This is a genomic window from Nonomuraea sp. 10N515B, assembly GCF_052245915.1.
Lineage (GTDB): Bacteria > Actinomycetota > Actinomycetes > Streptosporangiales > Streptosporangiaceae > Nonomuraea.
In genome coordinates, this window is sequence record NZ_JBQQBQ010000066.1 from 1 (window position 1) to 46,705 (window position 46,705).

General features: G+C 66.6%; 44 protein-coding genes and 2 pseudogenes. 15 read left to right on the forward strand and 31 right to left on the reverse strand.

Translation table 11 applies throughout. From position 1 onward, the window contains the following. A pseudogene (locus ACTWQA_RS49170) lies at positions 1-155 on the reverse strand (IS701 family transposase); the annotation flags it as partial. A gap of 185 nt (positions 156-340) precedes the next feature. Here ACTWQA_RS49170 and ACTWQA_RS49175 point away from each other — a divergent pair. Then, on the forward strand, positions 341-961 hold the full coding sequence (locus tag ACTWQA_RS49175) for a dihydrofolate reductase family protein (protein ID WP_327589020.1): 621 nt from the start codon (positions 341-343) through the stop codon (positions 959-961). A 25-nt stretch (positions 962-986) separates the two neighbouring features. Here the strand turns inward: ACTWQA_RS49175 and ACTWQA_RS49180 are convergent, their stop codons facing one another. Further along, entirely contained in the window at positions 987-1,367 is a 381-nt protein-coding gene (locus ACTWQA_RS49180; protein WP_443165740.1) for a thioesterase family protein, read from the reverse strand. Positions 1,368-1,619: 252 nt separating this feature from the next. Here ACTWQA_RS49180 and ACTWQA_RS49185 point away from each other — a divergent pair, with 252 nt between their 5' ends. After that, entirely contained in the window at positions 1,620-3,254 is a 1,635-nt protein-coding gene (locus ACTWQA_RS49185) for a serine/threonine-protein kinase (RefSeq protein WP_443165741.1), read from the forward strand. 3 nt (positions 3,255-3,257) lie between these two features. Here the strand turns inward: ACTWQA_RS49185 and ACTWQA_RS49190 are convergent, their stop codons facing one another. The 6 genes from ACTWQA_RS49190 to ACTWQA_RS49215 form a co-directional block, all read right to left on the reverse strand. Continuing rightward, complete coding sequence (locus ACTWQA_RS49190) at positions 3,258-4,904, reverse strand: acetolactate synthase (RefSeq protein ID WP_443165742.1); 1,647 nt, start codon at positions 4,902-4,904, stop codon at positions 3,258-3,260. A 41-nt stretch (positions 4,905-4,945) separates the two neighbouring features. Next, positions 4,946-5,722, reverse strand: coding sequence for a hypothetical protein (locus tag ACTWQA_RS49195; RefSeq protein ID WP_443165743.1), 777 nt, complete (start codon positions 5,720-5,722; stop codon positions 4,946-4,948). After that, on the reverse strand, positions 5,719-6,375 hold the full coding sequence (locus ACTWQA_RS49200; protein ID WP_305924974.1) for a response regulator transcription factor: 657 nt from the start codon (positions 6,373-6,375) through the stop codon (positions 5,719-5,721). Before ACTWQA_RS49200 ends, ACTWQA_RS49195 begins: the two co-directional genes overlap by 4 nt. Then, on the reverse strand, positions 6,366-7,526 hold the full coding sequence (locus tag ACTWQA_RS49205; RefSeq protein ID WP_443165744.1) for a histidine kinase: 1,161 nt from the start codon (positions 7,524-7,526) through the stop codon (positions 6,366-6,368). Before ACTWQA_RS49205 ends, ACTWQA_RS49200 begins: the two co-directional genes overlap by 10 nt. Positions 7,527-7,607: 81 nt before the next feature. Continuing rightward, the gene (gene bioD / locus ACTWQA_RS49210; RefSeq protein ID WP_443165745.1) at positions 7,608-8,321 is read right to left on the reverse strand and encodes a dethiobiotin synthase; all 714 of its coding nucleotides are present in this window, start codon (positions 8,319-8,321) and stop codon (positions 7,608-7,610) included. Between the two features lie 239 nt (positions 8,322-8,560). Beyond that, positions 8,561-9,280 carry a GntR family transcriptional regulator gene (locus ACTWQA_RS49215; RefSeq protein ID WP_127936225.1) on the reverse strand — a complete coding sequence of 240 codons (720 nt, stop codon included), beginning with the start codon at positions 9,278-9,280 and terminating at the stop codon, positions 8,561-8,563. Between the two features lie 529 nt (positions 9,281-9,809). Here ACTWQA_RS49215 and ACTWQA_RS49220 point away from each other — a divergent pair. Next, positions 9,810-11,288 (forward strand): PAS domain-containing sensor histidine kinase, encoded by a 1,479-nt coding sequence (locus ACTWQA_RS49220; RefSeq protein WP_305924971.1) that lies wholly within the window; start codon positions 9,810-9,812, stop codon positions 11,286-11,288. Between the two features lie 6 nt (positions 11,289-11,294). On the opposite strand, the gene ACTWQA_RS49225 is transcribed toward ACTWQA_RS49220, so the two are convergent. Then, on the reverse strand, positions 11,295-11,549 hold the full coding sequence (locus ACTWQA_RS49225; protein ID WP_127936223.1) for a WhiB family transcriptional regulator: 255 nt from the start codon (positions 11,547-11,549) through the stop codon (positions 11,295-11,297). Between the two features lie 278 nt (positions 11,550-11,827). Beyond that, positions 11,828-12,793 (reverse strand): diacylglycerol/lipid kinase family protein, encoded by a 966-nt coding sequence (locus ACTWQA_RS49230; protein ID WP_443165746.1) that lies wholly within the window; start codon positions 12,791-12,793, stop codon positions 11,828-11,830. A gap of 175 nt (positions 12,794-12,968) precedes the next feature. Here ACTWQA_RS49230 and ACTWQA_RS49235 point away from each other — a divergent pair, with 175 nt between their 5' ends. After that, on the forward strand, positions 12,969-13,355 hold the full coding sequence (locus ACTWQA_RS49235) for a hypothetical protein (protein WP_443165747.1): 387 nt from the start codon (positions 12,969-12,971) through the stop codon (positions 13,353-13,355). On the opposite strand, the gene ACTWQA_RS49240 is transcribed toward ACTWQA_RS49235, so the two are convergent. From ACTWQA_RS49240 to sodN, 3 genes are all read right to left on the reverse strand, one after another. Then, positions 13,352-14,131 carry an RNA polymerase sigma factor SigF gene (locus ACTWQA_RS49240; protein ID WP_327589029.1) on the reverse strand — a complete coding sequence of 260 codons (780 nt, stop codon included), beginning with the start codon at positions 14,129-14,131 and terminating at the stop codon, positions 13,352-13,354. The genes ACTWQA_RS49235 and ACTWQA_RS49240 overlap by 4 nt on opposite strands. 17 nt (positions 14,132-14,148) lie before the next feature. Then, positions 14,149-14,574: an anti-sigma factor gene (locus tag ACTWQA_RS49245; RefSeq protein ID WP_443165748.1), complete on the reverse strand. Its 426-nt coding sequence runs from the start codon at positions 14,572-14,574 to the stop codon at positions 14,149-14,151. Between the two features lie 128 nt (positions 14,575-14,702). Then, positions 14,703-15,104, reverse strand: coding sequence for a superoxide dismutase, Ni (gene sodN, locus ACTWQA_RS49250; protein WP_221519206.1), 402 nt, complete (start codon positions 15,102-15,104; stop codon positions 14,703-14,705). A gap of 17 nt (positions 15,105-15,121) precedes the next feature. Between sodN and ACTWQA_RS49255 the strand changes: the two genes are divergently transcribed. After that, the gene (locus ACTWQA_RS49255) at positions 15,122-15,493 is read left to right on the forward strand and encodes a S24 family peptidase (protein WP_305924966.1); all 372 of its coding nucleotides are present in this window, start codon (positions 15,122-15,124) and stop codon (positions 15,491-15,493) included. A 177-nt stretch (positions 15,494-15,670) separates the two neighbouring features. Here the strand turns inward: ACTWQA_RS49255 and ACTWQA_RS49260 are convergent, their stop codons facing one another. From ACTWQA_RS49260 to ACTWQA_RS49275, 4 genes are all read right to left on the reverse strand, one after another. Then, entirely contained in the window at positions 15,671-16,096 is a 426-nt protein-coding gene (locus ACTWQA_RS49260) for a CGNR zinc finger domain-containing protein (protein ID WP_305924963.1), read from the reverse strand. Positions 16,097-16,183: 87 nt separating this feature from the next. Continuing rightward, positions 16,184-16,927, reverse strand: a complete 744-nt coding sequence (locus ACTWQA_RS49265) for an amino acid ABC transporter ATP-binding protein (RefSeq protein WP_443165749.1) — start codon at positions 16,925-16,927, stop codon at positions 16,184-16,186. Beyond that, the gene (locus tag ACTWQA_RS49270; protein WP_443165750.1) at positions 16,924-17,754 is read right to left on the reverse strand and encodes an amino acid ABC transporter permease; all 831 of its coding nucleotides are present in this window, start codon (positions 17,752-17,754) and stop codon (positions 16,924-16,926) included. The genes ACTWQA_RS49265 and ACTWQA_RS49270 overlap by 4 nt, the downstream gene beginning before the upstream one ends. Before the next feature lie 2 nt (positions 17,755-17,756). Continuing rightward, positions 17,757-18,626, reverse strand: a complete 870-nt coding sequence (locus tag ACTWQA_RS49275) for an ABC transporter substrate-binding protein (protein ID WP_443165751.1) — start codon at positions 18,624-18,626, stop codon at positions 17,757-17,759. 272 nt (positions 18,627-18,898) lie between these two features. Here ACTWQA_RS49275 and ACTWQA_RS49280 point away from each other — a divergent pair, with 272 nt between their 5' ends. The 4 genes from ACTWQA_RS49280 (at position 18,899) to ACTWQA_RS49295 (ending at position 22,429) form a co-directional block, all read left to right on the forward strand. Then, complete coding sequence (locus ACTWQA_RS49280) at positions 18,899-20,089, forward strand: NAD(P)-dependent malic enzyme (RefSeq protein ID WP_443165752.1); 1,191 nt, start codon at positions 18,899-18,901, stop codon at positions 20,087-20,089. A 225-nt stretch (positions 20,090-20,314) separates the two neighbouring features. After that, positions 20,315-21,673 (forward strand): hypothetical protein, encoded by a 1,359-nt coding sequence (locus ACTWQA_RS49285; protein WP_443165753.1) that lies wholly within the window; start codon positions 20,315-20,317, stop codon positions 21,671-21,673. Positions 21,674-21,747: 74 nt separating this feature from the next. Continuing rightward, positions 21,748-22,017, forward strand: a complete 270-nt coding sequence (locus ACTWQA_RS49290; RefSeq protein WP_443165754.1) for a type II toxin-antitoxin system Phd/YefM family antitoxin — start codon at positions 21,748-21,750, stop codon at positions 22,015-22,017. A gap of 244 nt (positions 22,018-22,261) precedes the next feature. Beyond that, positions 22,262-22,429, forward strand: coding sequence for a hypothetical protein (locus ACTWQA_RS49295; RefSeq protein WP_443165755.1), 168 nt, complete (start codon positions 22,262-22,264; stop codon positions 22,427-22,429). Positions 22,430-22,434: 5 nt separating this feature from the next. On the opposite strand, the gene ACTWQA_RS49300 is transcribed toward ACTWQA_RS49295, so the two are convergent. From ACTWQA_RS49300 to ACTWQA_RS49360, 13 genes and pseudogenes are all read right to left on the reverse strand, one after another. After that, on the reverse strand, positions 22,435-23,934 hold the full coding sequence (locus tag ACTWQA_RS49300) for a hypothetical protein (RefSeq protein WP_443165756.1): 1,500 nt from the start codon (positions 23,932-23,934) through the stop codon (positions 22,435-22,437). Positions 23,935-24,114: 180 nt separating this feature from the next. Beyond that, on the reverse strand, positions 24,115-25,626 hold the full coding sequence (locus ACTWQA_RS49305; RefSeq protein ID WP_443165757.1) for a trypsin-like serine peptidase: 1,512 nt from the start codon (positions 25,624-25,626) through the stop codon (positions 24,115-24,117). A 433-nt stretch (positions 25,627-26,059) separates the two neighbouring features. Further along, positions 26,060-27,568, reverse strand: coding sequence for a trypsin-like serine peptidase (locus ACTWQA_RS49310; protein WP_443165758.1), 1,509 nt, complete (start codon positions 27,566-27,568; stop codon positions 26,060-26,062). Between the two features lie 826 nt (positions 27,569-28,394). Next, positions 28,395-28,743, reverse strand: a pseudogene (locus ACTWQA_RS49315) (transposase); the annotation flags it as partial. A 39-nt stretch (positions 28,744-28,782) separates the two neighbouring features. Continuing rightward, the gene (locus tag ACTWQA_RS49320; protein WP_443165759.1) at positions 28,783-29,478 is read right to left on the reverse strand and encodes a hypothetical protein; all 696 of its coding nucleotides are present in this window, start codon (positions 29,476-29,478) and stop codon (positions 28,783-28,785) included. Further along, complete coding sequence (locus ACTWQA_RS49325; RefSeq protein ID WP_443165760.1) at positions 29,475-30,425, reverse strand: NAD-dependent epimerase/dehydratase family protein; 951 nt, start codon at positions 30,423-30,425, stop codon at positions 29,475-29,477. The genes ACTWQA_RS49320 and ACTWQA_RS49325 overlap by 4 nt, the downstream gene beginning before the upstream one ends. Next, the gene (locus tag ACTWQA_RS49330) at positions 30,422-31,717 is read right to left on the reverse strand and encodes a nucleotide sugar dehydrogenase (RefSeq protein WP_443165761.1); all 1,296 of its coding nucleotides are present in this window, start codon (positions 31,715-31,717) and stop codon (positions 30,422-30,424) included. Before ACTWQA_RS49330 ends, ACTWQA_RS49325 begins: the two co-directional genes overlap by 4 nt. Before the next feature lie 16 nt (positions 31,718-31,733). Beyond that, positions 31,734-32,603 carry an endo alpha-1,4 polygalactosaminidase gene (locus tag ACTWQA_RS49335; RefSeq protein WP_443165762.1) on the reverse strand — a complete coding sequence of 290 codons (870 nt, stop codon included), beginning with the start codon at positions 32,601-32,603 and terminating at the stop codon, positions 31,734-31,736. After that, positions 32,600-33,457 carry an NAD-dependent epimerase/dehydratase family protein gene (locus ACTWQA_RS49340; RefSeq protein ID WP_443165763.1) on the reverse strand — a complete coding sequence of 286 codons (858 nt, stop codon included), beginning with the start codon at positions 33,455-33,457 and terminating at the stop codon, positions 32,600-32,602. The genes ACTWQA_RS49335 and ACTWQA_RS49340 overlap by 4 nt, the downstream gene beginning before the upstream one ends. Next, positions 33,454-34,179, reverse strand: a complete 726-nt coding sequence (locus ACTWQA_RS49345; RefSeq protein ID WP_443165764.1) for a sugar phosphate nucleotidyltransferase — start codon at positions 34,177-34,179, stop codon at positions 33,454-33,456. Before ACTWQA_RS49345 ends, ACTWQA_RS49340 begins: the two co-directional genes overlap by 4 nt. A gap of 26 nt (positions 34,180-34,205) precedes the next feature. Beyond that, entirely contained in the window at positions 34,206-35,558 is a 1,353-nt protein-coding gene (locus ACTWQA_RS49350; RefSeq protein WP_443165765.1) for a hypothetical protein, read from the reverse strand. Positions 35,559-35,608: 50 nt separating this feature from the next. Beyond that, entirely contained in the window at positions 35,609-37,018 is a 1,410-nt protein-coding gene (gene pelF / locus ACTWQA_RS49355; RefSeq protein ID WP_443165766.1) for a GT4 family glycosyltransferase PelF, read from the reverse strand. After that, entirely contained in the window at positions 37,015-38,964 is a 1,950-nt protein-coding gene (locus ACTWQA_RS49360; protein ID WP_443165767.1) for an Agd3-related carbohydrate deacetylase, read from the reverse strand. Before ACTWQA_RS49360 ends, pelF begins: the two co-directional genes overlap by 4 nt. Before the next feature lie 397 nt (positions 38,965-39,361). On the opposite strand from ACTWQA_RS49360, the gene ACTWQA_RS49365 reads away from it, so the two are divergent. Beyond that, positions 39,362-40,198: an AfsR/SARP family transcriptional regulator gene (locus ACTWQA_RS49365; RefSeq protein WP_443165768.1), complete on the forward strand. Its 837-nt coding sequence runs from the start codon at positions 39,362-39,364 to the stop codon at positions 40,196-40,198. 93 nt (positions 40,199-40,291) lie between these two features. Continuing rightward, positions 40,292-40,498 carry a hypothetical protein gene (locus ACTWQA_RS49370; RefSeq protein WP_443165769.1) on the forward strand — a complete coding sequence of 69 codons (207 nt, stop codon included), beginning with the start codon at positions 40,292-40,294 and terminating at the stop codon, positions 40,496-40,498. Positions 40,499-40,676: 178 nt separating this feature from the next. On the opposite strand, the gene ACTWQA_RS49375 is transcribed toward ACTWQA_RS49370, so the two are convergent. Next, entirely contained in the window at positions 40,677-40,883 is a 207-nt protein-coding gene (locus tag ACTWQA_RS49375) for a hypothetical protein (RefSeq protein WP_443165770.1), read from the reverse strand. Between the two features lie 635 nt (positions 40,884-41,518). Here ACTWQA_RS49375 and ACTWQA_RS49380 point away from each other — a divergent pair. The 4 genes from ACTWQA_RS49380 (at position 41,519) to ACTWQA_RS49395 (ending at position 45,547) form a co-directional block, all read left to right on the forward strand. Beyond that, positions 41,519-42,970 (forward strand): WD40 repeat domain-containing protein, encoded by a 1,452-nt coding sequence (locus ACTWQA_RS49380; RefSeq protein WP_443165771.1) that lies wholly within the window; start codon positions 41,519-41,521, stop codon positions 42,968-42,970. 189 nt (positions 42,971-43,159) lie between these two features. Further along, complete coding sequence (locus ACTWQA_RS49385) at positions 43,160-44,488, forward strand: WD40 repeat domain-containing protein (RefSeq protein ID WP_443165772.1); 1,329 nt, start codon at positions 43,160-43,162, stop codon at positions 44,486-44,488. A 463-nt stretch (positions 44,489-44,951) separates the two neighbouring features. Next, a complete protein-coding gene (locus ACTWQA_RS49390; protein ID WP_443165773.1) occupies positions 44,952-45,338 on the forward strand; it encodes a hypothetical protein in 387 nt (128 codons plus the stop codon). After that, positions 45,335-45,547, forward strand: a complete 213-nt coding sequence (locus tag ACTWQA_RS49395) for a hypothetical protein (protein ID WP_443165774.1) — start codon at positions 45,335-45,337, stop codon at positions 45,545-45,547. Before ACTWQA_RS49390 ends, ACTWQA_RS49395 begins: the two co-directional genes overlap by 4 nt. Positions 45,548-46,705: the final 1,158 nt, after the last annotated feature.

Genomic DNA, 46,705 nt, shown 5'->3' on the forward strand with positions numbered 1-46,705 from the left:
ACGGCCCCAGCAGGCCCCGCACACAGGCAGCCGCCCGCCGCCGCAAATCAGCCCGAGGGAAGATCGACCCCACCTCTACCAGGAGGTCCTCCAGCTGATCTGCCCACTCGTCCGCGCGTTCCCGGTCCAGTAACGACCGGCGAGATGTCCAACACCGGGACCTGCATGCACGGCGGCTACCCACCGCGGACACCACTGAACTGCCACGGAAAAGAGGATCTACGACTGAAGGGGTAGGACCACAGCCGTAGATCGCGCCGGTGTCGCAGCGATGAGTCTGCCGGCGTCCACAGGTCTACCTCCAGACCGAGATGAGCCGACCACCTCATAGGGAGTAGACATGGGCCTCATCCACATCGAGCTGTTCGCCACCCTCGACCTCGTCGGGCAGGCGCCCGGCGGCCCCGACGAGGACCCGGAGGGGTTCCCGTTCGGCGGCTGGCAGGCGCCCCTGTGGGACGAGGTCGCCGGGGCGCAGGTCGGTGCCGCGTACGAGGGCACGGACGCCCTCCTGCTCGGCCGGCGGACGTATGACATCTTCGCCGCCTTCTGGCCGCACCAGGAGGGCGGCCAGGACAACGAGATCGCCACGCTCTTCAACAGCGTCCCGAAGTATGTGGCCTCCCGCGGCAGGCCCGACCTCTCGTGGGCCGGGTCCACGCAGCTCGGCCCGGACCTGGCCGGAGCGGTGCGCGAGATCCGCGACCGGCACGAGCACGTCAAGGTCGTCGGGAGCCTGAACCTGGTGCAGACCCTCCTGCGTGAGAAGCTCTTCGACCGTCTCGACCTCTGGGTGCACCCGATCATGCTCGGCGTCGGGAAGAAGGTGTTCGACGGTGGCGCGGTGCCCACGAACGTCACACTCCTCGAACCGCCGGCAGCCGGTCCGAAGGGCACCGTGTACCTGCGCTACGGGCTCGCCGAGGGCACGCCCGGGACGGGGGACATGAGCGCCCGCTGAGCTACGCGCTGCGACCTGATCGCCGTCATCGAGTGGCGCGGGCCAGGAACTTCGCGCGGTCGACCACTATGCGCTCGATCGTGCCCCGACCCACGACGGTGCGTTTGTCGTGGGCCTCGAAGGAGAAGACCAGCCGCCGGCCGTCGACCTCGGTCAGCTCGACGCCGATCTGGACGTGCCTGCCCAGCGGGCTGGCGGCCAGGTGCTCGAGCTCGACCCGCGTGCCGACGGACGTCTCGCCGGGCGCCAGGTGCTGCTCGATCGCGCGCACGGTGGCCGCCTCGGCCAGCGCGAGCAGCCGGGGCGTGGCCAGCACGGGCACGTCGCCGCTGCCGGCCCGCTTCGCGGTGTCCTCCATCTCGACCATGATGAGCAGCTGGGAGCGGAGACCCGGAGCAAGCGTCATGGGATCAGCCTACGGGAGGCCGCACCTACCAAGAGGGGTCCCTGACTTCCTGGAAACGCGGACAAGTACGGTCGTAAGGCCGCAGGATAGGCTTTGTACGGCTTAAGACATTTGAGTGGCATGTGAGACTAGTGAGTCGTACACTCTCTGAGTTCCGTGACCGCTGTGTTACCTCACCGCGACCAACGTTCGCTTTGTTGGACAACTGCGGGGTTGAAGAGGTTAACGAGGTAGGGGGGTAGCGGGGGGATCATGGTGGCCCAAGGGACGACACTGGCGGGGCGGTATCGGCTTGATACCCGCATCGGCGCCGGTGGCATGGGCGAGGTGTGGCGGGGCGAGGACATCGTCCTGGCGCGCACCGTCGCCGTGAAGGTGCTGCTTCCGGGCCGCATGGAAGATCCTGGCTTCGTCGCCCGCTTTCAGGGGGAAGCGCGGGCGATGGCCACGATCAACCACGCCGGCGTCGTCGACGTCTACGACTACGGCGTCAGCGGCGACACCGTCTACCTGGTGATGAAGTTCGTGGACGGCGAGCCGCTCGACCGGCTGCTGTCCAGGCTGGGCAGGATTCCGCCGCAGGCGGCCATGGAGCTGATCGCGCAGGCCGCGTCGGCGCTGCAGGCCGTGCACGACCAGGGCATCGTGCACCGCGACGTCAAGCCGGGCAACCTGCTCGTGCAGCGTGACGGCACGCTGGTGCTCACCGACTTCGGCATCGCCCGCTCCGACCTGGCCAACCGGCTCACCGACGCCGGCATGGTGCTCGGCACGGCCGCCTACTGCGCCCCGGAGCAGGCCGAGGGCGCGCCCGTCACGCCTGCGGTCGACATTTACGCGCTCGGCGTGGTCGCGTACGAGTGCCTCGTGGGGCAGCGGCCGTTCGACGGCGACAGCGCGGTCACGATCGCACTCAAGCACATCCGCGAGGCCCCGCCGCCGCTGCCGCCCAGCATCCCGCCTGCCGTGCGCACGCTCGTCGAGATCGCCCTGTCGAAGGACCCGGCCAGGCGCTACCCGACGGCCAAGGCCATGAGCGAGGCGGCGCGTGCGATCGCCAGCGGCCAGGCCCCCGAGCCCGTGCAGCCGCCGGTCACCGGCGCCACCATGGTGCCGCCGACGGACTACCCGCCGCGTCAGACCGGACAATACGCCGCAAGCCCGCACCAGACCGGTCAGTACGATGCGAGCTCGCACCAGACCGGTCAGTACGCCGCCGACCCGTACCAGACCGGCGTGCGCATGGCCCCCTCCGAGGAGACGACGGTGGCCGAGCGGCGCGGCCGCCGCGCTGCCAAGGCCCCGCGCAGGACCGGGCTGATCGCCGGCATCGCCGCGGTGGTCGTGCTCGGCGCGGGCGCGACCGCGGTCGCGCTGACCGGCATGACCACCGGCGACCCGATGCCGACGAACACCGCGATCAACAGTGGCGACTCCGAGAGCTCGCCCTCGCCCTCGCCCAAACCCAAGAGGACCAAGCCCACGAGGGAGCCCACGCCGGACCCGAAGCCGACGACCACCCGGCCCAGGCCCACGAAGACGGAGAAAGCGGAGACCCCGACTCCCACGCCGTCGAAGACGCCTACCCCGACACCGTCGAAGACGTCGTCGGGGACGCCCACGCCGACCGTCAAGAAGGTGCTCGTGCCCAAGGTCGTCGGCATGCCGATCCGGGAGGGTGAGGAGATGGTGGTGGCGGCCGGCTTCGACACCCGCGTGATCGACAACACTTCCACCACCGCCGGCATGCAATGTGGCAAGATCCAGAAGACCAACCCGGCCGGCGGCACGCCCTACGACGTGACCAAGCCGGTCACGCTGGTCGTCATCGACGGCATCTGCTCGACACCCTCGGCGACCCCCGGCGTCACCGCCACGCCGAAGTAGCGGCTACACGCCGGTGGTGCTGCGGGGGTAGGCGACCTGCGGGTCGGTCGCGATGTTCACCATGTACGGGATGCCCGAGTCGAACGCCCTGCGCAGCGCCGGGCCGATCTCCGACGGCTTGGTGACCAGCTCGCCCCCGCCGCCCAGCGCGGTCACGACCTGGTCGTAGCGGCACTGCGGCTGCAGGTCGGCGGCCACGTCGTAGCCGTACAGCAGCTGCATGGGGTGCTTCTCCAGGCCCCACATGCCGTTGTTGCCGCAGATCATGACGACCGGCAGCTTGTGGCGGACGAGGGTGTCGACGTCCATCAGCGAGAAGCCGGCCGCGCCGTCACCGAGCAGCAGCACCACCTGGGAGGACGGCCGGGCCAGGCGGGCGGCGATGGAGTAGCCGAGGCCGGTGCCCAGACAGCCGTACGGGCCCGGGTCGAGCCAGTTGCCCGGCTGCTTGGGCTCGACGTATTTGCCCGCGTAGGAGACGAAGTCGCCGCCGTCGCCGATCACCACGGCGTCCTCGGCCAGCACCTTGCCCAGCTCGCCGTAGATGCGCATGGGGTGGATCGGGTCGGAGTCCGAGGCCAGGAGCTCGGCGTCGCCCGCGATGGCCGCGGCCGCCGCGTCGGACAGCTTCGACACCCACGGGGCGTACGCGTCCGGCTTGACCCCCGCGTCCCCGCAGGCCGTGCCGAGACTCCAGAACACCACCGACAGGTCGCCGGCGGCGGACGCGACCGGCTGCATGTGCGTGGCCAGCTGCGACGGCGCATCCACGATGTGCACCACGCGGGCCAGCGGCGCGCCGTCCTTGCCACCGAACCACCCGTAGCCCAGGCGGAAGTCGAGCGGCGTGCCGACCACGATCACCAGGTCCGCCTGGGCGAAGGCCTGCCCGCGGGCCCGGGTGACCAGCAGCTCGTGTCCCGAGGGCAGGACACCGCGGCCCTGGCCATTGGGGATGACCGGCAGCCGCCACGTCTCGGCGAAGTCACGCGCGGCCTCCTCGGCCCGGTCCATCCACACGTCCGAGCCGTAGACCAGCACCGGGCGCTCGGCCTCGGCCAGCAGCCGCGCGATCGCGGCCAGGTCGCCGGGGTCGGGCTCCAGCGGCGAGGGCGTCTGCGTCCGCACCTTGTGCACCGGCGAGGGGGAGAACAGGTGGTCCATGTAGAAGTCGACGAAGACCGGCCCGCGATGGGGGGCGACAGCCGTGCGGAAGGCCGACTCGACCTCCTGGCCGACCGACTCGGCGTCGCTCGCGGTGAACGACAGCTTCGTGATCGGGCCCAGCAGCGGCGGGTGGTCCATTTCCTGCAGCGCGCCGCTGCCCCAGCGCGACTGGGGCGCGCGCCCGCCCATGACGACCACCGGCGAGCCGTTGAAGTGGGCGGTCGCGATGCCGCTGACGCCGTTGGTGATGCCGGGGCCGGCGGTCAGCACGGCCAGTCCCGGCCTCCTCGTCAGCCTGGCCGTCGCCTCGGCGGCGAACACCGCGCTCTGCTCATGGCGTACGTCGAGGATGCGCATGTCCTCGTGCACGGCGCCGTCGTAGAGCGGGAAGACGTGCCCCCCGGACAAGGTGAACATGGTCTCGACGCCATAGGCCTTGGACACGGCGACGGCGGCGTCACCGGCGTGCTTCGCAGACTCCATGCCGGGGAACTTACCAACCAGTCACACGGGTAAACAGACCTTCAACGGTGGAACAAGGCCACGGAGCCGTCCGTCGTCGTCGCGACGATCTTCCGCGGCGATTCCCGGTCCCGCTTGATGCCGATGCTGGAGTTGGTGGCATCCACGGCCACGTTGTAGGTGCCGTCGGGCACGCCCACGGTGATGTCGCCTCTGGTCCTGACCACAGCCCTGACGGACGTCGGAGGGCTCGTGAACGACAGGTGCACCCGGCCTGAGCCGGCCTCCACGTCGGCCACGTCGCCGTCGAGCCGCTCCCCCTCGATGCTCCCGGTGCCGGTCCTGGCCCACAGGGAGCCCGCGACGTCGTGGAGGCGGATGTCGCCGGAGACGGAGGTCAGGCGCAGGCTCCCGAAGGCCTCGTTCACGGCGAGCACGCCCTTGGTGGTGCCGGCCACGAGGTCGGTCTCCGGCGGTACGGTGATCACGTATTCGGCCCGGCAGATGGGGCCGTCCGGCTGGTCGGCGCGCGGGCAGACCGCCTCCAGCCGCAGGGTCGAGTCGGCGGCGTTCCAGTCCTCGGTGACGGTCGGCCGGTCCCTGGACCACCGGAGCGTTCTCTGGATCAGCAGCTCGCCGGCCTGGCCGGGCAGGATGAACAGGTCCACCTGCCCCGAGGCCGCCGCGATCCTCACCTTGTCCTTCGTGAACGGGATCGACCGCAGCGCGGTGTCCACCGGCGTCCTGGCCCTGGCGAAGCCGCGCCAGATCAGCACCGAGGAGATGAGCAGCGCGATCACCGTCACCACGGCGCCGGCGGTGAGCCAGGCGGCTCTCACGGCAGGCTCCTGATCTTCAGGAACTGCAGCACGGCGAGCACCCGCCGGTGGTCGCCCTCGGCCGGGGACAGGTCGAGCTTGGCGAAGATGTTGCCGATGTGCTTGCCCACCGCGCCCTCGCTGAGCACGAGCGCCTGGCCGATGCCGGCGTTGGAGCGGCCCTCCGCCATCAGTCTGAGCACCTCGTGCTCCCTCGGCGTCAGACGCTCCAGCGGGTCGCTGTTGCCGCGCAGCAGGAGCTGGGCCACCACCTCCGGGTCGAGCGCGGTGCCGCCGGAGGCCACCCTGCGCAGCGCGTCGATGAACTCGGTCACGTCCGCCACCCGGTCCTTCAGCAGGTAGCCGACGCCGCCGTTCGCGGCCGAGGCGAGCAACTGGGCGGCGTAGCGCTCCTCGACGTACTGCGAGAGCACGAGCACCGGCAGGCCGGGCTGCTGGCGGCGGAGCACGAGCGCGGCCCGCAGCCCTTCGTCGGTGTGCGTGGGCGGCATCCGGACGTCGGTGATGACCAGCTCAGGCCGGTGCTCCTCGGCCGCCCGCAGCAGCCCCTCGGCCTCGTCCACGGCCGCGACGACCTCCATGCCCGAGGCATCGAGCAGCCGGATCAGCCCTTCGCGCAGAAGCACGGAATCCTCGGCGAGCACTACTCGCACGGCAGATCCACCTCGATCGTCGTCGGGCCGCCGAGCGGGCTGGACAGCCGGAGCGTCCCGTCGACGGAGTCGATGCGCTGCGCCAGGCCGCGCAGCCCGGTGCCGCCGTCCAGCCGGGCTCCGCCGCAGCCGTCGTCGTACACGAGCATGTGCAGCCGGTCGTGCTCGCGCCGCACGCGGATCTGGGCCTTGGTGGCGGCGGCGTGCTTGGCGATGTTGGTCAGTGCTTCGGACACGATGAAGAATGCCACCGCCTCGATGGTCGGGGAGGCACGCCGATCGATGTCGACGTGCAGCTTCACGGGGAAGGGGGCGCGGGCGGCGACGCCGGACAGCGCCGCGTCGAGGCCCTGGTCGTTGAGCACGGCCGGATGCAGGCCGCGGACGAAGTCGCGCAGCTCCTTGAGCGCCTGCTTGGCCTCCTCGTGCGCCTGCGCGATGGCCTCCTTGGCCGGCTCGGGCAGGTCGGTCAGGGTGGCCCTGGCCAGTCCCAGGTTCATGGCCAGGGAGACCAGGCGCTGCTGGGCGCCGTCGTGCAGGTCCCGCTCGATCCTGCGGCGCTCGGCGTCGGCCGCGTCGATCACGCCCGCCCGGCTCTCGGTCAGCGTCTCGATCCGCTGCCCCAGCTCCGACCGGCTGGGGCCGAGCAGTGTACGGGCCACCGACAGGTCCAGCGCCGCCATGCCCCGCGCCAGGACCGGCGCGAGCAGCAGCAGCACCAGACCGATCGCCATGAAGATCATCACCACCCGGTTGTCCCTGAGGTCGATCACGAACTCCAGCGGCGGACGCTGCAGCTTCGGCGGCAGGAACGACAACAGCCCCACGATCGCCCCGCCCCATGCCACCGCCACCAAGAACGCGGCTGCCATCCCCACGATCGGGGACAGCAGATGGTAGCCGATCTGCCGCCACGTGGCCGGGCTGCGCCACTGGCTCGGCGTGCGCACGGGCGGGATGCGCGCACCGAGGAACGCCTCGAACCGGGAGCGCTGCACCCGGGTGAACCACGGCAGCCCACGCCGCAGCAGGGGAGGCGCCACGATCAGGACGAGCGTCAGCCCACCGAGCACGATGGCGACCGGCAGGCCGACCATCAGGTGCGCCGTGTCGAGCCAGGCCCGTGCCGACCATGGACGGGGGACTTTCATGCCTCAACGGTATTGAGCAGTGGGGACGACGCGAAATAGGTCTGGTGTGCGGATGGATGGTGGGGCTAGCTCTACCTCTTGCTACAGCACCCGCTGCCGGAAGGCCACGGGATCGAAGACGCCACCCAGCATGGGGCCCAGCCCGCTGCGTGCCACCTCCGCGAAGGCCTCTCTCTCGAGGCCGCCCGCACCCTCCGGCAACGCGCCCGCCAAGGGCCGCGCGGCCAGCATCTCCAGATCCGCCACGTTGCTCCGCTCGACCACCCCGGGCTCGTCCGGCCACCGCCCGATGACGAGCCCGGCGAGATCGAGCCCTCGATGCGCGAGGGCCTCCAGCGTGAGCGCCGCCTGATTGACGCTCCCGCCCCCGGCCCTGACGACCACGAGCACCTGCGCTCCCAACGACCGTGCCAGATCGGCGATGGTCGTGCCGTCCTCGTCATACCGCTCCAGCAGCCCTCCGGTGCCCTCCACGAGCACCAGCCGGTTGCTCTCACGCAGCTCCCGCACCAGCCGCACGGCATCCACCATCGACACGGGCGGCACCCCGGCGACCCGGGCCGCCGCGGCAGGGGAGAGCGACTCGGCGAACCGGCACAACTCAAACGTCGTGGTCACCCCGGCCAGCCGGATGACCGCATCAAGATCCCCGGCTTCACCGGGAGCCACGCCCGTCTGAGCAGGCTTGACCACGGCCACGGAAGCCCCACGCCCCCTGGCCAGCGCGGCCACGGCCGCCGCCACGACGGTCTTGCCAACCCCGGTGCCGGTCCCCGCGACCACAAGGATGCTCATAACCCCAGCGTAGGCACAGCCCCGCGGCCCAGATGAAACCACTTGGCCGGCCCACAAGACGCTCGTAACGGCGAGAACCACGTGAGCGTTCACGACCGGCGCTTGAATGTCGCGCGCCAACGTCGGCGAGGCGGTCAAGCCGGCACCGCCGTAAAGAAAAAAGGGTTTTAGGGACGGCGAAGACAGGGGTCTTGAGGACGGCGAAGACAGGGGTCTTGAGGACGGCGAAGACGAGGGCCTTAGGGACGGCGAAGACGCGTGACGAACTTGTACCGGTCACCGCGATACAACGATTGAGCCCATTCAACGGGGTTGCCGTCGGCGTCGAAGGCGTGGCGGGTGAGGAGGAGCATGGGCAGGCCGACGTCCACGCCGAGCGCCTTGGCGTCGTACGGCGTCGCCAGCACGGTCTCGATGATCTCCTCGGCGTCCGTGAGCCGCACGTTGTAGGCGTTGTGCAGCGTCTCATACAGCGACGAGTGCACCTCCAGCTCCCGCCGCAGCCGCGGGAAGCGCCGCGCCGACAGGTGGGTGGTGTCGATGGACACGGGCTCACCGTTGGCCAGCCGGAGCCGGTGGATGCGCAGCACGCGCCCGCCCGGGTTGATGGCCAGGCGCCGCGCCAGGGCCTCGTCCGCGGTGATGTATCCCATCTCGAGGATCTTGGTGTCCGGCTCCAGGCCGGCGGTGCGCAGGTCGCCGATGTAGGAGGTCAGCTGGAGCACCTGCGCGACCTTCGGCTGCGCCACGAACGTGCCCTTGCCCTGGATGCGCAGCAGCCGCCCCTCCACCACGAGCTCGGTGAGCGCCTGGCGGACCGTGGTGCGCGAGGTCTCGAACCGCACGGCCAGCGTCCGCTCGGGCGGCAGCGCCGTGCCCGGCGGCAGGCTCTTGGTGAGCTCGAGCAGGCTGCGTTTGACGTCGTAGTACTTCGGTACGCGGGGGCTGTCGTCTGTCACGCGCTCACCTTCACTTCTGCCACGGCGGTGAGGCGTGTCTGATCACCGCGAGATCATCGGAACTCACATTGGCCCGAACGGTCAACCGCGGGCGACAGCGGCCGACCGGCACCGGGCGCGGACGGTGCCTGGCACGCGCGAATCCGGGCTGCTCAGGCCGATGGTGAAGGATATCCTCAGCGGCGCGCACGCCCGCAACCGAGGCCGTGATGAGCGCCGCGCCCAGCGGCCCGCCGCAGGTCTCCGCATGTGCGAAGCCGTACCACCTGCCCGTGGAGATCACCTCCGGCTTCCCCCGCACAACCCCGTCCCGGGATCCGAGCGACTTCGGCAGTGTGACTGTTCTCACAATATGAGATTTCACAAAATGGCCAGTCGCGTGAACGATGCCGTAACCGTGTTCACTGCGCGAGTAGGCGGGCGTGCGGCGGCCTACTGGGGAGTAATGCCCGCTCATCGGCATCCTGACTCCCCGGGGCTCCACTGGGCCAGTTTGGCTCTGGGGGGAGAGAGCACGCATGATGCAATCGTGCCGACTCTCAGCGACCTCGTCGCCCGCCACACCACTCTCGACGCGGCGGACCTCGATTGGCTGCACTCGCTGGTCTCCGACTGGCAGTTGCTGGCCGACCTGTCGTTCGCCGACCTCATCCTGTGGGCGCCCCTGCTGGGGGAGAACGGCTGGATCGCGATCGCGCAGATGCGCCCCACGACGGGGCCCACCGTCTACCACGACGACATCGTCGGCAGCGTGGTGGCCAAAGGCGAGCGCCACCTCATCGACACGGCCTGGAACGAGCGCCGCATCTGCCGTGAGGGCGACCCCGACTGGTCCACGGGCGTCCCGGTCAGGGAGGAGACCATCCCGGTCCGGCGCGCGGTCGAGGGCGGCGAGGGCCGCTTCCTGGCGGTGATCCAGCGCTCCACGAACCTGTCCTCGGCCCGCACGCCTTCCCGCCTGGAGCTGACCTACCTGCAGAGCGCCTCCGACCTGGCGCAGATGGTGGCCGAGGGCCGCTTCCCGTTCTCCGGCGAGGAGCCGATCCTGGTGCGTTCGCCGCGCGTCGGTGACGGCCTGCTCAGGCTCGACCGGGCCGGGCGCGTCACGTACGCCTCTCCGAACGCTCTGTCCGCCTACCGCCGCCTCGGCCTGCACGCCGACCTGGTCGGCGCCGAGCTGGGCCGGGTCACCGCCACCTTGTGCTACTCCGACGAGCCGATCAACGAAGACCTCATGATCGTGGCCAGCGGGCGCGCGGCCAAGGAGACCGAGGTCGAGTCCGGCGGCACGATCGTGCAGCTCAGAGCCATCCCGCTGATCGTCGGCGGGGGCCGCATCGGCGCGCTGGTGCTCATCAGGGACGTCACCGAGCTGCGGCGCCGCGAGCGCGAGCTGATGACCAAGGACGCCACCATCCGCGAGATCCACCACCGGGTGAAGAACAACCTGCAGACCGTGGCCGCGCTGCTCCGCTTGCAGGCGCGGCGCCTGCAGGTCCCGGAGGGCCGCGAGGCGCTGGAGGAGGCCGTACGCCGGGTCGGGTCGATCGCCATCGTGCACGAGACGCTCTCGCACGCGCCTGAGGAGTTCGTGAACTTCGACGAGATCGCCGACCGGGTGATCGCGATGGCCGGGGAGGTGTCCTCGCCGGAGGTGGCGGTCATGCCGCGACGCGTCGGCGGGTTCGGCGTGCTGCCGTCGTTGATCGCCACGCCGCTTGCCATGGCGCTGACCGAGCTGCTGCAGAACGCGTTGCAGCATGGGCGGCCCAAGCGGCTGGAGGTGGTGGTGGAGCCGGCGCTCGACCGGCTCAACGTCACCGTGTGGGACGACGGGAGAGGGCTGCCCGAGGCCTTCGACCTCGACAGCTCTACCAGCCTGGGCCTGCAGATCGTCCGTACGCTCGTCGAAGGGGAGCTGTCGGGCAGGATCTGCATCCAGCCGCGTCTCGAAGGCGGCACGGAGGCCGTGCTGTCGATCCCGCTCCCGACGGGCGTGAGCCCCTGAATCCAGTCAGGCGGTGGCGCGGGCGCGGGCCCGGGCGCTGCGGCGCTTGAGCGCGCGACGCTCGTCCTCGCTCAGACCGCCCCAGACGCCGGCGTCCTGCCCGGACTCCAGCGCCCACTTCAGGCACGCGTCGACGGCCGAGCACGAGCGGCAGACCTGCTTGGCCTCTTCGATCTGCATGAGCGCAGGGCCGGTGTTCCCGATCGGGAAGAACAGCTCGGGGTCCACGTCACGGCAGGCAGCTCGGTGGCGCCAGTCCATGCGTCCACTCCTTAGTAGATGGAGCCTTTGGTCGGCTCCGTGCGGCTACTACTTTGTGAAGAGTTTCACTAACTCGCGCGAACAAGTACCCCAAATCCCGCTCGGGACCGGGGGTTGCCCGCTGACGCCTCCGTAGGACCCCTGGGGTTGTTAAAGGTCCTACGTTCCGACGTCAGTAGTGAGCTTTTCAGCCACGGAGAGTGCACGCAAGGGGGTTGGGGCGAAGTTTTGGCCGTTATGGATGTCGGATGCGTCACACAATGACCGAATGTAACCGTCTAGACCAGAACTTGTAACGCGTTCGGTGTAGACCGGAATGTCACGATTTCGCGTTCTCCCAGGTAGTCCCCGTCCAGCTGAAAGGCCACGGGGCGCTCCGCGGTGAGCGTGAACTCGGCCTCGTCATGCAGCTGAACGAGGTGCCGGCCGGACGGAAGGGCATCACTCTCCGTGAGGATGTGTCGGATCACCGGTGTGAGCGTCATCAACCCCAGGCGGCGCAGTCCCAGCAGGTCGAGCCCCGTCTCGAAACTCGCCCACGGGGTCGGCCGCACCGGCCTGCCACCGACATATGTCCACGGTGAGGTGTTGGAAACGATCGCCATGAACAAGCCCTCGGCGGTCGGGATCCCCGGACCGGTCAGCGTCATCGCCGGATGCCGCTTGTCCGTGGCCAGGTAGTGCCGTAGAGCCGTGTTCACATACCGGGTCGGGGTAGCTTTCCGGCCGGTCCCCCTCAGGCCCTCTACGGCCCGTACAACCTCGGCGTCGTACCCCATCCCCGAGCAGAACGTGAAGTATCTGCTCTGCCCCTCCCAGAGGGCCTGCCCCAGGCCCACGGTCCTGCGCCGGCCCTCCCTGAGCGCCTCCAGCACCGCGCCCGTGGACTCCACCGGGTCGTTGGGCAGGCCGAGCGCGCGGGCGAACACGTTCGCGCTGCCGCCGGGGATGACGATCAGCGCGGGCCGGGAGGCGCTGGGATCCTCCGGTAGCGGGGTGTCGTCGCCGTTGATGGGGTTGAGCAGGCCGTTGACGGTCTCGTTGATCGTCCCGTCGCCGCCCAGCACCGCCACCACGTCGTATCCCTTGGCCCGGGCGGTGGCGGCCAGCGCCGCCGCGTGCCCCCGGTAGCGGGTCTCCTCGACGGTGAGCTCCACGGCCGCGCCGAGCGCGCGGATCAGCACGTCCCGCGTGCGGGCGTTGGTCGTCGTGGCCTTGGGATTCACCAGCAACATCGCGCGCATGATGCCAGCGTATCCACCGATCCCGGTTTCTCTGATCGACCGAATGTCCGATTCTCGATGGGTTAGTTCGTCGATTGATCGGAAGTCTGCACGAGGTCATCCACCAGAACGGCCACAGACCCTGCGATGGTCAGCCGCGCAGGTGACCAGAGGAGGGGGTGGATAGGGTTTGCGTGTGTCGAAGCGTCCGTGGACCCTGATCGTCGCCGTCGCCGTCGTCGCCCTGGAGGGCCTCGTCGCCCTCGGGCTAGGCGTCTTCGCCGCGGTGGAGGCGCTGATCGGGAAGCCCGGCGACATGACCTCGGCCCTGGCCGTGGCGGCGTTCGCCGCGCTGGTCGGGGCCGGGCTGCTCTGGGTCGCCTGGGGCGGGCTGTTCAAGATGGAGCGGTGGGGACGCGCGCCCGGCGTGCTGGCCCAGATCTTCATCGCGCCCGTCGCCGTCACGCTCATCCAGTCGGACCAGCCGCAGCTCGGGATCCCGCTGATCGTGGTCGCCGTGGCCGGGCTGGTGACGCTGCTGCTACCCCCCACCACCCGCGCGCTCGGTTACGGCGACGGTTAGTCTTCGGCCGTCAGTCCCTCGCGCAGCTGCGCCAGCGTGCGGGCCAGCAGGCGCGAGACGTGCATCTGCGAGATGCCCAGCTCGGTGGCGATCTGCGACTGCGTCATGTTGCCGAAGAAGCGCAGCAGCAGGATGCGCTTCTCCCGCGGCGGCAGCCGCTCGAGCAGGGGTTTGAGCGACTCGCGGTATTCGACGCCCTCGAGCGACTCATCCACGATGCCGAGCGAGTCGGACACCGCGGGGGCGTCGTCGTCGCCGGAGTCCGGCGCGTCGAGCGAGACGGTGGAGTAGGCGTTGGCCGACTCCAGGCCCTCGAGCACCTCCTCCTCGGTCATCTTCAGGTAGGAGGCCAGCTCGGCCACCGTCGGCGCGCGGCCCTCGCGCTGCGACAGATCGCTGATGGCCTTGGTCAGAGAGAGCTTGAGCTCCTGCAGGCGGCGCGGCACGCGGACCGCCCAGCCCTTGTCGCGGAAGTGCCGCTTGATCTCGCCGACGATGGTCGGCGTCGCGTAGGTGGAGAACTCCACGCCGCGGTTGAGGTCGAAGCGGTCGATGGACTTGATCAGACCGATCGTGGCGACCTGGGTGAGGTCGTCGAGCCACTCACCCCTGTTGCGGAAGCGGCGCGCGAGGTATTCGACCAGGGGAAGGTGAAGCTCGACCAGCTCGTCCCTGATGCGCTGGCGGCGCGGCTCCTCGGGCGCCAGCTCGGCCAGCTCGGCGAACAACTGGCGGGCGCGCACCCTGTCGGGCACGGCGTGTTCGCTGGTGGCCATGGCTCCAGTCCCTTCCGTCACGCCGACCTCGCCGCGCCTCGGCGCTTACGCAGGACGATCGCCATGCGATCGGGGGAGTCGGTCACCGCGTCGACATCGTCGGCCAGGGCGGTCAGGACCATCCAGGCGAAGTCGTCGCGCTTGGGCGCGGAGCTTCCGACCGTCGCCACCTCGACGCTGACGTGCATCTCGTGCCCGGTCAGCTCGAATTCGGCGGTCAGGTCGGTGCCGGGCACCGCCTCGCTCAGCAGCATGGCGCACGCCTCGTCGACCGCGATCCGCAGATCCTCGATCTCGTCCAGCGTGAAGTCCAGCCGCGCCGCCAGTCCGGCGGTGGCCGTACGCAACACAGACAGGTAGGCGCTCGCGGCGGGGAGCCTGATGCTCACCACGTCACGGATGCCGGCCACGCCTCCCGCGCGCGTCTCGGTTTCCTCGGTCACGTTCCTCCTCGCGAATCCGACGCCAACTGCAACTTACCGCCCCTGAGAGGTGCTTGGACGATTCAGACTCGCCATCGACCGAAAAGGCTCTGCGCGGTCTGTGACCGCACAGAGCCTTATGTGCCGATTTAGGCGGCCTTGGTCTCCCAGAAGATCTTGGAGATTTCGTCGATCTTGCCCAGCAGGTCCTCGGCCTTGGAGACGTCGACCGTGCCCTTGGCACCTGCGGCGCCCGCAAGCTTCGTGGCGTCCCAGAAAAGCTGGTGAAGCTGGGGGTACTGCTCGAGGTGCGGAGGCTTGAAGTAGTCGGTCCACAGCACCCACAGGTGGTGCTTGACGAGCTCGGCGCGCTCCTCCTTGATGGTCAGCGCGCGGGCACGGAAGACCGCGTCCTCGTTGGCCGCGTACTTTTCCATGATCGCCTTGACCGACTCGGCCTCGATACGGGCCTGAGCGGGGTCGTAGACCCCACAGGGCAGGTCGCAGTGTGCGGAAGCGACATGCTTGGGTCGTAGCAGTCGTGCGAGCATCAGAAAGTCCTTCCTGGATGCTGAATCAGCTTGGTCCACAACCGACCTTACTCGGGTCGCAATGCCTGCGGAGTGGGGGGTCAGCGCGTATGCGAGTGCGTGTCGAGGGGGATTCCATGCGCCCGGGGCTGGTTCCTGGTGACTGGCTCCTTGTACGCAGGAACGCCACAGTTCACCCGGGGGATCTCGTGGTGGCCAGGCTTCCCGGCGATCCCGATCAGCTGATCGTGAAACGGGCCCAGTGGCACGGGGCGGACGGGTGGTGGCTGGAGAGCGACAACCAGCGGGCCAGCGGGCGGCGCGACAGCTGGGACTTCGGGCCGGTTCACGACATCGTGGGGCGTGTCGTGCTGCGCTACTGGCCGCTGATGAGAAGGTGGCGACGCTAGGGGCCGTAGTCGCGGCCAGGAGCCTTTGGTCGTGGCCCAGGAGTCGTTCTTGCGGCCTGGGGCACTCAGGAGCCGCTCGTGGGCCTGGGGCCATTGCTCGTGGGCCCTGGGGCCGTTGGGGCCGCTCGTGGGCTTGGGGCCGTAACCGCTCGTGGGGCCTCGGGCCGTTGGGGCCGCTCAGGAGCCGTTCTTGCGGCGGGCGCGGAAGGCGGCGACGTTGGCGCGACTGGCGCAGCGGGCCGAGCAGTAGCGGCGGGAGCGGTTGGACGAGGTGTCGAGGAAGGCCTGCCCGCAGTGGGGCTCACGGCAGCGGCCCAGCCGATCCACGCCCAGCTCCGCCACGACCGAGGCCAGTCCCATCACGGCGGTGGCGGCGGGATCCTCGGCCAGGTGCAGGTGCCAGTCGTGGCCGTCGTGGTCCGACAGCTGCGGACGCACGGGATAACGCACGAGCAGGGCGTTGAGCAGCTCCGCCACGGCCCGCTCGTCACCGGCCGCGTCGAAGACCGCGGCCAGCTCGTCCCGCAGCCGGATCAGGTCGGGCGGCGGCGCGGGGTCGTTGGCCAGGCGGACCGCCCACTCGGCGTAAGAGGTCAGGTCCATGCCGGAGTATTACATGAGCGGCGGGATGCCGGAGCACCCCGCCTACTCGGTGTTATGCCGCCTGTGGGCGGTCACCCCTCCGGGCGGTCAGCCCTCTGGGTGCAGGACCCGCCGCAGGAACGCGCGGGTGCGCTCGTGGCTGGGGTTGCCGATCACCTTGGCCGGCTCACCCTCCTCGACGATCACGCCGCCGTCCATGAACACCACGCGGTCGGCCACCTCCCGCGCGAACCCCATCTCGTGGGTGACCACGAGCATGGTCATGCCCTCCTCCGCCAGCTTGCGCATGACGGTGAGCACGTCGCCGACCAGCTCCGGGTCGAGCGCCGAGGTCGGCTCATCGAACAACATCAGGTCCGGGTTCATGGCCAGCGCCCGGGCGATGGCCACCCGCTGCTGCTGCCCGCCGGAGAGCTGGCCGGGGTAGGCGTCGCTCTTTTCGGCGACTCCGACCTTGTTCAGGTTCTCCCTGGCGACGACCTCGGCCTCTTTCTTGCCCCTTCCCAGCACCCGCCGCTGCGCGACCATCACGTTCTGCAGCACGGTCAGGTGGGGGAACAGGTTGAACTGCTGGAACACCATGCCGACGTGGCGCCGCGCGGCGTCGATGTCGGCGTCGGGATCGGTCAGCTCGGCTCCGTTCACGAAGACCTGGCCCTTGGTGGGGGTCTCCAGCAGGTTCACGCACCGCAGCAGCGTGGACTTGCCCGAGCCCGAGGGCCCGATGACGCAGACGACCTGCCCGGGATCGACCGTGAAGTCGATGCCCTTGAGCACCTCGTTGTCGCCGAAGTACTTGTGCAGATCCCTGATCTCTACGGCGTGCGTCACCGCTTCCTCCCCTGGCGCGCTTCGAGGCGGCGGACCACGATGCCGAGCGGAATCGTGATGAGCAGGTAGGTAGCGCCCGCCACGATCAGCGGCGTGCTGTTGGCCTGCTCGATCGTCGTGTCGGAGCCGAACTTGGTCAGCTCGGTGGTCGCCGCCGTGACGCCCAGCGTGAAGACCAGCGAGGAGTCCTTGAACAGCAGGATCAGCTCGTTGGTCAGCGGCGGGATCACGATCCTGATGGCCTGCGGCAGGATGATCGACAGCATGGCCCGGCCCGGCTTCATGCCGAGCGACCTGGCCGCCTCCATCTGCCCCTTGGGCACCGCCTGGATGCCGGCGCGGAACGACTCGGCCATGTAGGCCGCGGCGACCAGGCCGAGGGCCAGGGCCACCGTCCCGTAGATGTCGCCGGGCAGTCTGAAGCCAGGGAAAGCGATCGGCAGACCGAACCCGAGCAGCAGGAAGATGATCAGCGCGGGCAGGCCGCGGAAGATCTCGATGTAGACCAGCGCCACCACCCGGTACGGCACCACGGACGACAGCCGCATGAGCGCCAGCACCAGGCCGAGCACGAAACCGATCACATAGCCGGCGATGGTGAAGATCAGCGTGTTCTTCAGCGCCACCGTGAAGAGCGTGGGGAACATCCCGGCGGCGACGGAGCCGTTGAGGAAGTTCTCCGCGATCTTCGGCCAGTCGGCCAGCATGGCCACCGCCGCCAGGACGGCGACGAAGACGGCGTACTGGACACCCAGGCTGATCTGTCGTCGTTTCCTGGGACTGAGCCCGCTGCGCGCGGGCTCAGTCGTGATGGGCGTGTCCGTCATGATCAGGAAGTGGGCGACGGGGTCGTGGCCGGAGCGGCGCCCATCCACTGCTCATAGAGCTTGGTCCAGGTGCCGTCCTTGATCGCCGTGGCCAGGGACTCGTTGACGGCCTTGAGCAGCTCGGCGTTGCCCTTCTTGACCGCGAAGCCGTACTGGGCCTGGGTCGGGACCTGGCCGGACAGCTCGTAGGCCGAGGAGACGTTCGGCTTCTTCATCCACTCGACGACGACCGGCAGGTCCTGCACCACCAGGTCGACCTGGCCGGACTGGAGTGCGAGCAGGAGCTTGCCGGAGTCCTTGAACTCCTTGGCCTCGATGCCCTTGGACTTGGCCAGGTCGAGGGCCGTCGTGCCGGCCTGCACGCCGACGCTCACGCCCTTGGCCTTGGCGTCCTCGAGCGTGGGGATGCCCGCGCCCTTCTTGGTGACGAGGCCGAGCACCTCGTCGAAGTACGGCGAAGAGAAGTCGAGGTTCTGCTTGCGCTCGTCGGTGATGGTCATGCCGGCGGCGGCGACGTCGCACTTGCCGGCGTTCAGAGCGGCGCCACCCTTGATGGAGTCGAAGTCGATGTCGACGATCTCCTGGGTCACACCGAGCTTCTTGGCCACCAGGTCGATCATGTCGACGTCGAAGCCCACGATCTTGCCGCTGGCGTCCTTCGACTGGAACGGCGGGTACGGCAGGTTCGTGCACGTGGTCAGCTTGCCGGGGGAGACCAGCTGGACGCCGCCCGCGGCCGTGGCGCCTGCGGTCGACGTCGCGCCGGACTGCGTGCTCGGTGCCTCGCTCCCGCATGCGGACAGGGCGAATACAGCGGTTAGCGCGAGCACGCCGGCGGCGTAGCCACGGCGGCCCTTAAGGGTCAGGGCCATGTACGGCCTCCTAGAAGTGAATCTGGGGTTTTGTGCAGTTTAAGTGGGTTTTTGCACCGCTCCGTCATCGGGGGTTTAACAATGCGTCAACGGAACGGCGACAGCACCGACACCGAACCCCATCTCAGCATGTGGCACTATGGGGTCACGGGTGACCCCCGAACCCCCTCACGACGATGATCGCCGAGGGGATCCTGGCAGCTACCGAAGCCAGACCGCTCGCGCTCGTCCGCCGAAGGTTTCTTCCGCTACCAACGATTACAGGGGTCGCTGTGGCTGCCACGCCCGCTTCCGCATCCGTCGAAACACTCGATCTCGATCCGGCTTTCGCACTGCATCGCGGCGGCAAGATCGAGGTTCGCTCCACTGTTCCCGTCCGCGACGCGGACGACCTGGCGCTCGCCTACACGCCCGGCGTCGCCCGGGTGTGCACCGCCATCGCCGAGACGCCCGCGCTGGTCCACGACTACACCTGGGTCTCCAGAGTGGTCGCCGTCGTCACCGACGGCACCGCCGTGCTCGGCCTGGGCGATATAGGCCCTTCGGCCGCCATGCCGGTCATGGAGGGCAAGGCACTGCTGTTCAAGGAGTTCGCGAACGTCGACGCCGTCCCCCTCTGCCTCGACTGCACTGACGTGGACGCCCTCGTCGAGACCGTCGTGCGGCTGGCGCCGTCCTTCGGCGGCATCAACCTCGAGGACATCAGCGCACCCCGCTGCTTCGAGATCGAGGCCCGCCTGCGCGACCTGCTCGACATCCCCGTCTTCCACGACGACCAGCACGGCACCGCCATCGTCGTGCTCGCCGCCCTCCAGAACGCCGCCCGCCTGACCGACCGCCCGCTCGGCGACCTGCGCGCGGTCGTGGCCGGCGCCGGCGCCTCAGGCGTCGCGGTCACCCGCATCCTCCTGGAGGCTGGCATCGGCGACATCGCGGTCTCCGACTCCAAGGGCATGATCTACGAGGGCAGGGAGGGGCTCAACCCGTTCAAGGAGGCGCTGGCCCGCGACACCAACAGGTCCGGCCACACCGGCTCCACGGAGGAGGCCCTGGCGGGCGCCGACGTCTTCGTGGGCCTGTCCGGGTCCACCGTGTCGGAGCAGGCCATCGCATCGATGGCCGAGGACGCGATCGTGTTCGCGCTGTCCAACCCGACCCCTGAGGTCCACCCCGAGGCGGCCGCCAAGCACGCTGCGGTCGTCGCCACCGGCCGCTCCGACTTCCCCAACCAGATCAACAACGTGCTGGCCTTCCCCGGCGTGTTCAGGGGCGCGCTGGACGTGCGGGCCTCCACCATCACCGAGAACATGAAGGTGGCCGCGGCCGGCGCCCTGGCCGGCGTCGTCGGCGACGACGTCACGCCCGCGTACGTCATCCCCAGCCCCTTCGACGAGCGCGTCGCCCCCGCCGTCACCGCCGCGGTCGCCGCCCAGGCCCGCGCCGATGGCGTCGCCCGCATCTAAGCAGCTCAAGACCGCTTGACGATTGCTTGCCGTTCCCTTGGGTAAGTGAGGTCCTCGCCGAGACCGAGGCGCCGCCGGCGACCCGCAGCACACGCGGGTCGCCGGCGGCGCAAGCGAAACGAGCGGGGACATCCTTTGGGAACTGCCATAAATCCTTTACGCAAGGTGCTATAACTGTAGCTCGCTGTAATGATGTGGGCGGCGGCTCCTGCGACAAGGAGAGCGATGGTACGCGAGCCGAATCGACTGCTGCAGCAGCTCATCGCGGAGGCGGGTTTTTCTCACAAGGGACTGGCCAGGCGCCTCAACGATCTGGGCGCCGCACGCGGAACCCCCGGTCTGAAGTACGACCACAGCTCGGTATTGCGCTGGATCGGTGGCCAGCGCCCGAGAGATCCGGTGCCCTGCCTGCTCACGGAGCTGTTCGCGCTCCGGCTCGGCAGGCAGGTCACCTCGGAGGACCTCGGAATGCCGGCCATCATTACACCCCTCGATCTTGGGCAAGAGTTCATGCACACGTGGCAGGAGGGGGTCTCGACTGTGACCGCGCTGTGGCGGGCCGATGTTGAGAGACGGAGGTTTCTGATCGACTCGACGTTCGCTTTAGGAGCAGGCTCCATCGGAGCCATGCGCTGGCTGACGTCCCCATTAGAGGGACGCCTGGGCGGCACGGGAACCCGGCGCGTGGGCCGCGCCGAGATCGCCGCCATCCACGAGGTCACCCGATCGTTCGGTGAGCTCGACAACCGTTTCGGCAGCGGCCACGTCCGCACGTCCGTGGTCAAATACCTCGACGGCGCCGTCTCCCCCCTGCTCAAGGACGGCTCGTACAGCGACGCGACCGGCCGCCAGCTGGCCGCCGCGGCCGCCGAGCTGACCCGGCTGGCCGGCTGGATGGCGTACGACATGGAGCAGCACGGCCTGGCCCAGCGTTACCTCATCCAGGCACTGCGCCTGGCCAGAGGCGCCGACGACCACACCCTCGGCGGCGAGATCCTGGCCGGCATGGCCCACCAGGCCATCTACGTGGGCCAGCCGGCCCACGCCTTGGACCTGGCCCGGGCCGCCCAGCTCGCGGCCCGTGGCGGAGGCGTGAACACCCTGCTGGCCTCCGCCTACGTCCTGGAAGCCCACGCACACGCCGGCCGCGGCGACGCCCGCTCCTGCGGCGCCTCGCTCCACGCGGCCGAACGCGCCTTCGACGCCCGCAAACCCTCCGAAGAACCCCGGTGGCTGAGCTACTTCGACGAGGCGTACCTGTCCGCCAAGTTCGCCCATTGCTTCCGTGATCTTGGGGAGGGGGAGCGGGCGGTGCGGTACGCGCGTCGCTCGCTCGACATGGATTCCCGGTATGTGCGGGGGCGGATGTTCAACCTGTCCCTGCTGGCGGCGGGGCTGGTGCAGTGTGGGGAGTTGGAGGAGGCGTGCTCCACCGCCGGCAAGGCTATGGCGATGGCGGGGGAGTTGCAGTCGGTGCGGTCGCGGTCGTATGCGGAGGATCTGCGGAGGCGGTTGCAGCCTTTCAAGAACGAGCGGGTGGTGAAGGTGCTGCACGAGCGCACCCGGGAGCTGACGTCGGCATAGGCGAACCCTGTTGGAACTCCGGATACTTACGGTGACCTCCGGAAGTATCCGGAGCCTCGGCGCATGCTGAGGTCATGAGCCCAGTTCCAGCAGAGCCGGTTCCCTCCGCGACGGTGGGAATCGCGGAAGCCGGCAAAAGTCTGTCTCGGTTGATCGACCGTGTGGAAAGGGGCGAGCAGATCACCATCACGCGCGGTGGGCGTCCCGTTGCCGTGTTGACGCCTGTCCCGAGACCGGTGATTCCGGAAGCGCCGACCGGACACCTCCTCCTACAATGGTTCGAGGAGTTCGGGCTGGACGAAGAGTTCGCCGCCGACATCGGCGAAGTCGTCCAAGAGCGGTGACGGGCAATCGAGCCATCGTGCTCGACACCCGCGTCGTGGCGGACATCGAGCGCGGCACCTTCGACCCACTCAGGCTTTTGGGCTACACGCCCGGGATTTCGGTCATCACCCTCGGGGAGCTCATGACCGGGGTGGCGAAGGCAAAGGACCGTGTCCAGCGCAAGCGCCGGGCCGACAACCTCGCGGCCCTGATCAGCCGGCTCTTCGTCCTCGGTTCACGACGCGCACGGCCGTCGCCTACTCCATGCTCAACGCCTCCGCACGGGCCAAGGGCAAGGAGGGGCAGCGTACGGGCATGCTCATTGCGGCCTCGGCGCTGGAACACGGCGCGAGCCTGCTGACCAACGACCGGGGGCTGGCCCGGCTTCAAGAGGTCAGCAAGCTCAACGTCCTGCATCCTGAGGATTTGTGAGCTGACTACTTGAGCAGCTCGCCCTTGGGACCGACGATCCCCTTGGTCTCCGCGTAGCTGGCCTTGTTGTAGACGTCGGCCACCTCGCTGTCGAAGTACGCCGAGCTGATGTAGTCGATCCGGTCGTTGCCGTCCTGGTCGTGGAACACGCTGGTCACGCCGTTGACGTAGCCGGTGCGCTTGTTGTTGTCGTACCGCATGAGCCAGGGACCGCCGTCGGCGCCGGGCGTCATGGAGCACTTCAGCACCTGGTGCGTCTCGACCTTGAACGTGTTGACCTGGTAGGTCTTGGTGCCGGTCTTGCCGATGCAGTACTTGGGCGTGAGGCCGGTGTAGGGCTTGTTGCCGTCGGGGTGCGGGGCGCTGGCGTAGCCGAAGACCGTCACATTCTGGCCCATCGGCTGGTTCCAGGCGAAGCCCTGACCGCCCACGACGTCGCCGAGACGGCCCAGATCCTTGGCGATGCCGACGCTGAAGACGGTCTTGTAGTAGAGGGTCTTCGTCGACTCCTTGACCCAGTAGCCGAGGAAGTAGTGGGTGATCGTGTAATTGCCCTGAGCGTCGATCTTGCGATACCCGAGACCCTTGTACGACTCGTACTCCGACTTGGTCACATGATCAATGACGGTCTTCGCCGGCTCCTGGGCGCCGTTGACGTTCCCGGTAGGGGACTTGTCGTACACCTCCTTGGAGACTTCCTTGAACGCGCGCTTCTTGTCCGGGTACTCGGGGCCGACGACGTCGCTGGTCGTGGCGAGCTTGGCCCAGCAGTCGGCCGTCTCGCCGCCGTGCAGGTCAACGCACTTGGTGTACTCGGCCTGGGTGATCTGGACGTCCTGCGCCCACTTGTCGCCCAGCCACTTGTCGTACTCGGCCTTGGACACCTGCTTGGAACCGGCGAGGGAGAAGCCGTTGTGTACTGCGACAAAGGCGTAGTCGCCGTCGTAGTCGTCGTAGGTGTCGAGGTCGTAGGCGGTGAAGGCGTACGCGCCCACGTAGACGCCCCAAGGAGCCCTGCCCTTGTAGTAGCCGGGGACGAAGACCCACTTGCGGTAGACGTCCTTGCCCTTCTCGTACACGCAGTGGCCTGCGGTGACGACCAGGTTGCGGTGGCGGGACTGGATCGAGGTGGCCGAGCACCAGCGGTATCTGCCGGCCTGGTCGAGGAAGAAGACCTTACCGATCGTCTTCGGCAGGTTGACGTTCCTGACCTTGGTGGCGGTGGCGACGGTGCCGGTAGGGGCGGTCATACCGGGCTTGCCGTCGTCGGGGGAGTTGCCCTGGGTGCCCACCAACTTGGGCACGTTCTTGAAGTCCCAGTAGTACTGCGTGGCCTTACGCAGGGCGGCTCCATTGGCGTCGAGCCAGAAGTTGGCGCTGCTGTAGGCGTCGGCGGGCTTGGGAGCGAGGGGATCGGTGGCCCAGTGCGGTTCCGCGTTGGCGGGAATGGCGAAGGTTGCGGCGCTCAAGCCAGCGACGGCGAGGGGGATGAGCAGGCGCTTCAAGGGATGCTCCACAGCGTTGTCAAGAAAGATTGTAAAGACCCTATCGACCCATTAGTCACTCTGGTAAGGGTTCTTCCCAACTTTCTCGCCAGAAAGGCCGAAGGGCCCGGCAGCTGCCGGGCCCTTCGGGTAAAGCAGTTGGTCTGAGGTTTGGACCCCCAGCTCCAGGGTTGGCTAAGGTCAGCCGACCTTGCCGGACCACACGGCCTCAGCGGCCTTGTAGACAGCGGCCGTCTCGCCGTCGAAGTACGACGAGAAGATCGTGTCGAAGCGGTTGTTGCCGTCCAGGTCGCCGAACGCAGCGGTGGTGACACCGTTGACGTAGCCGAGACGCTTGGCGTTGCTGTACTTGAGCAGCCACGGCGAGCCGTTGTAGCCAGCGGTGACGGCGCACTTCAGCGAGACGAGCTCCTCAGCCTTGATCTTCGCGATCACGTTGGCCTTGGCGGACGTCTTGTTGTAGCACCACTTCGGCGTCACGCCGGTGTAGGGCTTGTTGCCGTCGAGGTGCTCGCCACCCGGGTACCCGAAGGTACGGACGTACTTGCCGGTCGGCTGGTTCCAGGCGAAGCCCTGACCGCCGACGTTGTCGCCGAGGCGACCGACGTCCTTGCTGAAGCCGTCGAGGATGTAGAAGACCGCCTTGTAGTACTTGGTCCCCTCGGTAACCTTCACCCACTGCGTCAGGTAGTAGTGGGTGATGGTGAAGTTACCACCGTCGATCTTCCGGTAGCCCGGGCCGCTGTAGCTCTTGTACTCCGACTCCGTCACGTGCTCCGTCACGGCCTCGCCGAAGCGGGAGCCGTTCTGGGGCCACGGCGCCTTCTCAGGCGTGGCGGCGTCGTACTGGTCCTTGGTGACCTCGTACTTCGAAGCCACGGCGCCCGGGTAGCTCGGGCCCACGTTCTCGGACTTGCTGGAGGGCTTCGCGTAGCAGTCCGCGGTCTCCTTGCCGTTGAAGTCCTTGCACTTCTGGTACTCGGCCTCGGAGATCTCGACCTCGTACGCGTCCTTGATGCCCTCGTACTTGTCCCAGTCCTCCTTCGAAACGACCTTCTTCTGGCCGTTCGTCAGGCGGATGCCGTTGTAGACGGTGACGAACGCGTAGTCGCGGTCGTAGTCCTCGTAGTTGGCGAAGTCGTAGTGGGTGAAGGCCTGCTTACCCACGTAGATGCCGAAGTTGGCCTTGCCCTGGTAGTAACCGGGGACGAAGACCCACTTGTTGAGGACGTGCCCGTTTCCACCGGTCTGGTACACGCAGTGACCGGCCGTGGCGACCAGGTTACGGTACTTGGACTGGATGGAGGTGGCGGAGCACCAGTAGAGCTTGCCGTCAGTGCCCTCGAAGAAGACCTTGCCGATGGACTTCGGCAGGTTCACGTTCTGGACCTTGACGGCGGTCTTCTTCTCCTCGCCAATCGGAGCGGTCGACCCGGGCTTGGTGTCCGGGGTATAGCCGCCCTTCATGACGACCTTTTCGACTTCCTTGTAGTCGTAGCGGTAGACGGTCGCGGCCCGCAGAGCAGCGCCGTTCGCCTTGAGCCAGAAGTCAACGGTCTCGGCGACCTTGTTGCTCGGGGTCAGGGGAGCGTCGTCAATGACACCCGACGCGGTAGCCGTGCCGGCCAGACCAGCAGCCAGCAGACCGGTGGCCAGAATGGCGCCACCGGCGGGGAGGAGGATGCGCTTCAAGGTAACTCCTTGCGCTGTCGTGGAACGCCTCTTGCGTCCCATGCGTCAGTAAAGGGATAGCCAGGAACATACAGTGTCGATCTTGAACTCGGGTAGTCGCTTTGGCAGGAAAAGATGCGACAAGCCGGGCGTGATCGTTCTGTGATGTTTAAGTGGCTGATGCGCAGGAGCTGAGAGAAGCTCTCCTCGTGGCCGTTTGCCCTGATCAACATAAGGAAGTTGTCAGTGTGACGCTCGATGCAGAGGCGTTCTCCTGATCCGCTTAACATGAGCGATGTGACACACATCACATCGGATCGATGGCACCGTATGAGCGCGCCGTGCGTCCAAGCGCCTTCTGATTTCCGGCCGGAAAGCAGAAGGGCCCGGCAGATGCCGGGCCCTTCGCTCGGAACGATGTACGAACGGCTTAGGGCCGGTCGCTGTCCGTCACTCAGACAATCTTGCCGGACCAGACGTTGGCCGCGGCCTTGTAGACCGAGTTCGTCTCACCGTCGAAGTACGGCGAGGAGATGTAGTCCACGCGGCCGTTGCCGTCCTGGTCGTTGAAGGTGCTGGTAACACCGTTCACGTAACCGAGACGCTTGGCGTTGCTGTACTTGTACAGCCACGGACCACCGTCCGCGCCCTCGGTCATGGCGCACTTGAGGGCGAGGTGCTCCTCGATCTTCTTCTTGGCGGAACCCACGAGCTTGCCCGAGGTCTTGCCATAGCACCACTTCGGCGTAATGCCCGTGTAGGCCTTGTTGCCGTCGGGGTGCGCCGCGGCCGGGTAGCCGAACACGCGGACGTACTTGCCGGTGGGCTGGTTCCAGGCGAAGCCCTGACCGCCGACGTTGTCGCCGAGGCGACCGGCGTCCTTGACGAAGCCCTCGATGATGAAGAACGTCGTCCGGTAGTACTTCACCTCGGTGGTGCGCTTCACGTAGTACTTCAGGAAGTAGTGCGTGATGGTGAAGTTACCCTTGTCGTCGATCTTCTGGTAACCGGGGCCCTTGTAGGCCTTGTACTCCGACTCCGTGACGTGCTCCGTGACGGGGGCGGGGTCCGTGACCTTCGAACCGTTGCCGGCCGCCGGGGCCTTGTCGTAGGCGTCCTTCGAGACTTCCTTCTTGACCTCGATGGCACCCGGGTAGTTCGGGCCCACCAAGTCGTCGTAGTCAGTCGTCTTGGCCCAGCAGTCCGCGGTCTCGCCGCCGTTGTAGTCCTTGCACTTCTCGTACTCGGCCTTAGTGATGGGCTCGTCCTTGGCATCCTTGATGCCCGGGAACTTCTCCCACTCCTCCTTGGTGACCTTCTTCGGCGTGCCGCCGCCGATGGAGACACCGTTGTACACGGTGACGAACGCGTAGTCGCGGTCGTAGTCCTCGTACGTGTCGAAGTCGTAGTGGGTGAAGGCCTGCTTACCCACGTAGATGCCCCAGTTTGCCTTGCCCTGGTAGTAGCCGGGGACGAAGACCCACTTGGACACAACCTCGGTGTTGTTGGCCGTGTCGTAGACGCAGTGACCGGCCGTGGCCACGAGGTTGCGGTACTTGGACTGGATCGAAGTGGCGGAGCACCACTTCTTCTCGCCCTTGCTGTTGACGAAGAAGACCTTGCCGATGGTCTTCGGCATGTTGACGTTCTGGACCTTCGACGTGGTCTTCTTCTCTTCGCCGATCGGAGCGGTCGAGCCCGGCTTGGTGTCCGAGCTGTAGCCGCCCTTGCTCTGCAGCTTGGCGACGTCGGCCTTGGTCCAGACGTTGGACTCGGTGGCAGCCTTGAGGGCGGCACCGTTGTTGTCCGCCCAGAACTGGGCGATGGCCTTGGCGTTGGCCGCGCTCTGCGCCATCGGGTCAGCGGCGGTCGTCGGGTCGGCCTGAGCCGCACCGGCGAGGCCGGCGGCCAGAAGGCCGGTAACCATGATCGCGCCACTGGCGGGGATGAGGATGCGCTTCAAGGGAACTGCTCCTTGCTCTGTCGTGGGTCGCAACATGCGTCCCATGCGTCAGTAAAGGGATAGCAAGGAACATAGCGTGGTGATCTCCGCAGGTGGAACCCGGTTTGGACGATCTGGTAGGCGCCGTTACCGACGTGACCGTGCTGTTATCTGTCAGAGGCCTTGCCGTGTTGTTATCGGAAGGGCGATGTTTCTGCAGGGTATGGCGTGATTGTGGCGGATGGGACGAAAGTTCCGTTAGTAGATCGTTGCGGAGAGTAGTCGCTTGATTGTGTCTCAGATCACAGGAACCAGATTCAGGCCTGCTCCGTCTAACAAGGCTGACCATTCACAGGTGATCTTCAGGTATCGCCCAGAAATGCCCAGATTCATCCCTTATCGCGGGATTTGGGGGTATGTCAGGACCGTCTGGGAGAGAGGCGTTGGCGTATCCGCAACGGAGATGCGTTGTGAGCGCCGCCTGGCTGTGTGTGTGGCACCCCTATATGTAGGTGCGGTTCTTGTCGCGAGCCGTCGCGATCGCGCCAGGGGCGGGCGTCCAGGGGGCAGAAGCGGTGCATCGGGTTGGGCGGCACCCAAGCGATGGGGCCCCGTCCTGGCCACCGGTTGGGCTCGCCAGCGTGGTCACGTCCACTGACGCAGGCCTTGGCGAGCACAGCCCAGGCCGGGCAACGCAAATTCCAGCAGCGGGGGGCGACGTCGCCTGCAAGCACCAGCCAACCAAGGCAAACCCCTGCTGACCGACGCTGACCGCATCCTGGCCACCGTGCTGGCGCCTTCGCGACGTTGAATCCTTACAGTTTCAGTGGGTGCGACACCGCTGTCAGGACGCGCCCGCCAGGGTGGCGCCGATGGCCGCCATGAGCCCGGCGTGGCAGTCGGAGATGATCAGGGGCACGCCGGACAGGCCGCGGGCGACCCGGCCGCGCAGGAAGGCCAGCCGGCCCGCGCCGTCCTCAACGCCGGTGACATCCGGCCGAGGATCTTGCGTCGGCCGTCACCGGCGTTGACCGCGGTCGCCACCAGGCAGTGCACGTTGATGATCCGGCCGCCCTCGCGCACCTTCTGTGTCAACGCATCCAGCCAGACGAAGGTTGTAGGGGCCGCGGCGTCCAGGCGCGGATGCGGAACGCCTCGACCTGCTCATCCAGCGTCTTGGCCATCTGTGAGACCTGCCGCGCAAGGCGTCTGAGACGCCGCCGGGAGGCGGCGTCTCAGATTCTCGAAAGAACGCGATCGCTGACAAATGAGAGCATGCCGAACTCGCGAGCCCGCCGGTGCGCGAAGTCGGCCAACTCCTCATCGTCGGCGTAGTCGCACACGTAAAGGTCCACGTCGAGGCCGAGGAGCCGCTCGGCGACCTCGGCGTGCGTTTCCAGCACGTCGGCGGGCCAAGGAGCGTATGTCTCGGTGTCCACCCAGCGGGCGGAGAACGACTCGAACAGGATGCCGTCCACCAGGTCGGCGAGTTGTGGGAGCAGCCCGAACCCCCGGTTGGCCAGCATGTATTCCGGCTTGGCCTCCTCCCTGATCGCGGCGATGAGGTAGAGGAGGTGGGGCAGATCCTCGGGGTAGGTGAATTCGATGTTCAGCTGGTCAAGAAAGAGGCCGTTAAAGCCACGGGCCATGGCGTTGCGAGCCTGGTCCACAACGTGTGCTACCCAACGCGGGTCGCTGCAGCGCACAAAAGCTCCGCCCCAGTCGGGATTGCGCTTGGGGCGGTGCCACGGGGCGGGCGGCCCGACGTCCTCGGTCAGCGACAGGTAGCCGAGCGTCTGCACACCTTGTTCGCGGAGCAGGCCGAGCTCCTGCGTGCTGTAGAAGTCGGCTTGCAGGACGACCTTGTCGAACCCGGACAGCCGATCGATCTGGCCGTCTCCGTAGTAAAAAGCGATGGGCTGCCGCGTCATGCCGTCCACGACTCCTTGTACCAGTTGAACGTCTTGCGCACGCCTTCCTCCAAGCCGACGCGCGGCTCGTACCCGGTGAGCCGGCGCAGCAGTGTGAGGTCGGGGCAGCGGCGTGCGACCGAGCCCGCAGGTGCGGGCACGTGGTGGATGGCGGGGCTGACGCCTGCGACCCGCAGGACGAGCTTGGCGAGGTCGCCGATGTTGGTCTCGGCGTCGTTGCCGATGTGCACGATCTGCCCGGCGGCCTTGGGCTCCGCCATGAGGCGGACAACGGCATCGACTGCGTCGTCGACGTAGCAGAAAGCTCGGCTCTGGTCGGCGCCGTAGAGGGTGAAGGGGTCTTCGCCGCGGGTGGCCCTGAGCGAGAGCTCGGGGATGACGTGGTCGGCGCCCATGCGAGGGCCATAGACGTTGTGGAAACGTCCGATGACGGCCTCGAAGCCCTTGGCGCGTGCAGTGTGCAGCACGGCGGCCTCGCCGAGCAGCTTGCTGATCGCGTACGTGTACCGCGGCGAGCCGACGTCCTCGATCACCAGCGGAACGGTCTCAGGTGTGGGCACAGGGGCGAGCCCAGTGGTGACGGCGCCCGCGTACGCCTCACTGGTGGATGCGAAGAAAAGCCGGTCGCCGGAGCGCATCCAGTCGAGCAGATGCATCAGAGCCAGCGTGTTGACCCTGATCACGCGGGCCGGATCCTTCTCCACGTTTCGCACGCCGACGACGGCGGCGAGCATGTAGATCTGGTCCCAGCCGGGCTCGATCGCGGCGTACGCGGCCGGGTCGGTGAGGTCGGCAGAACGAACCTCGACATCCAGTTCGGCCAGCGCGTCGTCGCGGCGGCCACGGGAGAAATCGTCGACAACGGTGACGGCGTGGCCGTCGCCGCGCAGCCGGCGGGCAAGGTGCAGCCCGATGAACCCGGCGCCACCCAGCAGCAGGGTCTTCACGCCACGACCTCCTTGCCGGTGTAGCCGATGCCCGCGTAGCGGACGCCATGACGCACAATGGCGGCCTCGTCGAGGATGCGCCACGAGTCGAACAACACCCGCAACTCGGAAGATGCCAGCCGGGGCTCGACTTCGAGGGCCCTATAGTCGGGGTGGTCGTTGATGACGATCATGGCGTCGGCGTCGAACGCCTTGTCGAGGCTGACGGGCTCGCCGCCGTACTCGCGGATGATCTGGTCGGTGACCATGGGGTCGTGGCCCAGCACGGTGAGACCGACGGCGCGGAAGACCGGCATCATGTCCGCGATGGGCGTGCCCCGCATATCGTCGGTCGCCGGCCAGCCCTTGTAGGCCCAGCCGAGGACCGACAGCCTGACCCCCTCGGTGTGGCCGACCGTCTCGCGGACGAGCTCGACCACGCGCTCCGCAACGTGCGCGGGCAGCTGCTCGTTGAGTGCCCGCGCCTGCCCCACCAGATACGGCTTCCGCTGCGTGGTGCTGGCGATCATCAGGTAGGGGTCCTTGGACAGGCAGCCGCCGCCGACGTATCCGGGCTTGGCCAGATCGGGGCGCGGATAGTCGAGGTTGGTGGCTCTGATGACCTCCAGCGGATCTAGGCCGTGCTGCTCGGCGATGAGCGCGATTTCGTTGCCGAAGGCGTAGATCAGGTCGGTGTGGCAATTGTTGGACAGCTTGACCATCTCGGCCGTTTCGAGGCTGGAGACGGGCACGATCTGGTTGGCGAGACCCTGGAAGACCTCGACGCCGGCCTGCAGGCTTTCCTCGTCGAGCCCGCCGATCACCTGGGGCAGTTCGACCAGCTCGCGAAGCGCCTGGCCCTGGATGGTGCGCTCTGGGGCCATGACGAGCCTCGCCTTGCCCCAGCGGGCGGTGAGCGCGGGCAGGACGACCTTCCGGCTGGTGCCGATCGGTACGGTGCTGCGGACGACGACCAGCGTCTCCGGGCGTTCTGCGACATGTTCGGCGGCGGCGGCCAGGTTGCCCAGGTTGGGCGTGCCGGTGGACAGGTCGACCGGCGTGGAGACGGAAAGGATCGCGGCGTCGAGCCGCTCTTCCGGAAGCCGGTCGGAGATGATGATGGTGCTGCCGAGGTGCTCTGCGAAGGCCTCTTCCACTCCGGGCTCGTACACGTGGATTCGGCCGTTGGACAGCGCTTCGACTACATGTGGACTGTTGTCCACGCCATACACGGTGTAGCCCTTGCGGGCCAGGGCGGCGGTCAGCGTCAGGCCTACGTAGCCCATGCCGATCACGCCGACTGTCTTCGGCATTTCACAAACCTCTCTTTCAACAAGGCAGACTGACGCGGTCGAGATCGACCACGGTGACGTTTCCCGCTATGCCATAGCGGCGGTAGCGGGCGCAGGCGGCCGCGATGTTCGCCGGCTTTGCGGCGTAGTCGGTGGCGAGCACGGCTTTGCCGAGCTTGCGCAGCGCGAGGGCGTGCCGCAGGTTCTCTCCGCACCAGTCCTCGGTGCAGGGCTCGTCGGTGGCTTTGAGGAAGAGCTCCTCCATGCCGATGCCGTCGATGGCGTTGACGTAGCCGGGATAAAGCCTGAGTTCAGGGGAGTTTTGCGGGACGATGTGGAAGCCCGGCCTGATCTTCTTGGCGTAGCGACTGAGCTGGATGATCAGATTGGTCATCTTCTTGCCCAGGCTCTTGCGGGACTCGCCGGGGGTGCGCTTGAGGTCGATCTCCTCGTACGCCAGCGGGGTGTCCAGGTAGATGCCGTCGAACCCGGCACGGAGGGCCTGATCGACGCGGGGCTTGATGACCGTCTTCCACCAGCGAGAGTCCCAGTATCGGACGAAGCGCTCGTCAGGCCAGTCCGGCCAGACATTCAGCACCAGGTCTCGCGGAAGGGTGCGGAACTCGGTGCGGAACGTCTCGATCGATCCGATCTCGAAGTAGGCCAGGACCTTCTTGCCGCTCGCGCGCACACGGGCGATCTCTGCGGGTTTGAAGTAGCCCTTGATGGTCGCATCGCGGGACAGGTCGATGATCGCGAGCTGGTGCGGCGCGCGCGCGATGGCATCCAGGCGGCCTCCGGGATAGTCCTGGAGGACATAGGTGAAACTCCGCACATTGGCCAGAGATCCCGACGGCGTGGATGTTGTCAGCGCGGCCGTGAGCGCACAGGCCATGATCAACTTCATAGCATCGCCTTGATCGAGTCGGAGAGCGGGATGCGTGGCTGCCAGCCGAGCACGTCTCGCGCCCGCCTCGTGTCGGCCTGGCTCCATCCGACGGCCTGAGAGCGGGCGGAGTCCGGGGCGCTCTCGCGGATCTCGCCGGTGAAGCCCGATGCCTCCGCCAGCAGCGCCACCGCGTCACGGACCGCGACCGTACGGCCGCTGCCCACGTTGATCACACGCTCCGCGAGAACGGGCGCGAACGCGGCGTGTAAGACCGCGTCGGCGACGTCCCGCACGTCCACGAAGTCACGCATGGCGTCGAGCGGCCCCATGTCGATGTGGCCGGTCGCGGTCTTCATCAGGTCCAGTGCCCGGCCGAGCACGTTCTCCGCGGAGATACCGGGACCCACCGGATTGAAGACCCTCAGAGATACGCCGTCGACCTTGCGGGCCTGCTCGACGAGGAGCGTTCCAGCAAGGTGGGTGATGCCGTACGGGCTGGTCGGCCGGGCCGGGTCGTCCTCGTGCTGGGCATGTCCGTGCGGCACGGGGCCGTACTCGGCGGCCGAGCCCAGGCGGACGAACCTGGCCTGTGGTGCTGCGACGGTGATGGCCTCCAGCAACACGGCGGCACTACCGGCGTTGCCGCGCAGCAATTCGTCATAGCTTCCAGACAGCCGGCCCACGCAGCTGAGCACGACCGACGGGCGAGCCTCTCGCAGCAGGTCCGCCGCGTCGGCGGGGCTCGCAGTCAGCAGATCGAGGTCAACCCGGCCAGGGCAGATCAGCCGAGTCACCCGAGGGTCGTCCACGAGCAGGTCTTTGACCTGGCGCCCGAGGAATCCCGTGGCGCCGAACAAAACGACGGCACTCATCGCATCGGGTTCCGCGACGGCAACAGCAGCGGCCTGATCTCGTCGAAGCGCGCGTTGGCCTCGTCGTAGTCGTCAGGGCGGCCGATGTCGAGCCAGTAGCCGTCGAACTCGTAGACCCCTGGCGGGGTTTCCCGCGCGAGCAGGTCGAGCACCAACTCGTCGAAGCCGAATGGCATGCCTTCCGGATAGTGCTTGATGGTCGAGCGGGACAATGCGTATACGCCCATGCTCACGCGGTAGCTGAGCAGTGGCTTCTCCCGGAAACCGACGATGCGACCCTCCTCCGCCTCAAGCACCCCAAAATCGATCTTCACGACGCGCGGTGAGGTCGCCACGGTCAGCGGCAAGCCGGTGTCGATGTGACTCTTCAACACATCCGCGTAATTCAGTGTGGTGAGGACGTCGCCGTTCATGACCAGGAAGTGCTCAGGAAGCCGGTCCCTGATCGGGAACAGCGGCCCGATCGTGGACAGCGGCTTCACCTCCTCGGTGTAATCGACTTTCAGCCCCCAGCGAGAGCCGTCGTCCACAAACGCGCGGATCAACGGACTAAGGTGTCCGACCGCAAGCGTGGCGTGAGTGAAACCCTGACCCGCGAGCTGCTGCAGGATGATGTCGAGGATCGCGTACTCCTCCCCGATCGGCACCAAGGGCTTGGGTAACGCGGACGTGTACGGACGCAGCCGAACCCCTTTGCCCCCTGCGAGGATGACGACGTGCATGGATGTGATGCCTCCCGGTCAAATGATCAGCTGTAGAGCCTGACGTCCCTGAGACCGAGGCCCATCAGGGTGGTCAGTACCACGAGGAACAGCAACGTGGCCACGGCGAAGAGCAGGACGTCGGCCAGCGCTGAGTGCCCGGCGGGCAGGAGAAGCCGGCCGAGGGGGTGCACGGCGAGCGCCGCTGCCTGAGCCACACAGACGCGGGTGACCTTGGCCTGGTTGGTCAGCAGGAACGCCACGAAGTAAGCGCCACCCAAGATCACGTGCGCGGCGCCCATGGCCAGGCTGGTGGCCGTCAGTTCGCCCCTGACGTAGAGCGACGCCAGCGGCAGCGCGGACAGCGCCGACAGCGCCGCAAGGCAGATCAGCACACCCTTCGCGAGTAACCACCGGCCGCGGCGCGTGAAGTCGGATGGGTAGCGGACCTCACGCATGGCCACCCTGGCCTCATCCTCGAACTTGTGCGCGCGGTACTCCAGGATTCCCATACCGAGGACGAGCCCAGCGCCGGCCACGGCGATGTCGGTCCGGTCGAGCACGTACCGCGCCTCCGCTTGGAGCAGGAACACCGCGCTCAGCGTGGCGTAGACGATAGAGGGGAGCAGCACGCGCACGTTGATCCGGGCCAGTGAGAGGAGCGACGGCTCAGCGGTGTCAGCGTCCGACCCCTGCGTCGTGGTGAGCAGGAGCGCGCCCCCCACGGTGGCGAGGATGCATATGAAGCCCAAACTGATCGTCAGCAGCCCCACCTGGCTGTCGCCGCTGACGATGTACACGAGACCGGCCACGATCGAGGGCAGCATGATCATACCCAGCCAGCCCTCTTGCCGGTAGAACAGCAGGATTCCCGAGGCCATCTGGTAGGCCATCTGCATGACGCACAGGATGACCAGCGCGACAGGCCCGTCCAGCGCTAAGGCGATCAGGCCCGCCATGACCATGGCACTCACGACGCCCATGAGCAGGCCGGTACTCAGCGCGCGGCCCGCCGCTCGCGGAAACCCCTGTCCGATCAGCGAATACGCCAAGTGCGATGCCGCGCTGCCGATCACCCAGCCCATGCCCGTGGTCAGGACGAGACCGGGCATCAGCCATTGCGTGCCCACGAGCCCCGAGGCGGCCGGCAGGAGAGCCCCCAGCATGGCGTAGAGGAGCCCGTGCAGGATCTGGGCGACCGGCCTGGCCTCTTTGAGCAGCGTGTCGGCCCGCTGAGGAGGGCGGCCCAAAGACTTGATGTGGGTGTAGGCGGCGTCGGCCAGCGAGAACACATCAGTGTGGCCATACCGCTCACGGGCGATCTTGTCGTTGAGCCCTTGGGACTCCAATATGGCCGCGACCTGAAGAGGTTCAACGGCGCGGAAGACTTCCGTGCCCATGGGCTCGATGAGTTCATCGATAGAGCGGTTTGGGGCCGGCTCGAATGCGGTCATATGGGAACCCTCACGAGTTCCCGGTAGACGGCGCGGTAGTCGTCGAGCGACTGCTGGAGCGTGAAGCGCTGCAGCACGCGTTGGCGCGCGAGCCTGCCGAGCCGACGGCGCAGGATGCGGCGGCGCAACAGCGTCACCATGGCCTCCGCGGCGGCCACGTAGTCGCGTGGCGGAACCACGAACCCTGCCTCGCCCACCGCCTCCGCGACACCACCGACGTTGGTGACGACCACGGGACGGCCGCAGGCCATGGCCTCCACCACGGTGTAGGGAAAGCCTTCGGAGATGCTGGTCAGGGCCACGATGTGGCCGGCATGGTAGGCATCGACCTGCGTCGCGACACGACCCTCGAAAACCGCCGACTCCTCCAGCCCCAACTCGGCAACGAGCTCCAGGCAACTCTGGTGGTAGCTCTCGTTGCCCTTCGGCACACCGCCGAAGATGCGTAACCGGGCATTGGGGATCTTGCTGCGGACGATGGCGAACGCACGGATCAGCGTGTGCAGATCCTTCAGCGGGTCCACTCGACCCATGAAGACGATCGTGGGCTCGGCCGGATCCGAAGTGGCCAGCGTGAAGTCGGCCGGATCCACACCGTTGTACATGACCCGGATCCGGCGGGGGTCGGCGCCGTTGTGGATCTGCCATCGTCGGTTGTACGTCGAGTGCGGCGCGATTCGGTCGGCCGCGGCGTAAGACGCCACTGCCAGCCGCCTGAAGAAACTGAGCATCAGCACGCGCACGGAATGCGAAACTGGCTCGTTGACGTACTGCAGGTAACGCTCTCGCAGGTAGACGCCATGCTCGGACAGCACGATCGGTGTGCCGTAGCGCCACTTGGCGGTCATGGCCGGCAGCATGCTCAGTCCGTTCATGGCCACGTGCATCAGATCCGTGCGCGGCGGTGGCTCGGCCAGCGGGCGGAGCATGTGACTCATCAGGTTGCCAAAGGTAATGGCGTCGGACAGGTTGAGCCGGTCGGTCCTGCTCCAGTACCAGGTGTCCATGACCTGCGACAACGACTTGTTGGCCATGGGCGCCCCCACGAGGTCGCCACCGGCATTCGCGAACCTGTAGAACTGTTCCAGCACCCACAGGAACTCTCCACCGCCCTCACCCATGACGGCAGGCGTGAGGACCATCTGCAGGAAGCGTCCGTACACCTTGCTGAAGGCGGCTCCTGGGTCTCGCGTGGAAAGGCGGGGCCGCTGAGCCCATAGCGGCATGGAGATGATGTTCTCGAGGTTGCGAGGCTGCTCCCAAACAGGACGCTCGCGACCGTCCACCGTCATGGTCATGACGTCCCACCAGTAGTCGGGCATGCCCCTGATGAGCTGGTCCATCCACACGCTGACCCCGCCCATGGCGAATGGGTACGTGCCCTCCGACACGAGTGTGACCTTCACGATCGCACGCTCGCGGCAACCGTGACGGGGAGACCGGCGGTGAGGGTTAGGTGCGCGATCGAGTCGGTGCCGTACGTCATCGCGCCCGCGGCGGCGGCGTTGGTTGTGAAGACGGCGGCGTCGGTGCTCGCCTCGAAGGTGATCGTGCCTGCCGTCCGGTCGTAGACGGCGCTCACACTGCCCAGGCCGGCGAAGTGCTTCGTCCGGTTCTCGACGTAACGGGCAAGATCGCCCCAGTTCGGGGTGAGCAGCGGAACGTTGTAGTAGCCGTTGTACTTGGCCATGACGGCGTAGAGCCAGTCGAAGACGAGGCTGCGGTCCGAGCCGTAGTTGCGCAGGTTGCCCTGGTGGAATGTGTGCACGTAGATCGACCCCGACATGACGTGCTGCATCGCTACGTCACTTTCGTGGCCAAGGATCTGGGCATAGGTCTGGTTCGCCGGCCAGTAGGGGAAGTTGCCGGTCGGCCCGTAGTAGGAGTTGTAGAACAGCGTCTCCTCGTCGGGCGTGGTGGTGTGGTAGGCGATGTTGGTCGGCCAGTCGGGCACCACCATCAGCGATGGCTCGAGCGGGTGGTAGATGCCGCAGTTGAAGCAGGACGGCTGATGGCTGACGAACGACATGTTGCCGTGCAGGTATTTCACGCCCGCGTTTTTGGCGGCCTGCAGCAGGTTCGGGTTGGAGGCGGCCAGGCCGTAGTCCGTGGGTGGGTCGATGTCGTTGCTCGGGTCGGGGTTGTAGACGCCGAGGCCGGAGTACTCTCCGGTCTTGAGCACGGTCGGGTCCACGCTGAGGCCGAGCGCAGCGGCCCTGGTGAGGTTGTCCTGGATCTCTGCGTAGCTGGTGGTGTAGTCCGTGAAGTTCATCTTGGGGTGCGTGAACGTGTGGTTGATCCACGTGAAGGATGTGGCGCGGCAGCGCGAGTAGCTGGTCAATCCGTCCCGGCCGGACGCAGGCGGCGCGCACGTGGCGACTGTGCCCGGATCGGCCCCTCCGCCGTTGTAGGCCACGTTCAGTTGGAAACCTGAGGCCAGCGGGTTGGCTGCGGTGAAGGCGGTCTGCTGGTCGTACGTGCTTCGCGCGTCATCCCACGTCATCCGGAAGCCGGGGGCGCTCTCCACATGCCCGTCCGGATAGAGGTGATCCGTGTAATTGAACCAGTCGTCCACGTCGGCGTTGAGATAGTGACGCTGCTCACCAAGGAATAGGCCTCTGGTGGCCCACCTGAACAGCCCGAACGTGAGCAAGTCGGCCTGCGGCAGGTACTGGTTGGAGGTGAACGTCAGTGCCATGCGCTCACGGCCGTCCGTGGAGGTGCCGCGCACGCCGAGTACGTTCGAGCCGCTGGTCATGATCACGTCGGCGGAGCAGCCGGGGGCGACGGTGCTGCGGTAGACGTAGGAGAGAGAGATGGGGATGTTAACCCCGATCTTGAGGTAATCGAACTCGCTCGCCCCCGTGGTGGTCAACACGGTGTTTATCGGGGTGGTGCCAACGCCGCCCTCGCTACCCGCACGCAGGCAGTAATCCTCGGGCCACGTTCCGTACGCGGTATAGAGCGAAACCTGTCGAGCTCCGTACTCGCGCTCGTACGCCCATAAGGTGTTCCATTCGGTGGCGTCGAGACCGCTGACCCAACCGGAGCCGTTGTTGTAAAGCAGTGAGCCATTCGTTAGCAGGATGGCGTTGTATTTCCCGGTGCCGTCGGTCTGGATCAGGGTAGCGGTGGTGAGCGGCTGGGTCTTGGTGAGCAGGACGTCGTACTTGGCGCCGACCCTGTTGAGCATGGATCTCCACGTCGCGATGCCCCAGTCGTTCTGGTCCACCGCGACCACGAGCACGCGCAACGCCACCCGGTCGCTGGCCGCGGCGGCCAGCGCTGCGGCGGACGTAGCGGCGCTGGCCGAGCGCCTGATCGGCACTGTGCCCTTCTTCGCCCTCGGCAAGGGTCCCAGCTTGTCTACTTTGGGACGCTGGACTGGGGCACGTAAGGGAGCGGCGTGAGCATGCGTGTGCCCGCGCCCCAACACGGCGGCATCGGATTGAACGGTGAAGAGGCCGACGAACAGCAATGATGCGCTAACCGGCGCGATTGCCCGTCGACACCACATTCGCGGCGCCAGCCGGAGTTGCCGAAAAGAACCCACAATCTCCCTCACTCGGCGCCATGCGCGCCCCGAACCCATCCTGACCGAACTCCCGCATCACCGGCCACCCTTTAGTGTCTGTAAAGCCCGTTTCACTTCCGTTTCATCACAGTTTCCTGGTCTCGTGTTCGGGCCGTCTGGGAGCGTCATATGCTTCGTCAGCTGGAAGAACAGGCATGTCGGCGGGGAGATACGGATGCAGTTCGGCATATTGGGCACGCTCGAAGCCATCGATGGGGAGCGGCACTTATACCTTCGCTCCCGCAAGCAGGGCAGCCTGCTGGCCCTGTTGCTCTGCCATCGCGGCAGGGTGGCACATCGGGACATACTGATCGACGCGCTCTGGGGCGCAGAGGCCGGCGAGGCCGGCAGTCAGCGCCTGCGCCTGCAGCTTCACCGCCTGAGACGCGCCCTGGGTGACAACGCTCCCATCGCTCACGCCTCCGCCGGCTACCAGCTGCGGGTACCGCCCGACGCGGTGGACGCCTGGAGGTTCGAGAACCTCGTACGGCAAGGGCGCCACGCGATCGCTACCGGGAACGTAACAAGGGGCGCCGGCCTGCTGCGAGCTGGGCTCGACATTTGGCGAGGACCTGCGCTGTCCGGGTTGGCCGACATCTCGTTTCTGCATCGCCAGGCCACAAGGCTCGAGGAACTGCGGCTGGCGGCACTCGCCGACCGGATCGACGCGGACCTGCGACTGGGGATGCACGCAAACCTTGTCGGTGAGCTGTCCGCTCTGGTGCGCGAGCACCCCCTGCGCGAACAATTCCGCGCCCAGCTCATGATCGCTCTCTACCGCAGCGGGCGGCAGGCGGACGCTCTAGAGGTGTACAGCGACGGGCGATCCATCCTCACCCGGGACCTGGGACTCGAACCCACACCCGAACTGCGACAGCTCCAGGTGGCGATCCTCACCAGCGACGCCTCTCTTTTCCCCGGGCGGAGCACGGCCAACAAGCGGCCGGTGCACCGGCGGGTCGCCCCCCGGCACGCGCGTGGCTGCCCGCATTGCGCGCGGCGCGTCCGTTAGCGCTATCAGGCACTCGGCCTCACAGGCACCGCCGTCAAGGCGGGCGAATCCGAAACGAATCGGTCACTGTGAAGTCGCAATGATGGAGTAGACATGGTGTTGGTCCGGCGCACGATCCTCCTGATCGGCTGCGCCCTGATGGCGCTGTCCACGGTCATGTCGTGGGCAGCCCTGCCTCAGGGGACGCCGGGCGCTTTTCCGATCTTCCTGGTCGGCACGGTCCTGGCGGTCGTTGGCGGGTTCAGTCAGCTCCTCGCCAGGAAGGATGGAGAGGACGATCGCGAACGCGACACGGACTGATCGACGCTCGAGAAGCCCCGCACCGTACAACAGAGCGACGCACAAGCCGGCAGCAGCGCGAATCCCGGCCGGCCGTGCATCTGGCGCATGGTTCGCTTGGTTCTGGCGTTCACGCCTTCAATGCCGCCGTTGAGGCAGGGCCAGGGTGACGGCCGCGTAGACGGCATCGCGGTCCTGATCAAGGCAGCGTGCGGATGAGGCAGACGGTCCGGCGGGTGACTAGATCGTGGTCTTGTACTTCCGGGTCATCGCCGTCACCGTGCTGCGCTGTCCCGGCCACTGTCTTCAGCGTGGACGTCTCCATCACCCAGTGGAGCTTGCCGAGCCGGACGACGTCCTGGGCGAGCACGTAGTGCTGGATCAGCCCTCCTTCTGGATAGGTCATCCTCATTGGAAGGGCGTGATCGTGAGGAACGGGACTTGGCCCTGCCCTCACGGCGCGAGTGAGTGCTCATGGGCTCAGGCGGTGTGCTCCGGGCCGGATGCAAGATCTGGACGCTGCCGCTCTGATCAGGCATGACGGCTTACCAGTATGACGTTGGTCACAGGTGTGAGGCCTGTGTGCCCTGCATCCTGCACCGATATCAGGTCGCGTTTGTTCCGTCTCAGGCTGTAAGGCCCGGTGTTCGCGACGGGATCTATGCGCCGATTGACCACTCCGCTATACAAGGGCTGATCTTCTTTATGTCGATCTTACGGTGGGCACCTGAGCGCATTCGCCTCTCGTTTCGGGTGCGCCCCTTCACGGCAGGAGCAGTGACGCATGACGTTTTGGCGTGCGCAAAATCGGTCGAGTGCCGTGATGGGGCGCAGTGGTTTGGCCTGAAGCCGAAGGGCCGCCTGCGAGCCAGAACCACCGTGGTCCTGGCTGCCGCACTATCCCGAGCCTGATCCAATTACAGACAGAGCCTGCGGCGGCTGATCCGGTTCTTATGGCTCCCGAGTCCTGGCTCAAGTCGTCATCACCGATGTTCTGCAGCCCAGCGACATCGGCAATTAGCGGGAGATGAGGGTGCTGCCATGAACGTCCGTCCTGGCGCGAAAGGATTGGTCATCATTGGCCTGGTCGTGCTGGCTGTCATAGCTACGACCGGCTCGTTGTTGGTCTACGTCCGGCAGGAAGCATTCATGAGCGAGCGGACCCTCTTGTCTCGCTCGCTCGCCCTCCAGGCGAGCGAACTGAGGGATGTGGATCCCTACACATCGCTCAAGCTCAGCGTGGCCGCGGTACATATCAACGCGGATGCCGCAAGCCGCAAGTCATTGCATGAAAGCCTCCTGGTGCTGCGTCGCGAAGACCTCTTCACTCTGAATCCAGGAGGTGCTAGCAGTGTGGCGCTGAGCCAGGACGGCCACGTGGCACTCATAAAAGACGACGACGGCATCGCCGTCTGGGATCTGAGTGAAATTCTCGACGCGGATATGGAAGGTGACGTCAAAAAGGGGGATAGATTGGAAGGTGATTATGAAGATGTAAGCGTGCTTGCACTCTCCTCTGACGGTAGAACCGCGTTGATTGGCCAAGATAACGGCACCGCGGTGCTATGGGATCTGAACAACCTTGCACAGCCTATCCGCTTAGCGGCAATCAATGCGGGAGCCGCGAGTGACTCCTATCGCCCGATAGAGGCGCTCGCATTGTCGCGTGACGGCCGCACAGCATGCGTCGGTGACCGCGACGGCAATTTTTCCATCTGGGATCTCAGCGCAAAAACCAAACCGGTTAGGCGCTCTCATGTCAGGTCCCTGGGTAATGGCCGCATCAGTAGCATCTCTCTTGATGCTGATGCCCGTCTTACTGCTATCCTGACAGGGGATCGAGACGTGGCTATCTGGGATCTCGGCCGCCACGATAACCCAATCCAACTTAGCAGACTGGACCTGCCATTTGAGATTGCAGAGCCAATATCTATTACCGCAGACGGACGTAAAATCCTTGTCGGAAGCTCCCACCGGGCGGATGTATGGTCACTGGCGGATCCTGCTAAGCCGATTCATACTGTCACTCTAGATATGCCCAACCAGGATCTTTACGGCATCGCCATATCCGATTCTGAGAAGATCGCACTTTTCGCAGGAGATGGTGGCAGTGTGCCACTGTGGGATCTGTCGATCCAATCTCGGCCAACAAACATCTCCTCTCTGAAGAATTACTCCCGAGAAGTCACCCATATCGCCGTCAGTGCGAACGGAGAGGTGGCGCTGACTGCTAGTCCCGACCGTGGGGTGACGATGTGGGACCTGAGGGAATTGCCAGAGATGCTGGAGGATCCCGTTGGTGTCGCTTGTGATGGTCCAAACGGTCAGGAGTTTACTCGCGAAGAGTGGACTCGATACGCCGGCGATGCTGATTGGACGCGATACGGCGGCGGGCTCTGGGGTAAAGATACCTTGTCGGCGTGCCGGATCGACTGGGCGCTAAGCCTGAATCCACGGCGTGAATCTCAAGGCGAGGCCGGGAAAGTAATGTGAGGTGCCCTCTGAGCTGGGCGGACGGGAGTTCTCTACGCTGCCATTGGCCCATTCAACACATGGAGGGAATCCGCCAAAACAATTCGGGATCGCGGTGAGGTTACCCAATACCCCGCGACACACTCGCGTGGAGGTCGTGTGGGACTTCGAATCCAAGGTTTACGGCCATCAGGGCAGATGGGGCTGACCGTGGCTGCGCGCCTCCGTGGATGGGCACTCGGCACCGCCGTGGTGGTGCTCAGTGCACTTGCGGCCGTCGGCGGCGGGGTGGCGATCCGTCAGCACGTCGTCGCTCAAGAGGCCTTGCGCGTCGCGGAGGCTCGCGAACTGGCGCTGCTCGGTGTGGCGTCCCGGGTCACGGAGCCGTATGCCGCCGTCGCCTTGGGTGCCGCTGCCGTGAAGGTCCACGCCGACGACCAGACCAGGACCGCGCTGGCGGATACCATGATCTCCGAACGCCAGGCGGCCTTTCGAGGCACCGGCATCGTGGCGGCCATGGCGATGGGCGCCGACGGGAAGACCGCCCTTGTCGCCGATCAGGACCTGGGAGTCGCCCTGTGGACTCTGTCGCCTCCCGGCGGGCCGGGTTCCCGGCTCGACGCGATACGTGCGGGCGTACTCGAAAGCCGGTTCGGCGGGGTGCGGGCGGTGGCGTTGAGCGCTGACGCACGCACCGCCCTGATCGGTGACGTCGACGGTTCGGCGAGCCTCTGGAACACCACCGATCGCGACCACCCGGTCAAGACCGCCACCCTGGAAGGCGGCTCGGTGCGCAATGCAGCGCTGACCTCCGACGGGAAGACGGCGCTGATCGGGCACGAGGACGGGGGTGTCGCGGTCTGGGACCTCACGGGAGCCCGTCCGGTTCGGGCGGCGACCCTGACCGCCCACCGCTCGGCCTTGCGGAGTCTGGGGCTGAGCGCCGATGGACGGATCGCAGTGACCGTGAGCGAACAGGGGTCGACGGTATGGGACTTGTCCGACCGGACACGGCCAGTCCAGGGCGGCGAGCTGAGCACGGCCGGCACCGCGTCGGCGGCTGTGGCGCTGACCGCCGACGGGCGCACCACCCTTGTCGGCGGCACGCTGTGGGACGTGAGCGATCCAGCGCGCCCTCAGCGTCTCGCCTCGCTACCGGATGTCGAGCACCTGATGGTGAGCGCGGCGCTGACCCCGGATAGCGGCTTCGCCATAACGGCCGAGGCTGATGGCAGGACGGTCGTCTGGGACCTGCGGGACCGCAGGCGCCCATCTCGGATGGCCGTGTTCAAGGCACCCGATACCCGTGTGGACGAGGTCGCGCTGAACGCGGACGGGAAGGTGGCGCTGATCGCCACTGCCAAGTCGGGTGTCTTCTCCTGGGACCTGACTGGCATCAGCGGAGATCCTTTGCCCGACGTGTGCGCTGGCGGCAGGACTGCCCTATCGATCACTCGCACCTGGTGGAACGACACCACGAAAGGCAAACCATGGCCGGACTCCTTCGGCAACCGAAACTCGTTCGAACCATGTGCTTGACAGCATTAGAGTCCTGTTGGAGTGTCCTGGACGTCGGCGAGGCTGGCCAGGAGCTGGCGGTCGACGACGTCGATCTGCACCTCGCCTCTCGCCTCCACGAGGGTGATGAGCTGGCGTTACTCAGGAGCTCTACGTCGCTCCGCGCTTGGGTTGCACAACTGCCGCGAGGCGTTCCCGCGGCCACGTGATTCGTACAGCTCTCAACCGCCCCGCTGCGGATCACGTACGAGTACAACGAGCATGGCGAAACAGACCAAGCAGACCACCCCAGCCACTCTCGACTTCCCCAACGGCCGTTCACGACGATCGCCTACACCGACGGCAGCGAACGTGCCGTCGGTGGCGGCACCGCTCCCGCCGGGCTGGTGAAGAAGGATGGGAGTTCTCTACGCTGCCATCGGCCCATTCAAAAAAGCTCACCTCGTATGCGGGGACCTATACAAGGATTGCTGGTGGGTCGACGATGTCGTATCTGGAGTGCGAGAAGAAGAAGTCTGAGCGAGACTGCACCGAGGGCGGTGATTTCACGGGCCGGAAGTGCAATAAGAGGGGCACTGACTGCACCTACTACCTGAGCAATGCCGCGGCGAACCTCCTCGCAGCTGGCCTGGGCGCCATGAGCGGCATCGGAGAGACGATATGCAGTCTCAGGGCCGCGTCGATCATCGTTATCCCGCTGGCAGCGGTCTGCGGCGTGGCCGCCGGCATATTCCTGGTGGGTGCAGCGACCATCTTGGCGCACAACAGAGGAAATGGCATCTGGTTCAAGCTCGACGCGACCAGTTACTATGATCAGCAATTGGGGGCGTGGATTCCCAAGATCAAGAACATAAAGGTCGGAAAACAGTGAGATCTAAGGTCAGGATCCTTCGTATTGCGGTCATGATGGCATCCGGGTACGCCTCTTGGAGTGCCGCCACGTTGATCGTGGCCACCATAATGTCTGACCTCAGGGAGTGGGCGATAAGGCTGCTGATCGGTGGAGCCCTGCTTGCCTTTATTGGGGGTCTGCTCGCACTCATCGAGCAGTGGACGTCATCCAAGGAGAAGTCCGACTGACCGGTCATGTTCTTTCAGCGCGCTAGACCGGGCGACGGCGGATTCGAAAGTGTAGAACGCCATGTAATTCGGCCGACGAGTGAAGGCAGGACTGGGATGCGACTGTCTCTGGCCATGTTGGGTGTAGCTGTTCTGTTGATGGCGGCGCTGGCTGGATCAAGGGCTGCCGAGCGGCCAGTGTTCGAGAGGTGCCGTGGCTTGCATGCCGCATCTCTCGAATGCGTGCAAGCAAGCGCAGCGGTGACTGAATGCCGGCAGGGATCTGAATATTGGGGAGATGTTATATGTAAAGGTGCCCTCCACGTCGTCGACCGGTGTGTGCGCCTGGAGGTCAACGGCGCGGAAGCGTCAACCTGTGCAGCTCTCAGCACTGATTATCTGAGTTGTGTCGAGCGAGATCTCTCTCCCGTGACATGTCAGATGCTGGGCACAATCTTTCTTGAATGCATGCACCAACTTGGGGAGACGGAACGCAGTTGTCGGACGGAATGGGGAGAATTGGTGCAGTGTCGTATGCGCGCCGTCGACCCTGAATTCTGCCCGTACATCGGAAATCCCAGACCTTGGCGCGTTCGTGCAGCGTCATCAGCTCGGCGACCTGAGCACGCCCATGCACCTTCCATTTGACGGACGGCGGCCTGCCAGGCGCTGGCGTCGTCTCGCTCGGGATGGGAAGGTCGGGCTTCAGTATTTCACCGGAGTAGCCTTCGGTTACGTGGCTTCTCGATAGGAAGGCCACGGCTTACGGATGCGGACCCAACTGATCGGTATGCTTCTCTGCGCTCTGGCCGGACTGCTCATCGCCGCTTCGGGCATCATGGGGCTCATCGGTGCCGGATCGGAGCTGCATTGCCGACGCTGATCGCGGGAGGTGCGTTGTTTCTCCTCTCCGTCAGCAGCAAGCAATGGCCTTGACCAGACGCCCACTTAAAGTTGGGACACCCGGCCGGCTCCCAAGCGCACCTACTCCCGCTGGCGCGCGCTGTCGGGTTCAGAATTCGCCGAGCGGAAGCCCTTCACTGAACCTTTTCCGTGCGCCCAGCAGAACAGGAGGTGAAGCCGTGACATAGCGGCTGATCGTCTGTTCGTAAGCTCGTCGTCGCTTGCCGGTGGAAGTCCGGTCCGGGTAGCTGCCAGGAGGTCCGGTAGCAGGCTGGC

Bases quoted from the DNA above. Each gene is read 5' to 3' on its own strand.
- ACTWQA_RS49175 (WP_327589020.1), top strand. From the start codon at position 341: ATGGGCCTCATCCACATCGAGCTGTTCGCCACCCTCGACCTCGTCGGG.
- ACTWQA_RS49180 (WP_443165740.1), bottom strand. From the start codon at position 1,367: ATGACGCTTGCTCCGGGTCTCCGCTCCCAGCTGCTCATCATGGTCGAG.
- ACTWQA_RS49185 (WP_443165741.1), top strand. From the start codon at position 1,620: ATGGTGGCCCAAGGGACGACACTGGCGGGGCGGTATCGGCTTGATACC.
- ACTWQA_RS49190 (WP_443165742.1), bottom strand. From the start codon at position 4,904: ATGGAGTCTGCGAAGCACGCCGGTGACGCCGCCGTCGCCGTGTCCAAG.
- ACTWQA_RS49205 (WP_443165744.1), bottom strand. From the start codon at position 7,526: ATGAAAGTCCCCCGTCCATGGTCGGCACGGGCCTGGCTCGACACGGCG.
- bioD (WP_443165745.1), bottom strand. From the start codon at position 8,321: ATGAGCATCCTTGTGGTCGCGGGGACCGGCACCGGGGTTGGCAAGACC.
- ACTWQA_RS49225 (WP_127936223.1), bottom strand. From the start codon at position 11,549: ATGGACTGGCGCCACCGAGCTGCCTGCCGTGACGTGGACCCCGAGCTG.
- ACTWQA_RS49230 (WP_443165746.1), bottom strand. From the start codon at position 12,793: ATGCGCGCGATGTTGCTGGTGAATCCCAAGGCCACGACGACCAACGCC.
- ACTWQA_RS49240 (WP_327589029.1), bottom strand. From the start codon at position 14,131: ATGGCCACCAGCGAACACGCCGTGCCCGACAGGGTGCGCGCCCGCCAG.
- sodN (WP_221519206.1), bottom strand. From the start codon at position 15,104: ATGCTCGCACGACTGCTACGACCCAAGCATGTCGCTTCCGCACACTGC.
- ACTWQA_RS49255 (WP_305924966.1), top strand. From the start codon at position 15,122: ATGCTGAATCAGCTTGGTCCACAACCGACCTTACTCGGGTCGCAATGC.
- ACTWQA_RS49260 (WP_305924963.1), bottom strand. From the start codon at position 16,096: ATGGACCTGACCTCTTACGCCGAGTGGGCGGTCCGCCTGGCCAACGAC.
- ACTWQA_RS49270 (WP_443165750.1), bottom strand. From the start codon at position 17,754: ATGACGGACACGCCCATCACGACTGAGCCCGCGCGCAGCGGGCTCAGT.
- ACTWQA_RS49275 (WP_443165751.1), bottom strand. From the start codon at position 18,626: ATGGCCCTGACCCTTAAGGGCCGCCGTGGCTACGCCGCCGGCGTGCTC.
- ACTWQA_RS49285 (WP_443165753.1), top strand. From the start codon at position 20,315: ATGGTACGCGAGCCGAATCGACTGCTGCAGCAGCTCATCGCGGAGGCG.
- ACTWQA_RS49290 (WP_443165754.1), top strand. From the start codon at position 21,748: ATGAGCCCAGTTCCAGCAGAGCCGGTTCCCTCCGCGACGGTGGGAATC.
- ACTWQA_RS49295 (WP_443165755.1), top strand. From the start codon at position 22,262: ATGCTCAACGCCTCCGCACGGGCCAAGGGCAAGGAGGGGCAGCGTACG.
- ACTWQA_RS49320 (WP_443165759.1), bottom strand. From the start codon at position 29,478: ATGACGCGGCAGCCCATCGCTTTTTACTACGGAGACGGCCAGATCGAT.
- ACTWQA_RS49330 (WP_443165761.1), bottom strand. From the start codon at position 31,717: ATGCCGAAGACAGTCGGCGTGATCGGCATGGGCTACGTAGGCCTGACG.
- ACTWQA_RS49335 (WP_443165762.1), bottom strand. From the start codon at position 32,603: ATGAAGTTGATCATGGCCTGTGCGCTCACGGCCGCGCTGACAACATCC.
- ACTWQA_RS49340 (WP_443165763.1), bottom strand. From the start codon at position 33,457: ATGAGTGCCGTCGTTTTGTTCGGCGCCACGGGATTCCTCGGGCGCCAG.
- ACTWQA_RS49345 (WP_443165764.1), bottom strand. From the start codon at position 34,179: ATGCACGTCGTCATCCTCGCAGGGGGCAAAGGGGTTCGGCTGCGTCCG.
- ACTWQA_RS49350 (WP_443165765.1), bottom strand. From the start codon at position 35,558: ATGGGCACGGAAGTCTTCCGCGCCGTTGAACCTCTTCAGGTCGCGGCC.
- ACTWQA_RS49365 (WP_443165768.1), top strand. From the start codon at position 39,362: ATGCAGTTCGGCATATTGGGCACGCTCGAAGCCATCGATGGGGAGCGG.
- ACTWQA_RS49370 (WP_443165769.1), top strand. From the start codon at position 40,292: ATGGTGTTGGTCCGGCGCACGATCCTCCTGATCGGCTGCGCCCTGATG.
- ACTWQA_RS49375 (WP_443165770.1), bottom strand. From the start codon at position 40,883: ATGACCTATCCAGAAGGAGGGCTGATCCAGCACTACGTGCTCGCCCAG.
- ACTWQA_RS49380 (WP_443165771.1), top strand. From the start codon at position 41,519: ATGAACGTCCGTCCTGGCGCGAAAGGATTGGTCATCATTGGCCTGGTC.
- ACTWQA_RS49390 (WP_443165773.1), top strand. From the start codon at position 44,952: ATGTCGTATCTGGAGTGCGAGAAGAAGAAGTCTGAGCGAGACTGCACC.